The 57671-nt window shown below is 34.0% G+C and carries 52 protein-coding genes and 2 riboswitches (1 of these 54 running past the window's edge); of the genes, 13 read left to right on the plus strand and 39 right to left on the minus strand.

Features of this window, described 5'->3' with window-relative positions:
* Nucleotides 1-380: 380 nt before the first annotated feature.
* Both ADJ83_RS09600 and ADJ83_RS09605 read right to left on the minus strand, forming a co-directional pair.
* Nucleotides 381-953 (minus strand): metalloregulator ArsR/SmtB family transcription factor, encoded by a 573-nt coding sequence (locus ADJ83_RS09600; RefSeq protein WP_031534135.1) that lies wholly within the window; start codon nt 951-953, stop codon nt 381-383.
* A 215-nt stretch (nt 954-1168) separates the two neighbouring features.
* The gene (locus ADJ83_RS09605; protein ID WP_031534133.1) at nt 1169-3049 is read right to left on the minus strand and encodes a PAS domain S-box protein; all 1881 of its coding nucleotides are present in this window, start codon (nt 3047-3049) and stop codon (nt 1169-1171) included.
* A gap of 406 nt (nt 3050-3455) precedes the next feature.
* On the opposite strand from ADJ83_RS09605, the gene ADJ83_RS09610 reads away from it, so the two are divergent.
* Entirely contained in the window at nt 3456-4478 is a 1023-nt protein-coding gene (locus tag ADJ83_RS09610; protein WP_031534132.1) for an acyltransferase family protein, read from the plus strand.
* A gap of 51 nt (nt 4479-4529) precedes the next feature.
* Here the strand turns inward: ADJ83_RS09610 and ADJ83_RS25825 are convergent, their stop codons facing one another.
* The 3 genes from ADJ83_RS25825 to ADJ83_RS09615 all read right to left on the minus strand — a co-directional run bounded on the left by ADJ83_RS25825 (nt 4530) and on the right by ADJ83_RS09615 (nt 6378).
* Entirely contained in the window at nt 4530-4676 is a 147-nt protein-coding gene (locus ADJ83_RS25825; RefSeq protein ID WP_192840939.1) for a hypothetical protein, read from the minus strand.
* Nucleotides 4677-4835, minus strand: a complete 159-nt coding sequence (locus ADJ83_RS25830; RefSeq protein ID WP_192840940.1) for a hypothetical protein — start codon at nt 4833-4835, stop codon at nt 4677-4679. It lies immediately after the preceding gene.
* Nucleotides 4836-5022: 187 nt separating this feature from the next.
* Nucleotides 5023-6378 (minus strand): TrkH family potassium uptake protein, encoded by a 1356-nt coding sequence (locus ADJ83_RS09615; protein WP_031534131.1) that lies wholly within the window; start codon nt 6376-6378, stop codon nt 5023-5025.
* A gap of 415 nt (nt 6379-6793) precedes the next feature.
* Here ADJ83_RS09615 and ADJ83_RS09620 point away from each other — a divergent pair, with 415 nt between their 5' ends.
* The gene (locus ADJ83_RS09620; RefSeq protein WP_031534129.1) at nt 6794-6988 is read left to right on the plus strand and encodes an alpha/beta-type small acid-soluble spore protein; all 195 of its coding nucleotides are present in this window, start codon (nt 6794-6796) and stop codon (nt 6986-6988) included.
* Nucleotides 6989-7066: 78 nt separating this feature from the next.
* Here ADJ83_RS09620 and ADJ83_RS09625 read toward each other — a convergent pair whose 3' ends face one another.
* The 8 genes from ADJ83_RS09625 to ADJ83_RS09660 form a co-directional block, all read right to left on the minus strand.
* Entirely contained in the window at nt 7067-7828 is a 762-nt protein-coding gene (locus ADJ83_RS09625; protein WP_414630337.1) for a TerC family protein, read from the minus strand.
* Between the two features lie 134 nt (nt 7829-7962).
* Nucleotides 7963-8058, minus strand: a riboswitch (yybP-ykoY riboswitch).
* Nucleotides 8059-8202: 144 nt separating this feature from the next.
* Entirely contained in the window at nt 8203-8676 is a 474-nt protein-coding gene (locus tag ADJ83_RS09630) for a hypothetical protein (protein ID WP_031534125.1), read from the minus strand.
* A gap of 232 nt (nt 8677-8908) precedes the next feature.
* A complete protein-coding gene (locus ADJ83_RS09635) occupies nt 8909-9688 on the minus strand; it encodes an amino acid ABC transporter ATP-binding protein (RefSeq protein WP_031534123.1) in 780 nt (259 codons plus the stop codon).
* Between the two features lie 18 nt (nt 9689-9706).
* Nucleotides 9707-10906 (minus strand): amino acid ABC transporter permease, encoded by a 1200-nt coding sequence (locus tag ADJ83_RS09640; RefSeq protein ID WP_031534120.1) that lies wholly within the window; start codon nt 10904-10906, stop codon nt 9707-9709.
* A 9-nt stretch (nt 10907-10915) separates the two neighbouring features.
* Nucleotides 10916-12088, minus strand: coding sequence for an amino acid ABC transporter permease (locus tag ADJ83_RS09645; RefSeq protein ID WP_031534118.1), 1173 nt, complete (start codon nt 12086-12088; stop codon nt 10916-10918).
* A 91-nt stretch (nt 12089-12179) separates the two neighbouring features.
* Nucleotides 12180-13250 (minus strand): amino acid ABC transporter substrate-binding protein, encoded by a 1071-nt coding sequence (locus ADJ83_RS09650; protein WP_031534116.1) that lies wholly within the window; start codon nt 13248-13250, stop codon nt 12180-12182.
* A 680-nt stretch (nt 13251-13930) separates the two neighbouring features.
* Complete coding sequence (locus ADJ83_RS09655; RefSeq protein WP_031534114.1) at nt 13931-15511, minus strand: peptide chain release factor 3; 1581 nt, start codon at nt 15509-15511, stop codon at nt 13931-13933.
* Between the two features lie 171 nt (nt 15512-15682).
* On the minus strand, nt 15683-16396 hold the full coding sequence (locus tag ADJ83_RS09660) for an NAD-dependent deacylase (RefSeq protein ID WP_031534112.1): 714 nt from the start codon (nt 16394-16396) through the stop codon (nt 15683-15685).
* Nucleotides 16397-16590: 194 nt separating this feature from the next.
* Between ADJ83_RS09660 and ADJ83_RS09665 the strand changes: the two genes are divergently transcribed.
* A complete protein-coding gene (locus ADJ83_RS09665) occupies nt 16591-17358 on the plus strand; it encodes a TatD family hydrolase (RefSeq protein ID WP_031534110.1) in 768 nt (255 codons plus the stop codon).
* 67 nt (nt 17359-17425) lie between these two features.
* On the opposite strand, the gene ADJ83_RS24815 is transcribed toward ADJ83_RS09665, so the two are convergent.
* From ADJ83_RS24815 to ADJ83_RS09675, 3 genes are all read right to left on the minus strand, one after another.
* Complete coding sequence (locus ADJ83_RS24815; protein ID WP_081836521.1) at nt 17426-17557, minus strand: YjcZ family sporulation protein; 132 nt, start codon at nt 17555-17557, stop codon at nt 17426-17428.
* A gap of 39 nt (nt 17558-17596) precedes the next feature.
* Complete coding sequence (locus tag ADJ83_RS24820) at nt 17597-17701, minus strand: YjcZ family sporulation protein (protein WP_081836530.1); 105 nt, start codon at nt 17699-17701, stop codon at nt 17597-17599.
* A 262-nt stretch (nt 17702-17963) separates the two neighbouring features.
* On the minus strand, nt 17964-18506 hold the full coding sequence (locus ADJ83_RS09675; RefSeq protein WP_031534108.1) for a GbsR/MarR family transcriptional regulator: 543 nt from the start codon (nt 18504-18506) through the stop codon (nt 17964-17966).
* A 333-nt stretch (nt 18507-18839) separates the two neighbouring features.
* On the opposite strand from ADJ83_RS09675, the gene proV reads away from it, so the two are divergent.
* The 3 genes from proV to ADJ83_RS09690 are packed head-to-tail and all read left to right on the plus strand — an operon-like array spanning nt 18840 to nt 21805.
* On the plus strand, nt 18840-20084 hold the full coding sequence (gene proV, locus ADJ83_RS09680; protein ID WP_031534106.1) for a glycine betaine/L-proline ABC transporter ATP-binding protein ProV: 1245 nt from the start codon (nt 18840-18842) through the stop codon (nt 20082-20084).
* Nucleotides 20077-20922: an ABC transporter permease gene (locus ADJ83_RS09685; protein WP_031534103.1), complete on the plus strand. Its 846-nt coding sequence runs from the start codon at nt 20077-20079 to the stop codon at nt 20920-20922. Before proV ends, ADJ83_RS09685 begins: the two co-directional genes overlap by 8 nt.
* Nucleotide 20923: 1 nt before the next feature.
* Nucleotides 20924-21805: a glycine betaine ABC transporter substrate-binding protein gene (locus ADJ83_RS09690; RefSeq protein WP_031534101.1), complete on the plus strand. Its 882-nt coding sequence runs from the start codon at nt 20924-20926 to the stop codon at nt 21803-21805.
* A gap of 48 nt (nt 21806-21853) precedes the next feature.
* Here ADJ83_RS09690 and ADJ83_RS09695 read toward each other — a convergent pair whose 3' ends face one another.
* Nucleotides 21854-23368: a flotillin family protein gene (locus ADJ83_RS09695; RefSeq protein ID WP_031534099.1), complete on the minus strand. Its 1515-nt coding sequence runs from the start codon at nt 23366-23368 to the stop codon at nt 21854-21856.
* A 27-nt stretch (nt 23369-23395) separates the two neighbouring features.
* Nucleotides 23396-23917 carry a hypothetical protein gene (locus ADJ83_RS09700; RefSeq protein WP_048717690.1) on the minus strand — a complete coding sequence of 174 codons (522 nt, stop codon included), beginning with the start codon at nt 23915-23917 and terminating at the stop codon, nt 23396-23398.
* 473 nt (nt 23918-24390) lie between these two features.
* On the opposite strand from ADJ83_RS09700, the gene ADJ83_RS09705 reads away from it, so the two are divergent.
* Complete coding sequence (locus tag ADJ83_RS09705) at nt 24391-24705, plus strand: hypothetical protein (protein ID WP_031534095.1); 315 nt, start codon at nt 24391-24393, stop codon at nt 24703-24705.
* 85 nt (nt 24706-24790) lie between these two features.
* Here ADJ83_RS09705 and ADJ83_RS09710 read toward each other — a convergent pair whose 3' ends face one another.
* The 5 genes from ADJ83_RS09710 to ADJ83_RS09730 all read right to left on the minus strand — a co-directional run bounded on the left by ADJ83_RS09710 (nt 24791) and on the right by ADJ83_RS09730 (nt 29530).
* A complete protein-coding gene (locus ADJ83_RS09710) occupies nt 24791-25564 on the minus strand; it encodes a Cof-type HAD-IIB family hydrolase (RefSeq protein WP_031534093.1) in 774 nt (257 codons plus the stop codon).
* A 17-nt stretch (nt 25565-25581) separates the two neighbouring features.
* Nucleotides 25582-26373: an ABC transporter ATP-binding protein gene (locus ADJ83_RS09715; protein ID WP_031534091.1), complete on the minus strand. Its 792-nt coding sequence runs from the start codon at nt 26371-26373 to the stop codon at nt 25582-25584.
* A 271-nt stretch (nt 26374-26644) separates the two neighbouring features.
* Entirely contained in the window at nt 26645-26911 is a 267-nt protein-coding gene (locus ADJ83_RS09720) for a phosphocarrier protein HPr (protein ID WP_031534089.1), read from the minus strand.
* Nucleotides 26912-27036: 125 nt separating this feature from the next.
* Complete coding sequence (locus ADJ83_RS09725) at nt 27037-27789, minus strand: gamma-glutamyl-gamma-aminobutyrate hydrolase family protein (protein WP_031534087.1); 753 nt, start codon at nt 27787-27789, stop codon at nt 27037-27039.
* Nucleotides 27790-27973: 184 nt separating this feature from the next.
* On the minus strand, nt 27974-29530 hold the full coding sequence (locus ADJ83_RS09730) for a bifunctional metallophosphatase/5'-nucleotidase (RefSeq protein ID WP_031539909.1): 1557 nt from the start codon (nt 29528-29530) through the stop codon (nt 27974-27976).
* 256 nt (nt 29531-29786) lie between these two features.
* Between ADJ83_RS09730 and ADJ83_RS09735 the strand changes: the two genes are divergently transcribed.
* The gene (locus tag ADJ83_RS09735; protein WP_031539911.1) at nt 29787-30749 is read left to right on the plus strand and encodes a D-2-hydroxyacid dehydrogenase; all 963 of its coding nucleotides are present in this window, start codon (nt 29787-29789) and stop codon (nt 30747-30749) included.
* 52 nt (nt 30750-30801) lie between these two features.
* Here ADJ83_RS09735 and ADJ83_RS09740 read toward each other — a convergent pair whose 3' ends face one another.
* The 3 genes from ADJ83_RS09740 to ADJ83_RS09750 all read right to left on the minus strand — a co-directional run bounded on the left by ADJ83_RS09740 (nt 30802) and on the right by ADJ83_RS09750 (nt 34395).
* Complete coding sequence (locus ADJ83_RS09740) at nt 30802-31650, minus strand: metal ABC transporter permease (RefSeq protein ID WP_031539913.1); 849 nt, start codon at nt 31648-31650, stop codon at nt 30802-30804.
* Entirely contained in the window at nt 31587-32303 is a 717-nt protein-coding gene (locus tag ADJ83_RS09745; protein WP_031539914.1) for a metal ABC transporter ATP-binding protein, read from the minus strand. The genes ADJ83_RS09740 and ADJ83_RS09745 overlap by 64 nt, the downstream gene beginning before the upstream one ends.
* An 865-nt stretch (nt 32304-33168) precedes the next feature.
* Nucleotides 33169-34395, minus strand: a complete 1227-nt coding sequence (locus tag ADJ83_RS09750) for a coiled-coil domain-containing protein (RefSeq protein WP_031539916.1) — start codon at nt 34393-34395, stop codon at nt 33169-33171.
* A 673-nt stretch (nt 34396-35068) separates the two neighbouring features.
* Between ADJ83_RS09750 and ADJ83_RS09755 the strand changes: the two genes are divergently transcribed.
* Complete coding sequence (locus ADJ83_RS09755) at nt 35069-36193, plus strand: NAD(P)/FAD-dependent oxidoreductase (protein ID WP_031539917.1); 1125 nt, start codon at nt 35069-35071, stop codon at nt 36191-36193.
* A 559-nt stretch (nt 36194-36752) separates the two neighbouring features.
* Nucleotides 36753-37526 (plus strand): septum site-determining protein MinD, encoded by a 774-nt coding sequence (minD, locus tag ADJ83_RS09760; protein ID WP_048717691.1) that lies wholly within the window; start codon nt 36753-36755, stop codon nt 37524-37526.
* A 32-nt stretch (nt 37527-37558) separates the two neighbouring features.
* On the opposite strand, the gene ADJ83_RS24825 is transcribed toward minD, so the two are convergent.
* From ADJ83_RS24825 to ADJ83_RS09805, 9 genes are all read right to left on the minus strand, one after another.
* Nucleotides 37559-40270, minus strand: a complete 2712-nt coding sequence (locus ADJ83_RS24825; protein WP_152910812.1) for an SH3 domain-containing protein — start codon at nt 40268-40270, stop codon at nt 37559-37561.
* 430 nt (nt 40271-40700) lie between these two features.
* On the minus strand, nt 40701-41699 hold the full coding sequence (locus ADJ83_RS09770) for an asparaginase (protein WP_031539080.1): 999 nt from the start codon (nt 41697-41699) through the stop codon (nt 40701-40703).
* Between the two features lie 375 nt (nt 41700-42074).
* Nucleotides 42075-42560, minus strand: coding sequence for a nitroreductase family protein (locus ADJ83_RS09775; RefSeq protein ID WP_031539082.1), 486 nt, complete (start codon nt 42558-42560; stop codon nt 42075-42077).
* Nucleotides 42561-42662: 102 nt separating this feature from the next.
* A complete protein-coding gene (locus ADJ83_RS09780; protein WP_031539083.1) occupies nt 42663-43847 on the minus strand; it encodes a Ger(x)C family spore germination protein in 1185 nt (394 codons plus the stop codon).
* Between the two features lie 229 nt (nt 43848-44076).
* Complete coding sequence (locus ADJ83_RS09785) at nt 44077-45903, minus strand: APC family permease (protein WP_031539084.1); 1827 nt, start codon at nt 45901-45903, stop codon at nt 44077-44079.
* 98 nt (nt 45904-46001) lie between these two features.
* A riboswitch (cyclic di-AMP (ydaO/yuaA leader) is annotated at nt 46002-46140 on the minus strand.
* 280 nt (nt 46141-46420) lie between these two features.
* Nucleotides 46421-47605 carry an NAD(P)/FAD-dependent oxidoreductase gene (locus ADJ83_RS09790; RefSeq protein WP_031539085.1) on the minus strand — a complete coding sequence of 395 codons (1185 nt, stop codon included), beginning with the start codon at nt 47603-47605 and terminating at the stop codon, nt 46421-46423.
* 121 nt (nt 47606-47726) lie between these two features.
* Nucleotides 47727-48152 carry a DUF1641 domain-containing protein gene (locus tag ADJ83_RS09795; RefSeq protein WP_031539086.1) on the minus strand — a complete coding sequence of 142 codons (426 nt, stop codon included), beginning with the start codon at nt 48150-48152 and terminating at the stop codon, nt 47727-47729.
* Between the two features lie 571 nt (nt 48153-48723).
* Nucleotides 48724-49014 carry a sensor histidine kinase gene (locus tag ADJ83_RS09800; RefSeq protein ID WP_109769099.1) on the minus strand — a complete coding sequence of 97 codons (291 nt, stop codon included), beginning with the start codon at nt 49012-49014 and terminating at the stop codon, nt 48724-48726.
* A gap of 2 nt (nt 49015-49016) precedes the next feature.
* Nucleotides 49017-49970, minus strand: a complete 954-nt coding sequence (locus tag ADJ83_RS09805; RefSeq protein WP_081836696.1) for a histidine kinase dimerization/phospho-acceptor domain-containing protein — start codon at nt 49968-49970, stop codon at nt 49017-49019.
* Nucleotides 49971-50388: 418 nt separating this feature from the next.
* On the opposite strand from ADJ83_RS09805, the gene ADJ83_RS09810 reads away from it, so the two are divergent.
* Nucleotides 50389-51744, plus strand: coding sequence for an amino acid permease (locus tag ADJ83_RS09810; protein ID WP_031539089.1), 1356 nt, complete (start codon nt 50389-50391; stop codon nt 51742-51744).
* A gap of 95 nt (nt 51745-51839) precedes the next feature.
* Here the strand turns inward: ADJ83_RS09810 and ADJ83_RS09815 are convergent, their stop codons facing one another.
* The gene (locus ADJ83_RS09815; RefSeq protein ID WP_031539090.1) at nt 51840-52745 is read right to left on the minus strand and encodes a TetR/AcrR family transcriptional regulator; all 906 of its coding nucleotides are present in this window, start codon (nt 52743-52745) and stop codon (nt 51840-51842) included.
* A 277-nt stretch (nt 52746-53022) separates the two neighbouring features.
* Here ADJ83_RS09815 and ADJ83_RS09820 point away from each other — a divergent pair, with 277 nt between their 5' ends.
* Nucleotides 53023-54555 carry a DHA2 family efflux MFS transporter permease subunit gene (locus ADJ83_RS09820; protein ID WP_031539091.1) on the plus strand — a complete coding sequence of 511 codons (1533 nt, stop codon included), beginning with the start codon at nt 53023-53025 and terminating at the stop codon, nt 54553-54555.
* A 51-nt stretch (nt 54556-54606) separates the two neighbouring features.
* On the opposite strand, the gene ADJ83_RS09825 is transcribed toward ADJ83_RS09820, so the two are convergent.
* Complete coding sequence (locus tag ADJ83_RS09825; protein WP_031539092.1) at nt 54607-55647, minus strand: 2,3-butanediol dehydrogenase; 1041 nt, start codon at nt 55645-55647, stop codon at nt 54607-54609.
* Nucleotides 55648-55846: 199 nt separating this feature from the next.
* Here ADJ83_RS09825 and ADJ83_RS09830 point away from each other — a divergent pair, with 199 nt between their 5' ends.
* Nucleotides 55847-56734 (plus strand): LysR family transcriptional regulator, encoded by an 888-nt coding sequence (locus tag ADJ83_RS09830; RefSeq protein ID WP_031539093.1) that lies wholly within the window; start codon nt 55847-55849, stop codon nt 56732-56734.
* A gap of 18 nt (nt 56735-56752) precedes the next feature.
* Here ADJ83_RS09830 and ADJ83_RS09835 read toward each other — a convergent pair whose 3' ends face one another.
* On the minus strand, nt 56753-57349 hold the full coding sequence (locus ADJ83_RS09835; protein ID WP_048717692.1) for a VanZ family protein: 597 nt from the start codon (nt 57347-57349) through the stop codon (nt 56753-56755).
* Nucleotides 57350-57365: 16 nt separating this feature from the next.
* On the minus strand, nt 57366-57671 hold the end of the coding sequence (locus ADJ83_RS09840) for an FtsW/RodA/SpoVE family cell cycle protein (RefSeq protein ID WP_031539095.1). The gene runs 927 nt beyond the window's last position; 306 of the gene's 1233 nt are visible here — the last part of the coding sequence; its start codon lies off the right edge, out of view; its stop codon occupies nt 57366-57368.

Here is a 57671-nt window from a genome sequence, read left to right on the forward strand (position 1 = left end):
GAATTTATTTATTTGAAAGCGAATATTAAGTTGGTTTGGAGAGGCGTCCGCTCGACCCCTACGGGAGATGCGAGAAAGTCCGAGACCCTGGCTGTGAAGCGGCTCGGCGCTCGCCCCTATGAGTCACGTGGGCACCTCGGAAAACAATTTGCACATCTAAGTTTAAAAGGCAGTTACTATCAATCATCAATAGCTATCACTTTTTCAGTGATCTCGATTTGCGAGAGTGAGATCCTATAGCCGAAACACGGGGATTAAAAGCTTTCCCATTTGAAAGCAAAGTGTATTTAGGCAGCGGATTATAGCAAAAATATTAACAAAAATACCGATCATTCTTTTAAGGACTGTGTTTGACTCTGTTGATCAGTCCTTCCTATTTTTTACTTTGCCCACATTTCCTCTGGATTAAGTTCATATATATTATTTTCTCTATACATAAAATGATTAATGATAAATTCTCTTCTAATAGTGGCATAATCATCAAAGTACTGTTTTATATGTTCATTTATTTCTTTTTCCTCATATTTTCTTCCAAAAACTAATCCTTTTAACATGTATTTGAATACTATTAATTTCTTCTTTCTTTGAGCAGGGATATTCTTAAGTCTCCCCTCTGCAGTAAAGAAGTTTTCGATAATTTTTGATTGTTCCTCATTGTTAACAGTCATTACACTTTCCTCCATTCCTATAGCAAGTTTTTTTAAGGCTTCTGTTTGCTGCAAAATAACAGATTTGTTTAAATAAAAATAAATCGTGTTCTTATCTCTTCTATCATAGACGATATTTATTTCACGCATTTTCTTTAAATGATGTGTAATCGTAGGGGCAGATAAGCCTAGTTTATCTGCTAAAGCTTGCCCATTCCATGGTTTGTTTGCTAATAAAGAAATAATTCTTATTCTCGTTGGGTCTCCCATTGTTTTATAAAAAGCAACCAATTTATCTAATTGCATTCAGCCACCTACTTTCATAACCTTCTAATTAGATACTAATAAAAGTAGTTGGTTGTGTCAAGAAAGAAAATCAGTATTAACTAATTCTTTTTTCCTATTGAAAAAACAACAATCTTTTAGAAAACGGACAAAGTTTACGAGATGCTTTCCCTTTTACCTTACTTCAACAAAAAAAGACCTAGTTTACATTAACGGGGTCTTTTGTAATAATTCCATTAGTCTATTTTGTTTATGTTTATTGGAAGTAGGAGGTGAAAAGTCGTACCAATGCCCAGCTCCGACTCTACTTTCACTTTCCCTTTATGGTCTTCTATTATTTGATAAGATACTAATAAACCTAATCCTGTTCCTTTTTCTTTTGTCGTATAAAAAGGCTCTCCGATTCTAGCTAGCTTTTCTTTACTCATCCCTTTTCCATTATCCTGGATTGATATATGGAAGTAATCTTGTTTTACTTCCATCGAAGCCTCGATTTCTCCGCCATCTTCTAATACCTCTATTGCATTTTTGATAATATTTATAAATACTTTTTTCATTTGATTAGGTTCACAGTAAATCATTGGAATTTCTTCTTCGTATTTTTTTATAAATTGAACATTTTGTAATACTGCTTGAGCATGAAGTAATTCCATCGTTTCATTCATAATCTGCCTTAAATCACTTTTTACATATTTGACTACCTGTGGCTTAGCAAGCAATAAAAATTCATTAATAATGGATTCAATTCTCGTTAGCTCCGATTTTATTACCCCAAAGTACATTTCATTTTCAGGAGAAGCCACATCTGTTTCTAATAGTTGAATAAACCCTTTTAAAGCTGTCATTGGATTACGAATTTCATGTGCTATTCCTGCTGCCAATTCTCCTACAACATTTAATGTAGATGATTTCCTCAGTTGTTCTTCCAAGATGGCATTCTCTGTAATATCACGTAGCGTAGTAATACTTAAGCCAGAATAAACATTAAATTTATTTCTATATTCTAGCTGTGTGTACTCCCATTTATTCTGAAATTTCACTGTATATAGTCCTTGATTTTGTCCTTCTTCCTTCAAATGAATTAATTTAGGCTTGATATCTTCGCCTATCGATTTAGCAGGAGGAAGAGTGGATAATAAATCTAGACCGATTACTTGCTCTTTATTTTTGCACAATAGACGTTCTGCCGCTTTATTCATATCTATTATTGTAAATTTCTGATCCCAAATAATAATACCATCAAAAACTTCTTCAAAAATATTTTCGAACATCGCCTTACTTTCTCTTATTTCCTCTTCCATTTTGTATCGTTCCGTTACATTGCGAAAAATACTCATATTTAAACCTTCCACCGAATGGAGTTTTGTTGTAAATTCCAGTATTTTCTTCTGCCCATTTGGCATCAAAAACATTAATTCATCACGATTTTCCTTTTGATGATATAAATTCATGACTATTTCAGCATATTGCTTATCTTTTTTATAAATATAGTCACTAATCTTCGAAGTCAGCAATTGTTCCTTCGTGCTTTCAAAAATTTTAAGAGCAGAGGCATTAGCTGCAATAATTTGCCCTGTTTCTTTCCATAGCATTATCCCATCTAGTGCTTCTGTAAAAAATTCATTATACAAAATTTGTGTTTCTTCTTTTTCTTTCTCTTTCTCTATTTCTTCTGTAATATTTTCGATGATTGTTACAAACCCCATATCATATGGCAAGCAACTTGTTAAGGTTTCAAAATAATGTAATTTATTATTAATTGTTAACGGTAATATGCTACGTTTTGAATGCAAATCAGATTTGGTTATTAGATTGTTAATATTATTTCTTATCATCGAACGCTCTTCTTGTTGAAGGAAGTGGGTTATATTTCTACCGACAACTTGATCAACTTTTAAGTTAAAGTTATCACAAAGAAATGTATTGATATCGCGAATAACACCATTTTTATCAAATATAATGATTCCTACATTTATTGTTTGGAAAGCAGTTGATCGCCTATCCTGTATATGACTCTTTTCCTCTAGTTTTTTTCTCAGAATTGTATTCTCTTTCTCGACTTCGCTTAGTTTCTTCTGCAATTGGCGATATTCTTCTGAATAGGATATACGATCCATCCTAGTGTTACCCTCCTTACAAACGTAGTGTTTACATTATTCTACATAATTTCCGAATTTCCTTTACTTCTGGAAAAAATAAGAGAATAAAACTATTTTTATAAATAGGAAAAAGAAGCTCCCTATTTAAAAGAAACAAATGAATTGTCACAATCTATCCAATATATCCCTTTCTCCCCTATTATTTCTTAATAGAGACCCACAAAAAATTAAACAAATTTAAAGTTTTACCTGCTATGATAAATAAGATTTTTTCTCTTTGGGTTGTTCACCAGTTCATTTCATTTTTGTAATAAATAAAAGTTATTTATTTAACAGATTGACTACATGCGATTAAAACAAGGGATTTTGTGTTATATATAGTTAGTGAAATATATGATATTTCCATTCATGAAAGGATGAGTTTATGAAACAACGGGATTACTACTTTGATAATGCAAAATTTATTTTGATCTTTTTCGTTGTCTTCGGTCATTTTATCCAATCATTTATAAATGACAATCAAAATATTTATACGTTATATAAAGTAATTTACACTTTTCATATGCCGGCATTTATATTAATTTCGGGATTTTTTGCTAAGGGGATTTCGGATAAGGGCTATATAAAAAAATATGCAAAGAAGCTGATTATTCCTTACCTGATCTTTCAATTAGTATACAGCATTTTTTATTATTTTCTTTATGGAAAGTCGACTTTTGCCATTGAACCGTTAACACCACATTGGTCATTATGGTTTTTAATTAGTTTATTTTTTTGGAACATCTTCTTATTAGCTTTTGTGAAATTAAAGCCGATACAAGGGATTATTATATCCCTACTTTTAGGACTTGCAATAGGTATGATTGACTGGACATCAACCTATTTAAGTTTAACAAGAACATTCGTTTTCTTCCCTTTATTCTTAATGGGCTTTTATATGAAGAAGGAACATTTCAATTTAGTTAAAACGAGAAAAGCTAAAATTAGCGCTATTATCATTTTCGCTCTTGTTTTTATCGGTTTTCATTTCTTTCCGTCGATTAATTATCAATGGTTATTTGGTTCTAAATCTTATGAGACATTAGGGGAAGGGTATATTGCAGGAATGGCAATGCGAGTATTTTTCTATATATTAAGCTTTCTAATGATTTTTTGTTTTTTCACATGTGTACCAAAAAGGGAGTATTTTTTTACTAAATTTGGTAAATCAACGTTATATGTATATTTATTACACGGTTTCTTTATTCGTCTTTTTAGACAAAGCGATTTGCCGGATATATTTGTATCTCCGAGATCCTATGTGATGATTGTCGTTGTATCATTCTTAATAACGATGCTGCTTTCAAGCAATATAATCATTTCTTTAACACAGCCGCTGATTGAGTTAAGAAGTTCAAAATTGAAACAACTACTCTTTAAACGGTCGACATATACTTCGAATAGATAGATTTTGAAGAATCTTCCCATCAGTTACGGATTCACTGATGGGAAGATTTCTTTATTTCCTTCTAGCTTTTCCCTTTACTTTATCTTTTGTTAACGCTTCTGTATCAAAGAATTTGCTTGCATTAACATCGCCAAATTCTTGACCAAATTCTACATTTGAGCTCTCTGTTTGTTTACGATTCTTTTGTTTTTTCGACATTTAATTTCCCTCTCTTCCTTGCTTAGAATTTCGATTAGCACCTTTGATTGGGTTCTCGCCTCTGCTAAATTCAGCAGAAAATTCCGTTTCTTGGATGTTTTTCTTCGGAGTTTTACTATATTTTTCTACACTATTAAATTCAGCCTTGCGCTTTGCCATTTTTGTCATCTCTCCTTTCACACTTACATTCTTATTATTCACAAGCAAAAAGAAGATATGCTTCCCTACATTTGTTAAAACGGAATAAGGTACACAAGTATTCTAACTATAAAAAAACCCAAACAAGTACAATTGTTGTTCGGGTTATTAATTTGTTATAATAGGCTGTTTTAGTAAAATTGGTGTTTCACCCAATAATGATTCGTTCTTTTGGATAGTGGAAATTATCTTTTTTCTCTTTTCCACCGATGATATAGATGAAAGAAGTCAATCCAATTCTTCCGATAAACATGAGGAGCATAATTACACATTTTCCAAAGTTAGATAATTCTGGAGTCAAGCCTAAGGAAAGCCCTGTAGTACCGAAAGCAGAACAAACTTCAAAAAGAATTGCAATAAGAGAGGCATTTTCAGATATGGAAAGAGCAATAACAGCGACAATACAAATACCAGTTGCAAATATTGTTACTACTAATGATTTTATTATATCCTCTTCATGTATTTCTCTTTTAAAGATCTTTATATGTCTGTTTCCATTTGCATAATGATAAATAAATAATATGTTTAATGCAAAGGTTGTCGTTCGTATCCCCCCACCGACTGAACTTGGAGAAGCTCCAATAAACATAAGGAAACAAAAAATAAGCAATGTCGTAATAGAAAAAGCATTTAAATCCATTGTTGCTAACCCACCGCTTCGTGTAGACGTAGAATGGAAAAAGGCATTAAAGAATATTTGGTGCCAGTTCATTCCTGCATAATAATTACCCCATTCTAAAAGAATAAACATAATTGTTCCAAATAACAAAAGAAAACCAAACGTCATGGTCGTTAACTTTGTAAATAAAGAAAATTTAAGATTCACATTCCCTTCTTTTGGAAAAAGATAATTCTTTCCTTCAATTAATACAGGAAAACCGATAGCTCCCAATGTAATTAGAATGATATTTACCAACTGTACAAAATAATCATCCTTAAATGGAATAAGAGATTGTCCTGTTAAATCTAAACCTCCATTTGTTGTAGCACTAACGGACGCAAAAGCTCCATGTAAAAGAGATTCTTTCCAGGTAGGATAATAATTATGGAATTGCAATGTAAGAATAATAGCTCCAACAACTTCAATGATTACAATAATTTTAAAGATTTCTCTAATTAAATTGACTAACCCTGACAGATTAGACTGATTGTGATCAATCATAATTAACTGTCTCTCTCTTAATCCTATCTTCCTCCGAAAAATCATCCAGAAAAATGTTCCTATAGCCATAACGCCAATTCCGCCAAATTGTAAAACAAGCATTAAGATGATAATTCCATATGTACTATATGTCTCTGCGATATTAATTACCGTTAGTCCTGTTACACTTACTGCTGTTACTGCAGTAAAAAGTGTATCCATAAACGATACCGTTACTCCTTCTTTATGTACACCTGGTAAACTCAATAACAGAACAGATATACTAACTGCTAAAATATAATAGCTGGTTATCATTTGCGCAGGAGTTAGGTTTTGAAGGACTAACTTAAACTTCTTGCCCATTAAAAAACAATCCCTTTCTTTCAATGCTAATTAATTAAAGACCTTTTTTAACAAGATCCTTTATGCATGGATAATAAACAGTATAAGTTATCTATCCCTAGTCGTACAACCTTATATTATAATTGTTTATTTAACTTTTATAGAGGCACTGTAACATTATACGATACGCAAATGTAGTTGGGAAAGATTCATTTTTTTGAAATTCTTTTCATAAAGCAAATGACAAGAACAAATTTTTCAAAAAATTTATGTTGATTGTAATTTATCCTATTTTCTCCCATATAAACAAACATTACCACTAATGAACTTCAATAAAATCCATATATTATTAATACAGAATCATTTATCATTTCCATATAAATTGCAAATGAATTTGATAAATAATCACTGTACTATTAATAAGGAGGAAAAAAGAATGGCTTCTAGTAATAAATTATTAGTTCCGGGAATTGAACAATATTTAGATAGTGTGAAATATGAAATTGCACAAGAATTTGGAGTGAATTTAGGATCAGATACCATTTCTCGTGCCAACGGCTCTGTCGGCGGAGAAATTACAAAAAGACTTGTTCAACAAGCACAAGCAGAACTATCAGGTAAAACACAGTAATATCGCTAATCTAGCGTAGTTTGTTGAATAAATTATTAGAAAAAGCCATTCCAAATATGGATGGCTTTTTCTAACCTTTTATGCATTGCTTTCCTTTGTTTTAACAGCTTCTTTATTGGAAAAGAAATATCCCCCAATTGCAATTGCTACCAATACAACCCAGAAAATCCCTTTCCATATTTTAGATTCTGGAAAATGTTCATCTAGGAATCCTACAGATGGATGTGCTAAAGTAAATACAGCTAATTTCACACCAACCCAACCAACAATTAAAAATGCTGCTGTTTCAAGAGACGGGCGGGAATGAAGTAACTTGACAAACCAGTTTGCTGCGAAACGCATGATGATTAATCCAATCAAACCACCCATGAACATAACTAAAAATTGTCCGCCATCAATTCCACCAAGCGAAAACCAATTTGTTTTTGGTAAGGTAATTGCAAGCGCAACTGCCGCTAACATAGAATCGATTGCAAAAGCAATATCTGCTAACTCTACTTTTAAAACAGTCATCCAAAAACCAGATTGTTTCTTCGTCTTCTTCTCCTTATCCCCTTCATTCTTCTTCGCATATTTGCCATAAATATTATGCACCGCAATGAAGAGAAGATAAATGGCACCTATCGCTTGAACTTGCCATACGTCTACCAAAAACGAAATCATAAATAACGTAGCGAAACGGAAAACAAACGCACCCAATAGGCCATAAAAAAGCGCCTTTTTTTGTTGCTCAGCAGGTAAATGTTTAACCATAACCGCCATAACTACTGCATTATCTGCTGCCAATAACCCCTCTAATACAACTAGAATTAATAAAACCCAACCATACTCTAATAACATGCTCGCATCCAATAATTTTTCCCCCTTTAGGTATTTATTTGTATACTTCCTATTAGCAGGTTTTGCTACAACTCTCGTTATTATGTACAAAAGTGCGCAAAAAAGACCTTTGCCAAATAGGCAAAGGTCTTGCTAAGCACTAATATGCCAACAAAGCCGATGGCAAATGCCATGAACTGACGACTTTGTTTTAGGTATCAACCTAAAAGCTACTCCCCTTTGAGTAGTATACAAATATTAATATGTATTAATTATATACATAGTTGAGCTATTTTGCCAATAGTTTTTTCTATTTTTTTATTTTACTGATAATTTTTTAAATAAACATAATGAATCCTATGCTTTCACCCTATATCTAGGATCTAGCATACGTTTCACAAATGTCTCTTTTTCCTATAATAGATTAAACAATACTTTACTATATGACCGCAAATGATACCAGGTATCAAAAAAACCATCGGTAAAAAAACAGGACCGAACAATACGCCAAATAGCTTCAACTTTGTTGAATAAAAAACGCCCACCGTAACAAAATATGCGCAAAAAACAAATGGCAAAAATGCGTATTCATTGTCTGTATCCATTACTTCTTTATAAGCATCCCACATCGCAAACATATATAAACACGGATAAAACAATATCCATTGAAAGTCTATTACGTCTATCGCTTCTTGGATATTGCCACAAAAACTAAGCATAATTGCCATATTGAAGTTACTTTTCGCATTTATAATAAACTCTAAAATAACAAACAATGTTCCTTTCCAATATTTTTTCAATAACAACTGACTAAAACCTGGAAGTGCAATACTCCACATGATTGCTTCAAGTCTACTTAGGCCCTTCATTGGTATCACCATCTATTTTTCTGTACCTACTTATATAATTATCAAAATAGTGATTTTTTATACAAAATGAATTTCTAAATTTTTACATCATTAAAAAACTTACTATACTGCACCAATATTCTTATTTATCCACCCCTCTCCTCTTGCTTATGAGAATTGCAGAAAGATAGTTGGTGATGAAGTTGCGCTATATTAAAATAGAATAAACAAAAAAAGGCCAAATGGCCTTTTTTTAAAGTATCTGAGATAAGAAAGCTTTCGTCCGTTCATGCTTAGGATTGTCAAATAATTCTTCTGGTTTACCCATTTCTACAATTTCTCCTTTATCAAAAAGGATAATACGGTCTGCTACTTGTCTTGCGAATCCCATTTCATGTGTTACGACAAGCATAGTCATACCAGATTCTGCCAGAGTTTTCATAACATCTAATACTTCTTTTACCATTTCTGGATCGAGTGCAGATGTAGGTTCATCAAATAGCATTATCTTAGGCTGCATCGCTAATGCTCTTGCAATTGCAACACGCTGCTGTTGCCCACCTGATAATTGTCCAGGGTATTTATTCGCTTGTTCAGGAATACCTACCCTTTCTAGCAAATCCTTTGCAATTTGCTCCGCTTTTGTTTTCTTCCACTTTCTCACCCAGATAGGAGCTAAAGAAATATTTTTCAAAATTGTCATATGTGGAAATAAATTAAAGGATTGAAATACCATTCCCGTTTCTTTACGAATCTCTTCAATATTTTTAACATCATCGGTTAATGCAATATCATCAACAATGATTTCACCTTTTTGAAATTCTTCTAAAGCATTAATCGTACGAATAAAGGTTGATTTGCCTGACCCAGATGGTCCTAAAATAACGATAACCTCTCCTTGCTTAACCGTAAGATCTACATCCTTTAATACATGATGATCTCCATACCATTTATTCAATTTATTTACTTTAATAATATCTTCTCTCTCCGTTAAAGGGGTTGTTAATTTATTTACTCCAAATACACTTTCCATATAATCCGATTCTCCTTTCTATCTCGTTCCAACACCAAGTGATTTTTCGATATGTTTACTTACATGGGACATTAAAAAGCAGAAAATGAAGTATATAAACGCAATGACAATGTATAACTCCATATATTTTCCTAGATATTCAGGGTTGGCAGCGATTTTTTTCCCCATACCAAGGAAATCCGCTAATCCTATCACCGCAACCAATGATGTATCTTTAAAAACAGAAATAAATTGTCCAACCATTGCAGGAATAACGGCTTTTAAGGCTTGTGGCAAAACAACAAAAATCATTACTTTGACATTATTTAACCCAAGTGCCTGTGCTGCTTCGAATTGTCCTCTCGGAATCGATTGTAATCCACCGCGAATATTTTCTGCTAAATATGCGGCACTAAATAGGGTGAATGCAATCATGGCACGAACAACATTGTCTAATTGAATACCTCCAAGAAACATAGGAAGCAATAATTGTGCAATAAATAAAACCATAATGAGAGGCATTCCACGAATTAATTCTATATACAGAATACAGCAATACTTTATTATAGGCAGTTTACTTCGTCTACCTACTGCAAGTAATAAACCTATTGGAAAAGAACAAATAATTGCTACCGACGCAATTACTAAAGTTAATAAGAATCCTCCCCAAACATTTGATTTTACAGGCTCTAATACTCCAAATCCGTTAATGATAGAAAGACAGATTGGAATATATAATATCCATAGTACAAGCATAGGAATTTTTAATTTTGGAACATATTTCCCAACGAAATAAAAAACAACAATCGTAGCAATACATGAAAACAAGTATACTTTGGATTCATTTTCTGTATACGGAAGAATGCCGAATACTAATAATAGAGCACCAAGACTAATTGCTACATGACCGATTATCCCTCTCCAAACTCCCCAAGAAGTACCTAATAACACAGACATAAATAAAAGGGATACCCACAATCTCCAAATTTCTTCTATTGGAAATTGCCCAACAAATAGTAGTCTCAAATTATCAGTGACAACATTCCATTCACTGGCAAATAAAAATTTCCCTATATTTGCAAGTAAATAAATTGTAAACATTAGGGTCACAATCGTTACTATTGCATTTTTCCAGTCTTTAAATAAATTATTTTTAAGCCATAACTGTAGTTTTTTCTGACTATTTAATTTTGTGGTTTCCATAACTGGTTCCGTGTTTTCTAATTGTATATTATCCAATTCGCTTCCCTACCTTTCTACCAGCTGGAATTTTTTGTTGAAAAGATTCATTAACAGGGATGTAGTTAAGCTAAACAGTAAATATACAGAAATTACAATTAATAGTGTCTCTAACGTATGTCCCGTTTGATTAATGATTGTATTTCCGATTCCAACAATATCTTGATATGCTACCGCCATCGCTAAGCTTGAGTTTTTTATTAAATTTAAATACTGGCTTGTCAACGGCGGGATAATTATTCTGATTGCCTGTGGAAAAATAATTAACCGAAGCGCAGTGCGACTTTTAAAGCCAAGTGCTTTTGCAGCTTCTGTCTGTCCTTTTGGAACGCCCATAATTCCAGCACGGACAATTTCTGAAATATAAGTAGATGTATAGATAGTTAGTGCCACGAGCACAGACATAAACCCAATAGATAAAGATGTTCCACCATCAAAAGAATTTCCATTAAAAACTGGAACAGATAGACCAAATGGGCCATTTCCTAAAACAAGAAAAGTAATAATCGCGCCAATTACTATTAATCCGATACTGGAGATTAGTGGATATGTAGATTTACCTGATTCTAATGATACCTTTGTTAATATTCTGAATAAAAATACACTACCTACAATGAGGAGAATGAGTACGATTAACCAAATAAGCGTATTATCTTGTAATGTAAACCATGGGATGGATGCCCCTCTATTAGAAAAATAGAAAGAACCGATAGAGAGTGCTTCTTGTATTTTTGGCATCGGTAAAAATACGGCAAAATTCCATATAAATATTTGTACCAAAAGGGGAGTATTTCTAAAAACCTCTACATATACAGTAGCCACCTTGCTTACTAACCAGTTATCAGATAAACGTGCAACACCCACTATAACTCCGATAATACTTGCAAATATAATTCCAAAGATAGAAACCTTAAACGTATTTAATAATCCTACCAATAATGCACGTATATATGGATCATCAGGTGTATAGCTAATAATAGATTCTGAAATCGGAAAAGATGCTTTTAAAGTTAAATAATCTAATCCTAATGTCAATCCTATTTGTTCAAGACCAGATATCACATTATTGACCATAAAAATAATCACTGTTCCTACTATAATGACAAAGAGGATTTGAGCAATAATCGGTATTATTTTTCTATTTCTCCAAAGAGGAGTCGATGTTGTCTTTTTTACTTCCACTCTTTCTCACCTCTCACCTAAAAGAATAGGGGGAACTCAAAAGGGTATGACAATTTGAGAACCCCCTTATTTTTCAACTTAATAATTCATATTAACGGAACGGAATAGAGTACAATAATCCGCCATCGCTATATAATGCATTTTGTGTACGTTCTAATTTGAACACTGTATCAGGACCTAAGTTGCGATCATAAATTTCACCATAGTTACCGACTTGTTTAATTACTTGGTAGGCAAAGTCATTAGATAGTCCTAATTGTTCACCAAGGTTTCCTTCTACTCCTAATAAACGTTGAATTTCTGGATTTTCACTAGTTAAGAAATCATCTACGTTTTGAGACGTAATACCAAATTCTTCTGCTTGAATTGTTGCAAATACAATCCAAGTTACCGCATCTGCCCATTTTTCATCTCCATCTTTAACAGCTGGAGCTAAAGGTTCTTTTGAAAGTGTTTCATCTAAAATAATGTGCGCATCTGGATCTTGTAATGTAGACTGACGAGAAACCAGTCCTGATTTATCAGTTGTCCATGCATCAATAGAACCTTGCTCATATGCAGCTATAACAGCATCAGCGTTATCAAATGTTTGAGCTGTATAGTTAACGCCTGCCGCTTTCATTTGATCCGCTAAGTTTAATTCAGTTGTTGTTCCTGTTTCTACACCAATTGTTTTTCCTTCTAAATCTTGTAACGTTTTGATATTACTATCTTTCGGTACCATAATTCCTTGCCCATCGTAGAAAATTACTGGAGCAAAGCTTAAGCCTACTTCGGCATCACGGTTTGTTGTCCAAGTTGTGTTACGTACTAACACATCAACTTCACCAGACTGAACAGCGGTGAAACGGTCGGTAGCTGATAATGGTCTAAATTCAATTTTCGTTGCATCTCCAAGTACTCCTGCTGCAATTGCTTTTGCAAAATCAACATCAAAACCAGTATTTTCTCCATCTGATCCTATGTATCCAAAGCCAGGAAGTGCATCATTAATACCAGCTTTTAAAGTTCCTCTTTCTTTAATAGTATCAAGTAGACTGCTAGAATTTGATGTTTCTCCACTGCTACCATCCTCGTCAGATCCTGTCTTACTTGAACAGCCGGCTAAAGCAAGTACAAGCACTAGTAAAATGCTAAGAGTAAGCGAAAAACTTTTTTTCATGCAACATATCCCCCTATTATCTATTTTGTTATCATACTATCAGACTTCCATTTAACGAATATTCAATCTTTTTAACTTAATAGAATACTCTTATTGCATCGAAAGATAGTATCATCATTGCTAAATTGCTAACAAGTCAAATATGTTAACATTTGTTTGTTAACTTTTATAACAACTTGTTTTTATTATACCTATTTTTTTTCTAAATACAAATAGTTTTTTGAAAACTTTTAATTTTTATAATTATCGCGTGTTAATTATTTATTTAGACATACAAAAACCTTATATATCAGTAATTCGACTATCGAAAGACTTTTATTCCTACTATGAATACTAATAATTTATTAATTATTTTAATAATTATCAGAAAAAACAAATAGTATTCTTCTAAAATATATTATACCAACATAATAATCTCTCTCCTTTTTCAATAAACACTTGTTTTCTTCATCTATTTTCCTTCCTACATTTGTTCAAAAACCTGACATACTCTTTAGACATATCTCCTCCTTCCTATGATATCTTTTTATTGATTGACCCTCCAAATGAATCTATCTAAATAGATTACATCAGGTCGCTTGGAAACAAGGATTATTCCAAATAAAAAAAAGACTGTTCCAGCCATGGAACACCCTTAACCAAACGGGGGGATATCCATTTGAAACAATCTTATTTCTATCTTATTCTTGTTCATCCATCGGATTAAATAATTTCACTTCTGGATTTTTATCTTGGAACCATCTTAAGGCAAATTCATTTTCAAATAAAAATGCTTTTTTACCGAAACGATCCTCCACCAATAAGCTTCTTCCACTAGAAAGATTTTCATTCACTTCTTCATCTACTAGCCAACGAGCAATTTTAGAGCCAACATGTTCCATAATTACTTCAACATTGTATTCATTTCTCATGCGGTGCTCAAACACTTCAAATTGCAATTGACCTACTGCTCCAAGAAGATAATCTTCTGTTTTAACAGTCTTATACAGCTGAATTGCTCCTTCTTGAACAAGCTGCTGAATCCCTTTATGAAAATGCTTTTGTTTCATTACATTTTTTGCTGTTACCTTTACAAAAAGCTCTGGTGTAAACTGTGGTAACTTTTCATACTGAAAGGATGTTTTACTAACGGTTAACGTATCTCCAATTTGATAAAACCCTGGGTCATATAATCCAATAATATCCCCACTAACTGCTTCATTTACAGTGCTTCTGTCATCTGCCATAAATTGAGTCGATTGAGCTAACTTCACTTGTTTTCCAGTTCTCGGTAAATTAACAGTCATTCCTCGTTCGAATTTCCCAGAACAAATCCGTAGGAATGCGATACGATCACGGTGAGCTGGATTCATATTCGCTTGAATCTTAAAAATAAACCCTGAGAATTCCTCAGAAAGCGGATTAATCTCGCCAACAGAAGAGTTTCTTGCTTGTGGCGATGGAGCAAATTGCAAGTAGGTTTCTAAAAACGTTTGAACTCCAAAGTTACTTAAGGCACTCCCAAAAAATACTGGTGTTAAATCCCCATTGTTAATTTTCTCCTCAGAGAATTCATTCCCCGCTTCATTTAATAGCATAATTTCTTCTAACGTTTGATCATATAAGGAATCCCGTTTAATTGGATGGTCTCCCTCAATTTCGCCATCTTCATTCAGCGGAATATACTTATCAGTATCTTCTACACGGAACTGTTCAATCCGCTTATAAAATCGATCATATATTCCTAGGAATTCTTTTCCCATTCCAATTGGCCAATTCATTGGATAGGACTCTATTCCCATCACTTCTTCCAATTCTGCAAGTAACTCAAGAGGTGCTTTCCCTTGGCGATCCAATTTATTTATAAAAGTAAAAATAGGAATACCCCTCATTTTACAAACTTTAAATAGCTTTAATGTTTGTTCCTCTATCCCTTTTGCAGAATCAATAATCATGACAGCACTATCAACTGCTGTAAGTGTACGATAAGTGTCCTCACTAAAGTCTTGGTGACCTGGTGTATCCAAAATATTTACGCGTGCATCTTGATAATCAAATTGCATCACACTGGAAGTAACAGAGATTCCTCTTTGCTTTTCTATCTCCATCCAGTCACTTGTTGCATATTTCCCTGTCTTCTTCCCTTTAACAGTTCCAGCATCGCGAATAGCGCCACCGAATAGTAATAGTTTTTCCGTTAATGTCGTTTTACCAGCATCCGGATGGGAAATAATCGCAAAGGTGCGACGTGACAGTACATCCTGTTTAAAATTCTTTGACATGTTACTTTCCTCTCTTTTTACGCTTTCAAATTTAGTCCATTCCCTTATATTATCTCGATATATCAAAGTTTGCAATGGGTTTAAATGTATTTAAACTAGTTTTATTTCGACTATTTTCTTCTATATTCTCAAAGAAGCTTTAATTTCTTTTGCTCTCCCCCATACTGTTCATTATAGCTTAGAATTTATTTCCTCTAATACGTTGCCAATTGGTTCATGAATAACGATATCTGCTATCCGATCCATTTCTGTTGGTTCTTTGTTTACTATAATTAACTTAGCTCCCGTTTCACTTGCTAGCAATGGAAATTGATTTGCTGGTGATACTGATAAAGAAGAACCTAATACTAAAAAAACATCTGACTTAATGGCAGCTTCTTCTGCCGTTAAAAAAGGCTGTTCTGGGAGCATTTCACCAAAGAGTATAATGGAGGGTCTCAATACACCACCACAGCCACATGTATAATTATCATGTAGATATTCTTCACTTAGATAGCTTCTTCCACACGTTTCACAATGAACCTTTTTTAGTGTCCCATGTAGTTCAGCGACTTTCTCACTTCCTGCTTCTTGATGAAATCCATCAACATTTTGGGTAATGATTTGTTTTAAATACCCCTTTCTTTCCCATTCAGCCAGAATTTCATGCCCTTTATGTGGCTTTAAGTCATGGATACCTTGTACTCTTTTTCTATAAAAATCGGTGAATTCTTGTAAATGATTATTTAAGGCATTCGTACTGGAAAGATATTGCTTTTGTTCGGTTGTCCATAATCCACGGTTAGCTGACCGAAAATCTGGTAATCCACTCTCTGTTGACATACCTGCACCTGTAAATACAACTAAATGATTTGCAGACTTGATTAATTTTACTAATGAAACCATCTTACAATCCCCCCTTATGTACCTCTTATCCCTTCATTTTATCAAATGGATGAAAGTACTCAAAATCAATGTTCTTTCCTATTAATTTCGATTGGTTTCCTACTCTTTCCTTCTGTTATAATGAATGAATGAAAATATCCATTATTGGAGACTATAAGTCATTTCTCCAATCTAACATTTAAAGGTGATGAAAGATGAAACAGATAATAGATGCACATATTCATTTAGATCAGTACAGCAGAGACGATATACTTCGTTTTGCTATGGAAGAAACAGTGCAATATGCCATCAGTGTTTCAAGTAATTTAGAATCATGTAAAAAAACGAAAAAACTGAGCCAGGAGTTCGCTTTTATTAAAGCCGCATATGGATATCATCCCGAACAATCTATCCCTTCTGACAAATCCTTATCTGCTCTATTTACATGGATGCACGAAAATCAAGAAAGCATGACTGCAATTGGTGAAGTTGGTTTGCCCCATTATATACGGAGAAAATCTCCTTCTTGCATTCCTTTAGAACCTTATATGGAAATTTTGGAGCTATTTATTATATTTGCAAAAAAATTAGAAAAACCCGTTATTCTACATAGTATTTACGAAGAAGCAGATATCGCTATTCATTTACTTGAAAAACACAGCTTCTCAATGGCACATTTTCACTGGTTTAAGGGAAATCCCAAAACAATTGAACAAATGATATCAAATGGTTATTCTATTTCCATTACTCCTGATTTATTATATAAGGAAAAAACTCGCCAACTTGCAAAACTATACCCAATTGAAAATATAATGGTAGAAACAGATGGCCCTTGGTCACTCGAAGGACCTTATCACCATCAAAAAACTGTTCCAATGATGATTCACGATACCGTTCACTATTTATCGGCAATTAAAAACATTACATTACCAGATATGTACAACCAGCTTTTGAAAAACACGAAAAATTTTTACTCCATTTAATTGATCGCTATAGTAGTAGAGAAAAGGAGACTGATCCCTTCGAATCAGTCTCCACCTTTTCAACATTTTACCATTTGAAACAAGCTGCACCTACAATGATTAAAAGAATGAATAAAACAACGATTAAGGCGAAACCTCCGCCGTAACCTCCACCACCATAGCCATAGCTAGGATATCCACAACCACCATATCCGTACATTCTAGTTCCTCCTTTTACATTCTATTCAGTTACGGATTATTAAAATCCGCCGTAACCCCAAGAAGCACCGATAATCACCAATAAAATAAATAATACTACTAAAAGAGCGAAACCTCCGCCGTAACCTACTCCAACTTCACCCATGAATAAAAACCTCCTTTTTTTGATTCCATATATCCTATTCAGGAATCTAAAATGTGCGATAGACAAATGCACATTTTTTAGGTTTTTTAACCAGTTTTGACTTTGAGCAAATTGTTCTCCCTTAGATTTCCTTTTCTTTTTTACTTTATTTGCGTAAATCCAAAAGGTTTTATTATCGTCAAAAAAACAAAAAAATGTTTTCATATATGGTTTTATATCAAACCGTATATGAAAACACCCTTTTAGTAAAATTTACTTAGATTTATTTTTCGTCTTCTTTTTTTGGTACTAAATGAAATATTTCATGTGATTCCAAACTATCTACAAACCGATCTAGCCAATTATAGTAATTGATTGCATAATTTAATTTTTCTAAGTCATTTTCCGCATCTTTCTTAACATCTTCAGAAATATCGTCTTTATTTATTAAGACTCTTAATTCATTAATGGACTTTTCAATGGCATACACATTTTCCGTAATTGCCAATCTCCATTTGATCGTGAAAAAATCGATAAATGATTGATACCAATCTTCTTCCGCCTTATATAAATCTTTTCGAACACCTTTTCGCCAAACTTTGTCCACCATTTTCAATTCAAGTAATGTTCGAACCGATGTACTCATACTGGTTTTACTCATCCCCAGCTCTTCTTTCATTTCGTCAAGAGTCATTGGGTCTTGCTGGAACAATAACATCCCATATAATCTACCAATTGATTCTGTTACACCATATAAATCCATATTTTGTGCTACAGAATCAATTACTCTCTCTCGAGCAATATTTAACTGCTCCCTATCCGTCATTTATCATTCACATCCATATTTTATGTTTACTTAATCATTTTAATAATGATTATTTCAATAATCAAGGTGAATCAATAATCAAAAACTTAAATGTATATTCTGTTTATAGATTAACATGAATGAAAAAAAAGTAAAGTAACATCAACTATAGGAAAAGGAAGCATTTGGGCGCATTATTAAGAATTAAGCACCTACAGTTCGTTCAGTTTTTTCTGTACGTTCAGAATGAATGATTTCAACTGATTATACCGTTTGAAATACTTGCTAATTATCTCCTATAATAAGTGAGGGCTCGATATACAATAGAGCGGTTAGAATTAAAGAGGTGAAAAAATGGAAAGTATGGCAAAATTAAAAATCGAAAATGTAACAAAAATTTTCGGGAAAAATGCAAAAAAGGCCATTCAGCTATTAAATAATGGTGAATCAAAAAAAGATATTCTTAAAAAAACAGGAGCAACAGTCGGGGTAAATAAGGCTAGTTTTGAAGTGAATCCTGGAGAGATATTTGTAATCATGGGACTTTCAGGAAGTGGTAAATCAACATTAGTTCGTATGTTTAACCGTCTGATTGATCCAACCATCGGGAATATTTATATTGATGGGAAAGACATTGTACGTATGTCTAAAGAAGAGTTACGCAATGTTCGTAGAGAAAAAGTAAGCATGGTCTTTCAGAAATTTGCATTACTTCCCCATCGAACAATCTTAGAAAATGCTGAATTTGGTTTAGAAATTCAAGGTGTAGATAAAGCGACTCGCAAAGAACAAGCCTTAGAAGCTCTTAAACTAGTTGGTTTAACAGGTTACGAAAATCAATATCCAGACCAACTAAGTGGCGGGATGCAACAAAGGGTAGGTCTTGCTCGTGCATTGGCAAATGATCCAGATATTCTTTTAATGGATGAAGCATTTAGCGCACTTGATCCTTTAATTCGTAAAGATATGCAGGACGAGTTATTAGACCTGCAATCAAATATGGAAAAAACAATCATATTTATTACACATGATTTAGATGAAGCATTGCGAATTGGTGATCGAATCGCATTAATGAAGGATGGGTCTATTGTCCAAGTAGGAACGCCTGAAGAAATTTTAATGAATCCTTCCAATGATTATGTAGAACGATTTGTCGAAGATGTTGATTTATCGAAAGTTTTAACGGCAAATCACATAATGAAACGTGCAGAGGCAGTCAATATAGAAAAAGGTCCTCGTGTTGCATTACAAATGATGAAGAAACTCGGAATCTCAAGTATCTATGTTGTAAATAAACGTAGAGAGCTTCTTGGAGCAATTACTGCCGATGATGCACGTATAGCCAGCGAAAAAAATGAAGGAATCGAAGCCATCTTACAAAAAGATGTTATTACGGTAACAGGTGATACATTATTATCTGACCTATTCGATAAAGTTTCCACTGCAATCATTCCAGTTGCTGTTATAGATGATCAAAATAGATTAAAAGGAATTCTTGTAAGAGGTGCAGTTATTGGTGCTCTTGCTGGTAATAATGAACTTATTAATGCACCTACACCGACAGAAACCGTACCAGTTGGGGGGGAAAATAATGAATAATCTATTTCCTAAACTGCCTGTCGCAGATTGGATCGATTCCTTTGTTGACTGGCTTACAACTACTTTTGAAGTATTATTTGATGGAATTACAGCAGTACTAGAATTTGTAGTTAATATTATAGTTTCTTTCTTTGGATTCATTCCTCCTATTCTATTAATCATTTTATTAGCATTACTGGCTTGGAAATTAGCGAATAAGAAGATTGCACTATTTACGCTTATAGGCTTATTACTTGTTGATAATTTAGGCTACTGGGAACCAATGATTGATACATTAGCCCTTGTTCTTTCAGCTGTATTTATCTCGATTGTTATTGGTATTCCGCTAGGCATTTGGGCTTCTCAAAACAATACAGTCCGCAATATCGTAATCCCGATATTAGACTTTATGCAGACAATGCCAGCTTTTGTATATTTAATACCGGCCATTTTCTTCTTTAGTATCGGGGTAGTGCCAGGAGTAGTTGCTTCTGTAATTTTTGCAATGCCACCTACTATACGCTTAACAATTCTTGGTATCCAACAGGTACCAAGCGATATTACAGAAGCTACCGAAAGTTTTGGTAGTACTACATCTCAAAAATTATTAAAAGTTCAATTACCACTTGCAATGCCAACTATATTAGCTGGTATTAATCAAAGTATCATGCTTGCGCTATCAATGGTAGTAATTGCTGCAATGGTTGGTGCGCCTGGATTAGGTGCAGATGTCTATCGTGCTGTAACTCAGATTCAAATTGGTCGTGGGTTTGAAGCCGGTATTTCTATTGTAGTACTTGCAATCATTTTAGATAGAATTACCCAAAATGTGGGCACAAAAAAAAAGGGGGCAAATTAATATGAAAAAAATGACAAGCTTACTAGGAGCAATCACGCTTACTTTAGGGTTAGCTGCCTGTGGTTCTGACAGTGCAGATAACGAAAATGCTACAATTGGCGAAAAGGTCGATTATGAAATTATCGGGATTGACCCTGGAGCAGGATTAATGAAAGCAACAAACCAAGCAATTAGTGATTATGAATTAAGCGATTGGACTTTAGTAGAAGGATCAAGTGCAGCGATGACTGCCGCGCTAAAAAAAGCATATGATAAAGAAGAACCTATCATTGTAACAGGCTGGACTCCGCACTGGATGTTTACTGCCTATGATTTGAAATACTTAGAAGATCCAAAAGGCTCATATGGTGAAGATGAAAACATTCATTCCATTGTACGTAATGGCTTAAAAGAAGATATGCCAGAAGCATATGAAGTATTAGATAATTTCCATTGGACAACAGAAGATATGGGAGTTGTTATGATGGATATTTATGAAGGAGAGTCACCTGAAAAAGCAGCCGAAAGCTGGGTTGAAGAAAATGCTGATAAAGTTAGTGAATGGACTGACGGCGTTGACAGCGTTGATGGTGACAAAATTAAAATTGGTTACGTTGCATGGGATAGCGAAATTGCAAGTACAAATGTTGTTGGCCAGGTATTAACAGATTTAGGCTATGATGTAACATTAAGTCAAGTAGAAGCAGGTCCTATGTGGACTGGTGTTGCTGACGGCAGCTTAGACGCACATATCGCTGGCTGGTTACCAATTACACATGAAGACTATGCAAGCAAATATGAAGGCCAATTCGAAGATTTAGGCGCTAACCTAGAAGGAACAAAATTAGGACTAGTCGTACCAAGCTATATGGATATTGATTCCATTGAAGATTTGAAAGAATAATAGCATATTGAAAAAGGGTCCGATTATAAATCTGACCCTTTTTCTTCCTTATTCTGATTTATTACTTAAATTATCATTCAATTCATTAATACTTTGACGAATATTCCCTTTACCAGATAAATTCTCCAATAATTCTTTAACATCAATCCCAGCTGAAGCCTTTAAAGATTCCTGCATTGTTGACATGAGGTTTGTCGCATAGCCTGTTACTTTATTTGCTCCACCATTACTGCCATCACTTCCTGTATCAACAACTGTAATCTTATCAATATTCGCTAATGGGCTAGCCACTTGTTTTGCATATTCCGGTAACATGTCAAGCACCATATCTAAGATTGCCGCTTGGCCGTATTGTGCATATGCTTCTGCAATCTTGCGTTTCGCTTCCGCTTCTGCCAAACCTTTTAAGCGAATGATGTCTGCTTCTGTTTCCCCTTTTGCTTTTTCCGCTTCCGCTTTCGCTAAACCGTCTACACGGACTTTTTCTGCCTCGGCTTTCGCTTGTGACTCAATACGATATTGATTAGCATCTGCTTCTGCAATTTCACGACGTTTATTTGCCTCAGCTGCCTGTTCCATTGCATAGCGATCTGCATCAGCTTTCTTTTTAACCTCTGAATCATATTGCTTTTCTCTTCTTAAAATTTCTTTTTCTTCTAATTCAATTTGTTTCTGTCTTTCAATGATCTTAATTTGCATTTCTTGTTCGGTAACTTCTTGCTTAGAACGAGCACTTTCTAAATCATACGCTTGGTCAGCACGCGCTTTTGCAATATCTTGATCTCTTCTATAATCAGCAATTTTCATTTGATTTTCTTTTTCTGCTTCGGCAATTTCCGTAGCTCTTTCTAATTCAGCCTTTTTAGCATCCTTATCTGCTTCTGCCTTTTTAATTCTTGTTTCTTTATCGGCTTCTGCAGTTGCTATGTCTGCATCTCTTTTTACTTGTGCAATACGCGGTTTACCAAGGGATTCTAAGTATCCATTTTTATCTCTTACATCTTTAATGGTAAAAGAGACAATGACCAGACCCATTTTTGCCAAGTCATGTGAAGCAACTCTTTGCACTTCTTGTGAAAACTTATCTCTATTTTTATAAATTTCCTCTACTGTCATACTACCAAGGATAGAACGCAAATGTCCTTCTAATACTTCTCTTGCTTCGTTTTCACGATCTTGTTTGGTTTTCCCCAAAAACTGTTCAGCTGCTGTTGCGATTTCACCAATAGAACCACCAATTTTAATAATTGCTGTACCATCTGCCATTACTGGAACACCTTGCTCTGTATATACTTCAGGTGTCGAAACATCTAATTTGCTAGATAATAAGCTTAAAGGCTCTGATTGTTGGAAAACAGGGAGAATAAATGCCCCTCCGCCTCTAATGATCTTAATTTTATTTCCAGATTCATCAACATGAACATTTTTTGATCCTAAATAGCTTCCTGTTACAATTAGCGCTTCGTCAGGTCCTGCTGTTTTATACTTTGCCATAAATATACTAATAAGTGCGATTAGTAAAATTGCTACAATTCCTATTACAATCCAAATCTCCATTTGCATCCAGTTTTCCTCCTCTTATTAACTTTCCTAAATTCCGTTATTACGGACTACATAAGCAACATTCTCTTTAATCTCTACTACAACCGTTTCCTCACCAAAGCCAATTTCTTCATTATAAAAGCTTGCTGCGGTCTTTGAAATATTACCGCTTATACTCTCAATTAAAATTTCTCCATATCCATCTTTCGGAATAGCAGTAATCACTCTGCCAATTCTCCCTTTTAATGATTCATCATTGTAAACCAATGACTCCTCTGCATTGGCAAGTGGGATAAATACAAAAAAATGTAAACAGCTAGAAACAATGAGTGCAATAACTGCTGAAATAGATAGAATCATAACACTATTGATATCGGAATACTTTTCCATCAAATAGCCACTTGCTGCTAATATCGTAAAAAAAGCAAGGATTAAAGTGGGATTGAAGACACCAATATCTCCGCCAAATAAATCTGATAATAATAATGTTAAAATGACACATATTCCCGATCCTATTAATACGGTTAAATAAATGGTGGGAAGATCAAAGCCGAATATTTCCATATACATCATTCACTTTCCATTTTTTAAATTTTATTATGTGGTCACCTAATCATTCCTCCTTCATGTTATTTCTTATCAAATATACGATTAGAAATTAAAAAAGGTTTCAGGAATATTTATAAAAAACAAATTCACCCTATTCATTTTTCCTTTCCATATCCATTATGCCTCATATGTTGTAAGAATCGATCTTTCTCGCAGTTCCCCTAGAGATGCTACGATTATTCAAGCGGTTCCGTTATTCTCATTAATTGCTTTTCCTATAAAAAGCAACATTCTTTTAGAAAACACCTTTCCTAACAATAAACTACATCAAAAAAGGGAAAACGATATTACATTCAAATTTTCGTCATCTTTATGTTTTTGTTTCATATCATAATTTAGAGGGAATTTCATATATATCAACCTATTATTACATCTGCCATTGATACCGTTTTAGCAATTATTTTTAACGAAAAGGTGATATTGTGGAGGCGCATATGAAAAGTACGGAAAAACACGACGAAAAGAAAAATAGTATTAGCAAAAAAATCATCTATTTTTTAGGTTCCATCTTACTCTTAACTACCCTATTTGGAGGCTATATTTTCTCAGATAAATATTTTGCTAGTGAGCCCAGAACAGGAAAAGAAGAATTCGGAGAAAAAGTAGTTATCACCTTACCAAATGGAAAAAAGGTATTTACCTACGAAAACCTAATCGTGAAAGAAGATGGCAAACTTCTTTATAAAGGGGAACGTAATACCATCGATTTATCAGGTGGAGTTGTAGTGTATGAAGATTGGAAAGACTAGATTATCTTTTTCATCCTAAGCTGTCAAAAGACTAAAAACTAACTTTTGACAGCTTTTCTTCTATGTATATTAAAAATGTCCCGTACTAGATTAAACCAATTTCTTTCAAACCATAAGAGAGACCGCCTTCATTCACATGTTTTGTGACCATTTTCGCAAATGGTATAACTTCTTCATGAGCATTTCCCATCGCTATCCCCATACCTACATACGAGAGCATTTCTTTATCATTTAACCCATCTCCAAATGCCACAGCTTCCTGAGGATCGATATTTAATCTATTTAAAATTTCCACTATTCCTGCTGCCTTTGACCCACCAGTGGGGATAACATCCATTGATAAAGGATGCCAACGTACAAAGTGAATCGTTGAAAAAGTTTCTTCATATAAATTTTCATCTTTTTCTTCACAGAAAAGCAAGCATTGATAAATATCCGCCTCCTTCCAAAAATCTTTTCGATAGGATGGCGCATTTAATTTCAATGACTGAAAGGATTCAATAATATGAGCATGCTCTTGATGATTTGCACAGCATTCCTTACTTCCTTGAAATACTAACGGATGATCATTTTTTAAAGCAATTTGTTCTAATTTCTCTAGCGTCTCTATCGGAATCGGTTTTTTATATACCTCCTCTTTCTCATGAACAACGTACGAGCCGTTAAAAGAGATATATGATGTTAAATTTAATTCAGCTAATATATCTGAAAAGAAATACGGTGCTCTTCCTGTTGCTAAAACGATGGGAATATTGCGTTTCTTTAACTCATTAATTGCTAATTTTGCATCATGAGGTATTTTTTTCTCCTCATTCACTAACGTTCCATCTATATCTATAAAGACAATTTTATAAGCCACAATCTATTCTCCCTTTCCTAATTTTCGATCAGTGAGCGCTTTTTTCTAGCCAAAAGCGGCCGTTCGTTATTCCAAATAACTTCAACTGGTAACGAAAAAAAGCTACTCATATTTTTGCTCGTTAATATATCCTTTGTATAGCCAGAGGAAAATTCCTTACCTTCTTTCAAGAGAAAAGAGTGGGAAAAAACTGGCAATACCTCTTCCACATGATGTGTAACATAAATGATGCTTGTGTCCTCGTTTACTATCTTTGAAATGGTGTCCAATAATTGTTCCCTTGCCAAAAAATCCAAGCCAGTTGCTGGTTCATCCAAAATAATAAGCTCCGGATCCAGCATTAATGCTCTTCCAATAAGAACCTTTTGTCTCTCACCTTGCGATAAGCTATTATATGGTCTGTCAGCATATTCCAAACTACCTAACTGCTTCATAATAGCAATAGCTCGATTTCTGATTTCAGTTGTCGGTGACTCATATAAACCAATAGACGCATAAGCGCCACTTAGCACGATTTCAAATGCACTGTCAGATTCATATAATTTTTGTTGCAGACGATTTGATACCAATCCAATTCTTCTTCTCAGTGCTCCCCCTAATTCAGATTTCCCAAATACCTTTCCTAGAACTTCCATCTTACCTTCTGTTGGATGATAATAGGCACAAATCATATTTAATAAAGCTGTCTTACCGGCACCATTAAGACCATATAAAATCCAATTCTCCCCTTTTTTAATCTCCCAATTAATATGTTGTAGAATCCACTGTCCATTTCTTTTTAAGCCCACATCATCTAATTTTACAATCATGCCAATCCTCCTATTCCCTTTTCATTTTACTAAAAATTCTCATATTATGTACAGAGAGAAATGGAGATAGCGAATATATAGAAACGAACGCATCCATGAAATGCGCTATTTTATCATTGAAAAAAAACAAAAAAAGATCTAGCTTTTGTAATGTAAAGACAACAAAAGTCAGATCTTTTTTTGTTAACATCGAAATGTAAACGCTTTAACAAAGCTACAAAAAAATAAATGAGAGTGACCCCCATTTCAGAGGGCCATTGAAGCATATAGATTAACCAACTAATCCTTCTTTTTTAAGGACAGCTTCTACACCTTCTACTGCTTCTACTTCATCTTCACCAGTTGCAGAAATAGTAATTTCTCCACCCTTTGGTACACCTAGTGACATTACGCCCATAATAGACTTTAAGTTTACAGATTTACCTTTGAACGAGATTTGCATATCAGATTTGTATTTACTAGCAGTGCTTACTAATAATGTTGCTGGTCTTGCATGAATCCCAGTTTCATCAATTACCGTAAATGTTTTTTCGCTCATTGTTATGCCTCCTAAGAAAAAATTGTCTTACCTTATTATTTTAGCTGATTTTAGGAGTTAATACTAACTTTTTTTTCATCTTTTTCTTTTTTTGCCTTTATCTTTATCTTCATGACTGTTTTTTCTTATGACTTCATTTTATGTAACATGTTCACTTTTTCTAGTTTTGCTCTCTTTATAAATTCAGCAAAAATTTGATTCATCTTTTCATTGGTAGATGCCATAGATTCAGGATGCCATTGTACTCCCAACAAAAAATTTTGATAACTCTTATGCTCGACCGCTTCAATGATGCCATCCTTACTTCTTGCAACCTCCACTAAATCCTTTGCTAACATATCAATCGCTTGATGGTGAATGCTATTTACCCTTGTTTTCGTTTCTCCTATTATAGATGCTAATTGACTATCTTCTTTTATGGTTACAAAATGAGTATCCCAGCTTCTTTTCACAGATTGAGTATGTTTAATACTATCTTTCACTTGAGAAGGAATATCTTGAATTAGTGTTCCCCCTAAAGCAACATTTAATATTTGAATCCCTCTGCATATTGCTAGTATTGGTTTATTTGTCTCCATCGCTCTATTAATTACATTTATTTCCACTTTATCCCGCAGGAGAATGGTATCCCCGATATTTTGATGTGGATCTTCTCCAAATGTAATAGGATCTATATCCTCTCCACCACTTAGAATAACGGCATCACATAGATCTACCATTTCTACTGCAAGATTCTCTTCCACAAACGGAAGAATGATCGGCAACCCACCATTGGCAGCAATTGATTTTTGATAATCATGATGAACGTATGTACCTTCCATGAATTTATTTTTAAATATATAAGCACCTGTTATCCCTATTATCGGTTTACTCAACATCTTCATCCCCTGACGCTTCTATTTTTTTAATATTAACAATATTAAAAATGAAATAAAAGGGCATGTCAATAAACTTGTCTAAAAGAATAATAAAAAATCAGCTACTATCGATAGACCCACATATATTCTCTCGACAATAGCTGACTATTTTACCCTATAGACTTGCTTTCAGCCCTAAATATAATCACCAAATAACTTTCCAATTATGATTACAAGTAGCGGGCACAATTTTTCGCTCCATTATATAATTTGCAAGTAATTCTGAAGCATCAAATTGAATCTCTCGGACAACAGGTTTATTCTTAAACATAAAGAAATCACCGCCACCCCCAGCTCGATAATTATTCATTACCACTTCATAAATAGCTTCCTCATTTATTGGTTTGCCTTCAAAATCTAGCTGAATGACTCTTTGTCCATGAGGTTTTGTTATATCAAGTGTATATTCAATACCCTCCCACATATCATAGTTATAATGCTGTGGTTTAGGATAAACAAAGGAAGGATTTACTATTGGTTCACCTTCCTCATTCAAAGCAAAATATTTGGCGCTTTGCTCAAGTGCTGCACGAATATCTTTCCCAGTTAAAGCTAGTACTTTGAATGTATTAGGATAGATATAATTGGAAACAATGTCTCTCATTGTCACATTTGGTTTAAATCCAGGGGATTCATTATTAAAGAGTGCCGTATTACTGATTTTTACATTCGCAGCTTCCATTTGCACTTTATTAATAAATTCAATGAGCGGACTATCTGCTAAGCGAATCTCCATTGGATCTTTTACAAGCATATCTCCATCAATATGTCCTATTGGCGTATCCAGCCATTTTTGTGTACTATCTTCATATTCTTTTGCTAACATAAGGATTTCTTCATCTGCATCCACATCTGCTACTGATAATAATTCGGAGTCTTTCTTTATTACCTCCCCGTTTTCATCAAGCACCAATGTTATTTTGCCCACAAATTTTCCATTATTACTTGGCTGTATAATTTCTGTGCCATTTATATTACCAGTTAATTCTCGATGTTGATGGCCAGTTAATAGCACATCAACACCATCTATCTGTTTGCAAATGCTATATCCCTGATTCTCCCTAGTCAATACTTCCGTTGGCTCTCCCGTTTCCAGATTCCGTTCAAATCCACCATGATAGGAAATGACAAGAACATCTGGCTGTTCTTCTTTATTAATAAAATCTACCCATTTTTTTGCACTATCGAATGCATCATTAAATTGAAGTCCTTTGATATTCTTAGGGTTTTCCCAATTCGGAATATAGTGCGTTGTCAAGCCAAGAATTGCAATTTTAAAGCCATTAATTCTTTTAATCAAATAAGGGGTACCTAAAAACGGCTGATTTGTTTTTTCTTCGACAATATTCCCACAAAGCCAAGGAAAATTTGATTCTTTTACAGCACTTTTTAAAATAGTTAAACCGTAATTAAATTCATGATTTCCAATAACAGCCCCATCATATTTTAATTGATTTAAGATTGTTATCATTGGATTTTTTTTATCTGCTAAAAAATTCACATAATGGTATGTTAAAGGCGTACCTTGTATTAAATCACCATTGTCTATTATAATCGTATTTGGATTCTTTGCCCTTTCCTTTGCTATAATAGTAGCAACTTTTCCTAGGCCCACATCAGATGGCGCATTATTCCCATAGTTCACTGGAAATATATTTCCATGGACATCACTTGTTAATAAAATAGTTACTTCTGTATTCAAGATTTCATCTCCTGTTACTTTATTTCATCATCTACTTCCATTCATTAACTTCCACGTACTTACTCATTAATAGCATTTTCATTATAGCAAGTTCATCCTTCAATAACTACTTATAATTCTTTATATTTCAACTAAATTAGTAATTCCTCCAAATAGAAAGCATAGAATCATTTTAAATAAGCAAAATAGTTCCAATTATCTTATGATTTGTTACAATAGTAATAATACAATCAAATAATAAAGGAGTGTCCCCCATATGAATAGCAGAAAAATATTAATTACCCACCCCCTCCATCCTTCTCTATTGGAAAAAGTTAAGTCCCAATTCTCTGCATGGCAAATTATTCATGCATCAAAACAGGATGAATGGCAAGAGCATTTGATTGATTCTGAAATAATTGTTGGTTGGAGAAATAGTTTTGATATGCAAAGCATTAACCAAAATGACCAGCTCAAATGGATTCAAACATGGAGCGCTGGTATAAATACCCTTCCATTAGATCAATTAAGTAAAAAAAATATTTTTATAACAAGCGCAAACGGAGTACATAGCTATCCAATTTCTGAAACGATTTTCGCTCTCCTACTAGGATTAACAAGAAATATTCATACATATGTTCGAAATCAGCAAACAAAAAAGTGGGATGGTACCGATATCAAGTTGGAAGCTCATAAAAAAACGATTGGCATTATTGGCGTTGGGGCAATCGGGTTAGAAACAGCTAAAATTGCGAAAGCATTTGATATGCATGTCATCGGTGTAAGAAACTCGCTGAAACCGACAGACTATGTGGATAAATTATACACTTCCAATCAACTAGCTGAAGTACTTCCAATATGTGATTATGTTGTTGTCACTCTTCCTTTAACTGATGATACATACCATTTATTCCAAAAAGAACAATTTCAGCAAATGAAAAAGTCAGCATTCTTTATTAACATCGGACGTGGAGAAATTGTGAAAGAAGATGATCTAGTTGAAGCATTAACAAGTGGAGAAATATTAGGTGCGGGATTAGACGTCTTTGAAACAGAACCATTACAGCAATCAAGTCCATTATGGGATTTAGAAAATGTCATTATTACTCCTCACACATCTGGTTCTACAGAGCATTATAGCAGTAGAGTGATAGAAGAAATATTTCTACAGAATGCAAATTACTATCTAAAAGGAGAACCACTCCCGATTAATTTAGTAGACTACCATAAAGGATATTAACTAAATAGATAAAAAGAGGAGCCAGCTATTAATAGCACTGACTCCTCTTTTTTTACCCTACTTTTTTATAATTTTTCTGGCTTGATGCACGACGAACTATCATATAAACCTTTTGACTTAAGAAACCTATAAGCAAGATAACTACCAATAATAACGTTATCGTTGCTCCAGGAGGAGTTCCTAAATGATAGGATGAAAATAAACCAGTAAAAATACTAACTGCCGCTACTAAAATGGCAACAATAAACACCCATTTAAAACCTTTTACTAATTTAATGGAAAAAGCAGAAGGTAGTACCAACAGGGCAGAAACTAATAATACTCCAATAGTTGGTATAATAACAGAAATTGCAATACCCGTTAAAATGCTAAATGCAATAGATAGCATACTTGTATTAATCCCACTAGTTGTAGCAGTATCTTGATCAAAGGTCATAATATACATCTGTCTCGTAAAGAAAAGAAAAAATAAAAGAATAATTCCAGTTACAATTGCTAACACATTTACTTGCTGTTTACTTATCGTAATAATACTCCCAAATAAATATTGATCCATGCTTGCCGTCATTCCACCACTTGATAAGCTCATAAGAAATAACGCAAATGACAGACCAGCAGCCATCAAAATAGCTATCGATACTTCTGAATAAGTATGATATGCACGACGCATATATTCAATCCCAATCGCCCCAGCGACAACGACTAGTAGACTAGAGAGTGTCACATTTGTTTGAAAGAAAAAACCAATCGCAACACCAGCTAATGAGATATGGGACAAAGTATCGGCCATTAACGCCTGTCTTCTTAAGACTAAATAAATCCCTATGATTGGTGCAATTATTGCAATGAGCCCACCTGCCCAAAATGCTCTTTGCATGAATTCAAGCTCAAACATCTCCATCCACCTTTTTCTCCTTTCTCTATATGAATAATCTTATCTAAATAACCTTCTACTTCATCTTGATCATGGGTTACCATGACTACCGTTCTATTATGTTCTCTAACCTGATGCTTCATAAATTCATAAAATCCTTTTCTACTATCCGCATCCATGCCTGTTGTCGGTTCATCTAAAACAAGTAAATCCGGTTCTGACGCTAGTATTCGGGCAATCACAATCTTCTGTTTTTGTCCTCCAGATAACTCTCCTATTTTCTTATTTCGATACTCCCACATTCCAACCATTTCTAAAGACTTCTTCACTGCCTCATGATCAACTTCCTTCAGTCTCTCATAAAACTTTTTACGCTGATATCTACCTGAACGAACAAGTTCTATCACCGTGCTCGGGAATCCAACATTAAAAGAAGAGATTTGCTGCGGAACATAACCAACTGTTAATTTTTTTTCCTTCGAATTAAGCTTACTTATTTTCACACTGCCTGACCAAGGTTTAAGCAAGCCCAATAATAACTTTAAGAGTGTAGATTTACTTGCACCATTCGGGCCAGTAATCCCAACAAACTCACCAATTTCTAATTCAAAAGAGACATTTTCAAGAGAAGGGACATGCTCATATCCAAAGGTAATATTTGATACTGTCGCCAGTTTCATAGTAATTACTCCTTTCCATTTGTAATTCACGTCATCAATTCATTATTTAAATAAAAGCCGATTAATCTAATATATAAAACGATACCATGTCAAAGGTGCTAGCTGATTATACAGACTTTTATATCAATGATTGATATAAAATATATCTCCGTGTCCATCCACTGTCGAGACACATCTAAACTTTTATAATTTTTGCCATTTCCTACAGGTATATACTCTATAACATATATTGAGTAGCCTACTTTCCTAGTTTGAGAAAGTAAATCTATCCTTTAACCATTTCGTATTCATTACGATTTAAAGAGGGAATGGAATACACCTAGTTATTCATTTATTTAGATTAATCATAAATGAAAGCTACTCCTACCTTTTTCGTTTATATACTTATTAAACATGACACTTAATAATAGACTTTTCCCATAAAGCTGTCAACATAAATCCAAACGATTCCGATTAAAAATTTTATAATAAACTTTTTAATTGGTCAAGAATTTTACCTTCTTAAGAATACTCGCTTTTATCTTCCATCATATTATCCATTTAATAATAGAGGGAAACAAATTACTATTACACTAATAATAAAAATGTCGTGAATCCTTTTAGAAAAATTGTGGTCCTTCATCCTTCACTAAAGGTTAGTTCTAGCTTAGAAAACCCTTTAGGGGCTATTACTCTCCCACCTATCCTTCTTAAACGCTCACAAGCTTGTAATTAATGTCTAACTGAAGTTGGGAGATAAATAAAAAATTAACGCATCTTTCAAAAAAAAGGCATATTTTTTTTACTAATGGGTATTATATAAGTAAACAGAACAAAAGCATTACCAGATAAAACTCACTAGTAATGCTTTCCTGAAATGATTCTATTAGAAACGAACAACTCTTCCATTAAATACAGATTTCCAATACCCGCTATTCATAGATGCTATTGCAACACCAGTAGAGCTTTGTGAACCGATAAACTTACCTCCACCAATATAGATTCCAACATGACCATCTGTTTTATATGTGTTAAAGAACACTAAATCACCTGGTTGCATATCGCTTGTAGACACGCGCGTTCCGGAGTTCTTTAAAGCATCCGTACTTGCAGGAATGCTATATCCAGCTTGTGAATAAGCCCAGCTAACAAATCCAGAACAATCAAACAATCCGTTTGCTACATCGGAAGCAGTTCTTCCACCGCCAAATTTATAAGTTGAATTCCCAATATATTTATAACCAGCAGTAATTGCTTTTGATTTACCACCGCTTGCTTTTTCACTTGAAGTCTTACTAGCACTCCCACTGTCATTCGTTCCAACTGTCGAAGCAACCAATTGATTTAAGTTATCTTCTTCTTTTTGTTGAATCATTTTTTTAATTTGTGGCTCTACAGATTGTAAAGAACCGTATTTCTGTTCCAATTCTGCTTTACGTTCTTTATTTTCAGCTTCTTTAGCCTTTAAATCTTTTTTGGATTGCTCATTTTTCTTCTGTTGATCTTCATTTTGCTTTTGCATTTCTTCAAGATCTAACTTCGTATTATTCAACTCATCATATTTATCTTTTATTTCATTTTGCTTTGTTTCTAAATCTTCTTTATCTTTCTCATTGCTTGCAATTAAATCTTGATCTGCTTCCATAATTGTAGCAACTGCACCTACACGGTCAACAAATTCCTTAAAACTAGCAGCACCGAATAATACTTCAATATAATCAACACTTCCTCCATTTTCTTGGAAAGAACGTGCTCTTTCTTTTAATACATCATTACGCTTTTCAATTCTATCTTCTAATTCTTTTATTTTTTTCTCAAGAGAGTCAATTTCTTTCTCCGTAGCTTTCATTTTAGCCTTTGTTTCCTCAATAAGACTTTTATTTTCCTCAATTGCTTTATCTACTCTTTTAATTTGAGCCTCTAATTTTTTTAACTCTTCTTGCGTTTCTACAATTTTAATTTGAGCGTCAGAAATTTGGCTTTTTAAAGATGCTTGTTGTTGCGTAATGCTAGTTGGTTGAATCGCATGAGCATTTATTCCTGGGATTGCTAAGCTAGTACCCAATCCAAGTAATATCGTCGTATTTAGTACCACTAGTTTCTTTTTTAACATTCCATTTTCCCCCTGCACATTTATCTAATGTAGAATTCTTCTAATTTATTTATCTATGTATCTTCTTTATGTTTATGATGTAATTGGTAGAGAGACTCTTATAATATAGTATTCTCTACAGTGTAAATCAAACAATAACCCTGTTTTCGACGAAAGTTCTTTATATAAAACATCTTTCGCCACAAATAGAAGTATAACATCATAATTTGTCATTTAAGTAATAGAAATATTACAATTATATTTCAATTGTCATTTTTCTTCGTTTGTTCACATTTTTTTCAAACTTTTTTCCTATATATCACTCCAAAAAAATGGAAGCGACTAAATAATATTAAAATAATGAACCGTTCTTAATAGAAGTATTTTATCGTTTTATTTCGACACAACTCAACATTTTTCTTTTTTGTTAAAAAATGCGAATTTCTTTCTATTTGAACCACTATGTTATATTAGAAATAGCTTTTTACCTTGGCTGTTTTTCAATAATTGGTTTTTTGAAAGTAAATTAATACATGACAAGAAGGCACTTTAGGGATAACTCAAAGGCTAGCCTCCCTTTGCAAACAATAGGGTAACCCTTCCCATAATTTGTGATGACAATATACTTTCAAATTACGACCAACAAACTTTGAAACCAGTCCTAACTTAATATATAGAAGGAATTGATTAATACATGAAAAAAGTAATTGTAGTAGGCGGAGGGATACTTGGCGCCTCTATTACATTTGAATTAGCAAAGCGTGGAGCAGAGGTTATAGTCATTGATCGAGAAGATCAAGGACAAGCAACAAAGGCAGCAGCTGGCATCATTTGCCCTTGGAATTCCCAGCGTAGAAACAAAAAATGGTATGTATTAGCAAGAGAAGGTGCGAAATACTATCCATCCCTTGTTGAAGATTTAAATAGCTATCATCAATTACATACTGGTTATAAAAAAGTTGGTGCTCTAAGCCTTCATTCCGATCTTACAAAACTAGAAGCTATGGAAGAGAGAACATTAAAAAGAAAATTAGAAGCACCAGAAATTGGAGATGTAAATATTCTTACCTCATCAGAAGCAAAGGCATTGTTCCCGTTATTAGCTCCAGGATATGGCGCTTTACATATTAGTGGAGCAGCAAGAGTAAATGGCTGGGCACTACGAAATGCTCTTATAGAGGCTAGCAAACAATTAGGTGCAACCTTTATTCACTCAAATAGTACGCTTATCAAAGAAAAAGACGAAATTATTGGCGTAAAACTTAGTGATAACACTACTATTTATGCGGATGAAGTAGTCATTGCTGCGGGGGTATGGGCAAATGAGTTACTTAAGCCATTACAATTATCCTTTGATGTGAAAGCACAGAAAGGACAGATTTTGCATGTAAAGCTAAAAGATGTAACATGTTCTGATTGGCCTGTTGTCATGCCACCACATGATCAGTATATATTAACTTTAGAAGATAACAGCATTGTGATAGGCGCAACACACGATAATACGACTGCGTTAGCTGCTGACATAACGGTTGCGGGAATAAAAGAGATTATCGATAAAGCTTTACTATTCGCTCCAGGCTTATCCGATGGAATCTGGGGAGAAGCAAAAGTTGGCTTCCGTCCATTTACAAATGACTTTCTTCCAGTATTCGGAAGACTGACACAGTATAAAGGATTAACGATTGCGAATGGTTTAGGAGCATCAGGCTTAACGATGGGCCCATTTATCGGCAAACAACTGGCCAAATTTGTCCTTGGATCTGCATGTGATATCGATTTCTCTCCATATTCTATCGATAGTTCCGTTCAAGAGATATAATTGCCTTATTTTAAATACGCTCCTTGATTATAGTTTAGTTTATTTAATTAATACCATCCGAAAAAAAGGATGCCTGATCCCTGCTACCTTTTGGGAGATTCAAGCATCCTTTTTCTTTTATAAAGATTACCCTTCCTTAAAATAAATTTTTTCAGATACAATATTAGGTAATTGTCCTTATTTTTTTCGTACACAGCTAATTATATATGCTCTGTTCCAAATAAAGTGAGCCCATTAGCCGTCACTCTTCACTAGGCTTTTTTCCTATTACCCATCCAAAACTCTTACAAATAGATCTCCCTCCCCTACATTAGGTTGGAATTCAATAGAATAGATAGTATTTTCTACATATGGTTCTTCTCCAATTTTCATATTAAAATTGTTCTATATTACGTTCACTTTCATTCTATTAAACGTTCTTTCTTCATTATTATTTAGGAATAATCTAGTTAACTGCAATTAGTGATTTATTGTTCGTTCACTAATGGATCATTACGAACTTACTGTTGAGAGACTTCCCTCTTTCATCAGCCTTTTTACATTTTAGGGGGATTAAAAAATGAGTCGAATAATTACTATTACTTCCGGGAAAGGTGGGGTTGGAAAAACTACAGTTACTGCTAACATCGGTATTTCCCTTGCATTAAAAGGCTATAAAGTGTGCTTAATTGATGCAGATTTTGGTTTACGAAACCTTGATATTCCATTAGGCTTGTCTAATCGAATTATTCTAGATATTTCGGATTATTTGCAAAAGCTATGTTCCTTTAATCATATAGTCGTTAAACACCGTACATTAAAGAACCTTCATTTAGTACCCGGTAGTAAAAAGCAAGTGACAGAGGTAGAATTTCTCTCGTTTGTGGAGATGCTCCAAGAAATTGATTCACTGTATGATTTTATCTTAATTGATTCTCCCTCAGGATTGGAAAGTGGATTTTTCTATGCAATAAACGGAGCCGATGAAGTTATTATTGTAGCTACACCTGATAAAACTGCATTACAGGATGCAGACAGGGTAATTGGTATACTGGAATCACAAAATAAACAGCCATTATCTCTCCTTGTAAATGGTTATAAACATAACCAGGAAGTTGATAATATCTTGCAATTATTGAATATAAATATTCTAGGAGCCATTCCTTCTGATGCAGATATTATCGCAGCTAATAACAAAGGCAATCCAATTGCATTAAACCCAAGTTTACAATCTGGAGTGATGTTTAGAAAGATTGCAAGTAATCTTTCCAAACACCATTATAACCAGAGAATTGATTTACCTTCTTATAACCAGAACTTTTTTACACATAGAAATTTAAAGCTGTCTTTTTAAAAACATTTATGATTGAAAGAACTTATAGTCTCTTACTTAGCGTTTACTTGATAGGTTGGAATTTCATAGTTTAATGTATATGTACTTATTAAACTATATAAATTATAAATTTGATTTACCTGTTTTGTTGCCCAGCCTATATCGGAAGCATACTGATGTGTTGCTGTCCCTGTTTTTTCAGCTGCATCAGGATTCCATCTCATTTTATATAAAGTATCTTGTCCAGCATTGATATAACCTTGCGCAATAAATTTTGCACCACCTATAATCGCAGCTTCAGGTGTAAACCAGCCAGCATTATAGGCATATTCGGCACCACTTGAAATAGCAGATCCATCATAGGCACCAATACCATACATGTTATAAACCATTTTACCATTAACTTCAACACCATTTGCCAAAGTAGAAGTACCATTTCCAGTCTCTAAAAGAGCATGAGAAATCAAGTATAGTTCATTAATTCCGTAAGCATTAGCCGCAGTGACAAAAGCAGATGCTTTACCAGCTAATATACCTTTACCAGCTAATATCTTACTATCTACTTCTTTATCATCCACATTTGCTTTTGCAGACAATTTAAGAAATTGCAAAGATTGGATATCACTATTAATAAAGTTATCGGGGTTTAGATAATAGGCAGTATCTTCTTTACTAGCACTAACCCAAGCCTGTGAATAATCTACTTTATACCAGTAGTATCCATCCGTTCCTTTTACTTTGGAAACAACCGTTAATACCTGTCCACTCGTTAAAGTACTAACAACAGAATAATCGGTTCCAGCACCTCCACGCAATCTCCAGCCACTACCAAGTACAGTTCCTTTTGTGGAATCAGATGTTTTGAATACAATCGCATCTTCTCTGATATATGTATCATATTTTGTATCCGTTTGTGGATTGACTTTTAATTGAATATTAGTCATGTCTTCTAAAGTCAGATTGTAATTAACATAACTCTTATTTATTGTTACATTAGTACTTCCATTATCTTTAGCCGTTAAATATTCTGTACTAACATACCCTTCCAGATTATTCACTATTATTTTGGACCAACCATTTTCTTCTGATTGAACAGTTACTACTGTTCCTGCTGCAAGCTTGCTTAAGATTGTCCCACTCGTTGATGGTGTAGCTCTCATATTTAAGCTAGAACCCGCTTGGACATTAACAATCTTTTCCACAGCTGTTGGTGCTTCCTCTGACTGCTTGTCTTCCTCTTGATCTGTTTGGTCGTCTGTTCCATTTTCAGGGGTAGTAATCCTTGTCAAGTACTCACTGCTTACATACCCTTCTAGATTATTCGTCTTAATTTGTGACCAGCCATTTTTCTCTGATAATACTGTTACTACCGTTCCTGCTGTAAGCTTTCCTTTTATTACTCCACTTGTTGATGCTGTGGATCTCACGTTTAAGCTTGATCCTGCTTGAACATTGACTTTCTTTTCCACTGTGGTTGGTGTTTCTTCTGGCTGCTTGTCTTCCTCTGGATCTGTTTGGTCGTCTGTTCCATTTTCAGGGGTAGTAACACTTGTTAAGTACTCACTGCTTACATACCCTTCTAGATTATTCGTCTTAATTTGCGACCAGCCATTTTTCTCTGATATTACTGTTACTACCGTTCCTGCTGTAAGCTTTCCTTTTATTGTGCCACTTGTTGATGCTTTCGATCTCACGTTTAAATTAGATCCCGTCTGCACATTAACTTTTTTCGTGATTATTGTCGGTGACTTGTCCGAATTACTTTGTCCACTTTCTGTATCAGATGCCTCGGTAGTAGTATCGGTAATTTGCTTATCTGACAAATAACTATTGCTTACATAGCCAGTCTTTCCAGATGCATTTACTTTATCCCAGCCATTTGCGCTTGAGAGAACCGTAACCTTCGCCCCTCTAGAAAGCTTCGTTAGTACAGAACTACTCGTATTTGCTTCCTTACGCAAATTTAGCGATGAGTTTTTGGCTACATTTACATATTTTGTTGTCGTTTTAACACCTGTTTCTTTTGATTGCTCTGAATTAACCGTTGATTTTTTGTCAGCTAAATACTGCGTTGCCACATAACCTTGTTTTCCATATACTTCCACTTTTGACCAACCGTTTGATTCAGAATAAACCGTTACGCCTACATCTTTTGCCAATTTAACAATAATAGAAGCTGAATTAGACGGACTATTCCTTAAGTTCAAACTCGATCCAGTATTTACATTTACATATTTAGTTGCTGTTTTTTGTTCATTTGATGTATCAGTTGTTTTCTTTTCCTCTGTTTGATCAGCTTTTATGTATTCTGATGCAACATAACCATTTATTCCATTTACTTTAATTTTTGACCAGCCATTAGATTCCGATACTACTTCAACCTTGGTATTCTGTTTGAGCTTTGTTAGGACCTTCGCTTTAGTAGAAGCAGATTCTCTAACATTTAAGGTAGAAGACGGGTTGATGGAAACATATTTTATCGAATTTTCTTGCTTTGTAATTAAATACGTGGATGATACATATCCAGTCTTTCCGTCTACATTTACTTTTGACCAACCATTTGTTTCAGAAAGGACATTTACTTTCGTCCCAGTATTTAATGTTGTTACAATATTTGTATTCACTGATGGACCGACTCTTACATTTAATACCGATCCCTTATTCACTTCTACATATTTGGTAATGGAAGCAGCCTGAGCCTCTTCCATAAAAAGTGGAGAAGATAATGCTGCTAGAAATATACCAGGTACTACTACTTTTTTCACCACTACATTCCTCCTAGTTCTAATGTCTCAATTCATTATTAGGCATCTTTAAACCTATCACCTTATTACTATCCGTTTCTATTACCCCAATTATGTATTCTTTATTACCTATGATATTATCTATTATTCTACTAGTATATAATTCCATAGTCACGTTTTTTTATTTCTTTTATCTTCAATAGATCAAAAGTTTTATATATCAGAAAAATATTTCCATCTCTCCACTTTCAAAAGTGCTGTTTTCTAAACAATCAATCTATTTTTAGCAATTTTTACGACAAAGCAGACAGAACAAAATTAGGTACATAAACCTACCTTGAAATTGATGTTATTCTCCTTCTTAAGATGGAATGAAAAAAGCCCTATCTAATCGTTCAAACCGATTTGATAGGGCTTTTTTATTTGTATCTAATTGAATCAGAACAGCTCTTTAACTCTCCCATTCTACTGAAAGATCATAGGCTATCGGACTTTCCATCACTCTCTTTATTTCACTTAATGATTGTTCACTGCCCAGTACCCACATTAATTTTGCAACAATGGCTTCTGTATTCATGTCAGCAGATAATATAACATTGTATTGAGAAACCTTTCTTCCCACTTCATATAATAAGAGATCTTGTCCTTCTTCCAGACACTGTGTAGAAATGACCACTGCTATCCCTGCGTTTACCATTTCTTCTATTTTTGGCAAGAGATTTCTCTCCTCAAAAGGTAATCCTCCATTACCAAAGCTTTCGATAATGACACCCTTATATACATGTTTAATAAAATCAAAGATTTCAGGTTTTGTTCCTGGATGCAATTTTAATAGAAATACATCTGGACAAATCCTTGTATCCAATATTAGTTCATCCGTTTGCTTGTCCGGCTTCCATAAATACTGAATTTGATTTTCTTCTATTTTAGCCACATATGGATGGTTAATGCTTTCAAATGCATCATAGCTTTTGGTGCGCATTTTTACTGCTCTTGTCCCAATAATCACTCGACCATCAAAAACAACAAATACGCCCCCTATGTCCTCTTTTGCAAAGCGAATACTATCCATAACATTTTTCTTAGCATCTGTTTGTTTAAAACTAATCGGTACCTGTGATCCCGTAATAACAACAGGTTTTGTTAGACCACCCAACATATAAGATAGCGCAGCTGCTGTATAGGCTAACGTATCTGTTCCGTGTGTGATAACAAAACCATCATATTCGTGATAATGTTCTGCAATTGTTTTAGCCATCATAATCCAATGTTCTGGCTGCATGTTCGTACTATCTCTATTCATAATAATTTTACAAGTCACATCAACTTCTAGAATATCATTTTTAAAATATTGAAGGAGCTCTTCTGCAGACAAACCGGGGACTAGTCCTTCCTTCCCTTCAACTGAAGCGATTGTTCCACCGGTTGCAAGTAACAGCAATTTTTTCATTTAAAGTCCTCCTAAATGCATTACTCCGTAAAGTATACACTTGCTTTATATACACCAAGTTATTATATATACTGAACGAAATTTCCGCAATAAGTGGATTCTATCCATTTTTGCAAAATGGAATAAACTTCTTTGTATGCACCTAAGTCTATTTTCCTAAAGATGTGACTAAAAGGAAGTGATCGGGACACTAATATTCCAGCCAAAGCTAAAACCGAACAAATCATTCGAAAATGGCTGAATGATTGTTCGGTATTATTATTAGTTTAATAAACGGCTATTTTATTTAGGCTCTTCTTGCCTGCAACTAGAGTTATTATTTTTTTCGAAAAAATTTTTAAAAAATAATTACCTTTAAAAGCAAAACGAAAGGCCTTAATCTAAGTAGGTAATTTTGTCCTCAATGGAAGCTCTTTCTTTCGCAGCCATAATTTCTTCTGGATAACCAATTGCCAATACTCCTACGACTTCAAATTCATCGCTCACTCCTAATGTTCTTCTTCCTAACGCAGAAGAACCAACAGAACTCCAGAACGTTCCAATTCCTTCATCCCATGCCTGAAGCATAAAATTTTGAATAAAGCAGGAAACGGCTGATAAGTTTTCATCCCGTTCCATTTGGTTTCTTCCTTTATGTGATAAAATGGCTAAAACCTTTGAAGCCCCACCAAAATTTGTTTTATGCTTTAATTCTGCTCGAGTCTTTTCACCAATAAAAAGAATTTTCCATGGCTCTGTCATCTTATGATTCGGTGCATATCTGGCACGTTGTAGCCATTCCAAAATAATGGAATTATCTACTACTTCAGGTTTAAATTTTTTTATTGTTCTTCTCCCTGTGATTACCTCGGATATATTCATTTCTACCTCTCCCCTTTTGTGAAGTCTTCCTTCATACTCCTTTTTATCATAACGCTATTGTTATCTTTTTTAAAGAATTCCTATTATTAAAAGACAGTTAATTTAATTTATCTTATAGCTATTGTTTCTAAAACCACTTCTTTTTATTTCTATATTTACATGAACATTTATCTTTGCATCTTTAAAACCAGCATCCCAATTTTCTACATATTGTTTAAAATGCTTATAATCTTGGTCTCTAAATATTTCTCCTAGTCCAAATATGTCTGCCACATATTCTGTTTGCATTTTTTTAATTAGTTTACTGAATTCCTTCTCTAAGTAACTATTGCTCCGTTCTTCAAAATCTTCAAATGCGTTTACCTTTGCAGCCTTTATTCCTTTGTCAGATCCATCTAGTGTAGATTCCGCACGAACAAATATATCTATTTGCGGTCTTCCATTAACTTGCCTAGCATTAATTTTCGTCTGCGTATGGATAACTCGTAATCCAAAAAACTTTTGGTCTTCATAAGGAATCGTCAAAGAAGTACGTTCCAATTTATTTTGAATCCACAATAAAATTCTTGTTTCTTGCAAATTCAGATAACCTTGGAGCTTTCCGTATTTAAAAATCGCTAAAGAATCAATTTTTGCGATTGCTCCTGGTTTTGTTGTCTTAATATTATCCATACTCCCTCCTATTTCTTTATCGCCTGAAATGATCATAGCTGCTAACACAGGAACTTGACCTTCTGATGAATATGTACGAATGAAATCGTTTAATTTCATTCCAGGTGTTCCTCCCCATTCCTTAAGCATATGATCCAGCTGCGGAAATATTTTTAAAGAGGAAACTTTTTGATAATCATTAATGATCCGCAAAAAATCAACAGCCTCTCCATCTTTCGCAACAACTATGTTGAAGTCATCTCTTATTTCTCTATCCCTATCGAAATAATCCATAAAGCTGAGAATACCTTCTCGAGCTATTTCTTCACCAATGACAAGTAATCTCGTATGTGAAAATTCCAAATGAGTAGATATTGCAACATTAAACTTATGGGTAATCTCTCCCATTGTATCCCCTTCAATCGAGTAAACAATTGCGGGAGCCAAACCTTGAGCAGTTCTGGGATTTAGCTCTGTTGCAGAAGTGCTCTCTATAGATAACTTATACTTATGGGTTTCCCCTTTATCCACTGCTATCCCTGTCACAATGGCATTTTGATTAAGTTCCGAATGATCCCAACAACCAGTTAACAAAAAGATAGATATAATGGATATACTTAATAAGAAGCTTCTCATATTTTATACTACTCCCTTAGAATCATCGATATCACACATATATCCTCCCTAACAATATTCACCTTGCTAGGATAACTAGTAAGAAACACTTCTGCTGTCCATGTTGACTTCAGAAAACTATTGCTTACTTAACTATACAAAAAAAGGATAATTTTATTTTTTTCAAAGTTTACCAATAGGTTATGAAAAAAATGAAAAATTATCCTTTATATCATAATAATTTTATATACTATTTTCTTAAATGATAGGGAACAGTAGTTACAATTATATTTCGTTTATATAATAGATGTGCCTTGATCAATAGACTGGACTGATTGTGTAAGAAATTATGCCAACTTTTCTTCGTAATAAATTGTGGGATAATAACCGTCACACTACGTTTCTGTTCCGCCGCTTTTTCCTCTATTGTATCAATAAATCTTGCTAGTGGCCTAATCAAACTTCGATATTGTGAATGAATGGTTACTAAACGAATATCTGGTCTAAATTCTTCCCATTTTTCCTCCATTCTTCTCTCACTCTCTCTGTCAAATGCAACATATACAGCAACTACTACATCTCCTACCGTCTCCGCATATGCTAAAGAATTCTCTACCACTTTCGTTACCCCGGCAACTGGAAGAATAACGATATTCCCTTCCATTTTTATCGCTGAACGTGGCTTTGCTACTCTTAATTGTTCTGCAACATTTTGATAATGCTTGTTTATTTTATGAAACCCGAAAACAACAATAGGAAGAAAGAATAATACTGGCCACACTTGAAAAAACTTAGTTGTGAACAAAATTACTAAAACGGTAAAGGTAATAAACGCTCCAATTAAATTAATTGCTAACTTCCCTTTCCAACCCTCAGGCTTCTCTTTCATCCATTTTCTGCTCATTCCTGTTTGCGATAATGTAAATGGAATAAATACACCAACTGCATATAAAGGAATCAGCTTTTCTGTATGACCATCGAAGAAAATGATTAATAATATAGAGGAGATACCTAAGATAACAATTCCATTTGAATAGCTTAATCGATCTCCTCTAACTGTAAATATACGTGGCATATATTTATCCGACGCTAAATTTACGGCAAGCAACGGAAACGCAGCATAGCCAGTATTAGCTGCCAATATTAAAATGATGGCAGTTGTCACTTGGATAAAATAATACATAGCATTTTTTCCAAACACTTCGGTAGCTATTTGAGAAATTACCGTTTCCTCTCCACTCGGAGCAATCCCAAACCAGAAGGCAAGAAAAGTAATCCCGGAAAATAATACAGCTAAAAATAACCCCATCATCGTTAACGTTTTAACTGCATTTTTGGCAGATGGTTCTTTGAAATTTGGCACAGCATTAGAAATTGCTTCCACACCTGTTAAAGCAGAACAGCCAGAAGAAAATGCCTTTAACAATAAAAAGACACTTAACCCTGGAACAGTCGTCCCAATCGGCGTGTGTAGCTCTGTAGGAACTTCTCCGTTTACAACCTTCCAAATACCAACACCAATTAAAATTAATAAAGTAAAAACAAACAAATAGACGGGATAAGCTAAAATAGACGCAGATTCGGTTACCCCTCTTAAATTTAAAATTGTTATCAGAATAACCATCAATATTGCGATAATAACATTGTAATGATACAAACTTGGAAAAGCAGAAGTTATCGCATCTGTTCCAGCCGAAACACTAACTGCGACGGTTAGAATATAGTCTACTAAAAGCGATCCACCTGCAATAAGTCCTGCATTTTCGCCTAAATTATTTTTAGATACAACATATGCTCCTCCACCTTGTGGATAGGCATAAATAATTTGACGATAAGACAACATCAAAGCTGTCAATAAAATAAGCACACCAATCGCAATAGGAATAGAGTACCAATAAGCAAGGAATCCTACTGCCGATAAGACAAGCAAAATCTGTTCTGTTCCATACGCTACAGATGAAAGCGCATCAGATGAAAGTATAGCCAACGCTTTTAATTTATTTAATTTTTGTTCTCCTAAAGCACTTGTTTTCAAAGGTTTTCCAATAATGATTCTTTTGACGGTTGATTTATTCACGATATATCCCTCACTATAAACTTTTCATAACTTTACTTTTAAACACAAAAAAACTACAAAGAATTACTTTGTAGTCGTATAATAGTGTACGCCAAGTATTCTCCCCTCTAAACGCTTCCGGAGTTAGCTGTCGGATTAGGGCATATGAGAGTTGCCCTTCCTTAATAAGGATTCACCCCTAGTGTTTCACACAATGTCGGGTCCCCCGTTCCAAAATGAATTAAGCGATTTGTATTAATTTGTTTTAACATGAATGATATTACGCCTGAAATTTAGGAAAGTAAAGAAACAAAAAGGAGTAAAATAAAGCAAATTTAACCGAAAAAGACAACCTAAGCTATTTTACATGGAAGAAATTATCTCTATCTCATTATTTTATATATTATCTACATTTATTAAAGGCTGCTCACTATTTCAAATTCAGTCCGTTTCGAGATGGAAAGTCTTTTAGAAAACAGCCAAAAGAAAAAAAGATGAGTACAGTGCCATGCACCATACTCATCTTTGTTCACTAGGATTAATAAGCTAAGCTGAATAATCCTTTAATATGTGATAAGTAACGAATATTACTTGCTTCTTTCATTAGGGAAGCAGGTAATCCTTTTAATGGAGTGGAGCTTCCGCCTACGATTGCAACTCCATCTTTTCTACCAAGACTAGCAAGTGTACCAGAGTTAATTGGATCAAAAGTATCTAATGCTCCGTTTTCCAGGTAAGCATATAGATTGTATCCGATTAATTCTCCCATTTGCCAAGCAATTTGCGCAGTTGGTGGTGCTGGACGACCATCTCCATCAGCAGGGAAGTATACAGCACTGTCACCAGCAACAAAGACATCAGGGTGTGAAGTAGACTGTAAGAATTCATTAACTGTTGCACGGCCACGGTTAACTTCTAATCCAGAAACACCAACTAATGGGTTTCCTTGAACGCCGCCTGTCCATACAAATGTATTAGCAACGATTTGTTGACCATCTTTAAGATCAATAACATTGCCTGCTACATTTGTTACAGGAAGTCCAGTTAAGAATGTTACGCCACGCTTTTCCAAGCTTTTTGTCGCACGTTCGATTAAGTCTTCTGGTAAGACAGGAAGAATTTTCGGACCTGCTTCTACTAATAGTAATTTAATATCTTGGAAATCAACACCGTATTTTTTTGTTAATCCTGGTAAGATATCAGCAAGTTCACCAACAAGTTCGACACCTGTTAGTCCGCCACCACCAATTAAAATAGTAGCATCTTCTTGTTTTCTTGTTTTCGCATATTCACGAATACGATCTTCAACATGGTTGTAAATTTTGTTTGCATCATCTGCAGATTTAAGAACCATGCTGTTTTCTTCTAATCCTGGGATACCGAAGTATGCAGTTACACTTCCTAAAGCAACAACTAATGCATCATAAGTTAGTTTAGATCCATCACCTAAAGCAACTTCTTTTGTATCCACGTTGAAAGAATCAACGGAAGCAATTTTCAAATCAATGTCTTTCCCTTTAAATAATTTCTCTAGCGGCATAGCAACTGCTTTTTCAGAAACGTTTCCTGCTGCTAAACGGTGCAATTCCGTAATAATTTGATGTGTTGGATATTTATTAATTACAGTAACTGTAGCTTCTGCTTTACTGTAAAATTTACGAACATTTAAAGCTGCTAAAAGGCCGCCGTATCCAGCACCTAATATAACGATATGTTTTGACATAGTAAATCCTCCGTCCTTATTACATTTAAAAGTATTGGCAGGCTTCCTTTTCTGCATTGTCCTTAAAGGAATTCCTTTTTATTAGACAAATAGCTTACTTTGGAAGACTCTACATGAAAGATTATTTATTATTGCGCTCTGACATAATTTGAAGATAGCTCTGTAGAAAACGGAACATCTTTTGTGCTTGTGGATCTTTTAACATTTTCATTAAACCAAAGATGCCAATTGTTTCATTGCTTTCTTCAGCACGATCTTTTGCTTCAATTGCTGCTGAAGCCATTCCTTTAACTGAATGGATTACTGGTTCGAACATTTCAGTAGTCGCACCAACAATATCGCCCTTAAAAACTTCATCTTGTGATAATGATTGAACAACATCATATGATTTAGATAATCCATTAACCATTTCCGTTAACTTAGGTAATTGCTCGATTAATGTTGTCAATGATTCTTGTACCTCAGGCTTTAACAACTGATCCAATAGGTCTTGATTTGTAGCAGTCAGTTGTTTTTCAGCATTCGTTTGAGCAGTAGTTTCTGACATAACTGATTCTCCTTTACTATAAGCTTTTCGCTTAAATGTTATTAACAAATTTCTTGTGATTGACTGCACAAAAATTTGCAAAAGATATTTTTACCAACTCTAGTTAAAATGATTGAAGGTATGTACAAAATAAAATCCTGGTTAAAGTCCTCTTTAAAACCTTAGAAGAGGATGTGTACAACCTCTCCATCATTAAACTCCTTTAATATAATACCACTTTTTGAACAAAAATAAATGTAAGTTTGACAAAAAAATAGAGTTTTTTTGAATAAAAGTGAAGTTTATCACCTATAAAGTGATTGTCGCCACAAAAACAACAAATAAAATATTTACTCGAAATATTCTCAGTTTTTATATTTCCTAAACTATTATGTGAGAAAACGGATGAAATATTCATTCCTTCCTTATATATATTCTTCAGAAAAACCAAAAACCCCTGTAAGTGTTTACATTTTACCTTCTTAAAAGAATGTATGAGCAAAATTTATCCGTAGTTTATACTATGCCCATACATCTCTCTTTTATTTAGGCTAGGCTACTAGCATTACTAAAGAATTTATTTTAACAGCATTTATTTACTAACAATCGGCAAATAAATAGAAAAAGTTGTTCCTTTGTTAACTTTACTTTTAATCTTGATTTTGCCGTTTAGGTGATGAACAATATTAAAGCAAACCGTTGTACCGATACCTGTTCCTTGTGTTTTTGTGGAGTAAAAAGGAGTTCCTAATCTGTTCAGTTCATCTTCAGACATTCCTTTTCCATTATCCATAATATTAATCTTTATATATTTTTCTTTTATTTGTTCGGATATAACCACTTCCCCCTTGCTCTCTATTGCTTCAATAGCATTCTTGATCATATTTATAAACAATTGCAGAATTTCATCTTGCCCAGCATTAATGAACAAGGGGTATGAACGTGATTAATAATTTTTACGTTATTTAATAGTGCATAGGGGTTGATTATCTCTTCTACTTTTTTTAGAAAAACAGCTAAATCAATCTGTTCTTTAACCCCTTCATTTGGCCGAGCAAGTGATAAATAATCATTTATAATTTTTTCAGCCCTGACTAATTCTGATCCCATAAGTGAAAGCATCTCTTGTTGTTTTTCTGTGATATTGGAGGATTCTTTCAATAAATGAGTGTATCCTTTAACAACCGTTAAAGGATTTCGTATTTCATGTGCAACAGAAGCGGCCATTTCGCCAATTAATCTTATCCGCTCTGTTTGCTGTTTTTGCTCCTTCTGCCTTTCTTGATAAGAGAGTGACTCTATTAGATAAATAGAGATAATAAAAGTAACGAGATGAGCTAAATATAAATAAACAATAAATGTTAAGGTTATTTTATTTGTGAAAAATGAAGTAGCGATTAAATCAATGCTTATAGGAAATAACGATGTAATACAAGCTATCATTATTTTTTTTATGAAAGATTGGGTCTGTTTGTATCTTTTGATGGCATAATACAAAATGGGTAGTGATAACAGTACGATAATCATTGTCACTAATAATCCTGCATTAACGCCAATCATATATCTGTAAATCCCCATCACAACAGTTGTCAATAAACCTGCTGGAAACCCTCCATAGAAAAAAGCTATCAACCAAGGAATTGTCCTTAAATCATAAATATGCCCAGGTGCTATTTCTAAAGGAAATGTCATGGATAAAATTAATATGGCTGAACAATAAATAAAGGTGAATACTGTTTTATTTTTAATTTTCATTTTATGAAAATAATAATAATAAATAAAAATTGGCACAACATTTAATAATAGAACGAATAAGTAATTGTCGAATCTGATCATCATTTCTCCCCATTTACGAAAAAATTCTCACCTCATCTAAGTTACCATCATTTCACAATTATTTCTATTATGAAGGCAATTTTCGCAAAGTTTGTTTCTATCGCCCGCAGCCGGAATACACTTCGCTTTCCGTGGGGCTCGCGCTGAGCCGCTTCACAGCTCACGCTCCTGCAGGGTCTAAGGACTCGCGCTAATCCCACAGGAGTCTACGTGTATTCCGGCTGCTATTTGCTTCCAACTAATTCTTTTTTCCTATTGAAAAAAACAACAATCTCTTAGAAAACAGCCATTATGAATGTAATTTTTCCTATTTTAAGTAAAGCAAATAATTGCTGTAAAAGCTGACATACTAATAGTGGTTACTTTGTAAGGCAATCTTTTTTATGTAATCCCTTCATCATTACTGAAAGAGGAGAAAGACATGACGAAAAAACAAAACAATTCAAATTCATCTAAATCTGAAAATCTAAAATGGTGGCAGCTATCCTTAATTGGTGTAGGTTGTACGATAGGAACTGGCTATTTTCTAGGGTCTAGTCTTGGCATTAAAGAAACGGGTCCTTCCATCGTTTTCACCTTTATCTTAGCTGCTATTGGTACATACATTGTTTTTAATCAATTAGCTAAAATGACTGCTGAAGACCCCCAAGAAGGATCTTTCTGTTATTATGCAAACAAAGCATTTGGTCCATGGGCTGGCTTTAGTTGTGGATGGAATTATTGGTTCTCTAATATCCTCATCATGGGCAGCCAATTAACAGCACTTTCGCTTTTATCACAGTTTTGGTTTCCCAAAGTTCCATTATGGGTATTCGCGTGTATTTATGCTGTTCTATCATTATTTGTTGTCTTTCTAGGAACGAAAGGCTTTGATCGCGTTGAAAATTATTTAGCTATTATCAAAACAGCAGCGATTATTATGTTTATTGGATTAGCAGCAGCTGCTGTATTTGGCTGGATACATGGAGGCAATAGTGATATTTCTATTCCTCATTCCATGAATGAACTATTCCCAAAAGGCTACAAAGGGTTCTGGATTTCTTTATTATTTGCATTTTATGCATATGGAGGAATAGAAGTAATCGGGTTAATGGCTATGCAGTTAAAAGATAAAAAAGATGCACCGAAAGCTGGGACAAATATGCTAATCATTCTTGTGATCATATACGTACTTTCTCTAGGGCTGGCGTCGATTTTAGCGCCACTCGATCAGTTTTCCGAAAAAGAGAGTCCATTTGTAACCGCCTTATCAGATTATCATTTGAACTTTTTTCCACATGTCTTTAATGGAGCTATTATCGTTGCAGGATTTTCCACTATGACTGCTTCTTTATTTGGAGTAACTAGCTTGTTAGTTACGTTAGCAAATGATGGGGATGCACCAAAGATCTTTACAAAAAAATTAAAGAAATTTAACCAGCTACCTCTTCCTTCCTTTATTCTTGGAGGAATTGGGCTCTTTGCTTCTGTTATTGCCGCCCTTTTATTACCAGGGAAGATATTCGAATACATTACAACGGCAGCTGGGATTCTTTTATTATACAATTGGGCTTTCATTCTGTTTTCTTCCTTTAAAGTACTGAAAGGAAAACTTTGGGATAAAATAAAATCTTCATTTGGTATTTTACTTATTGTCTCTGCTGTTGCAGGAACCATTATTGAAAAGCAAGTTCGAATCGGCTTCTTTGTTAGCTTAGCATTTGTTGTGATTATTGCAGCAGCTACATTTTTCATGCGACATAAATTGGGGAAAAACAAGGCAGGCTGTGCAGAATAAGTCAAATGTTATTCCCCACTTTACCAATAAACTTTAGAAAATAGCAAAAAGGAAAAGTCATCATTTTAACTGTGACTTTTCCCTATTGACAGTTATTAATTCTGTTTAGAATATATTTTTTCCATGCTTTCTATAAGTGTTAGAACCATTTTAGCATATGGTGAATCTTTTACTTCTTGCATCAAAGACATCAATGTACTTTCGATAATAAAATATCTTGGGTGTTTGATCTCTATCTCTTCTTCAACGAATGTTAATAATTGTTCTATTTTTTCATGATTAGTTAGCCTATCATTATCTTTTTTTACATTCGCTTTTAACGTATAAAGCATACAATAAATTTCCTTTTTCCCCAAATCTTCATTGTTTATAGTTTGAACTGCAAGCCAATTATAAAGCATATCTGGATTTAAAAGTACTTCCTTTGTATTAGATAAATGGTTAACCATATCAAGAACTCTATTCACACAATACTGAACAATTTCATGAACATTTGTGTTATCTTGATAGACTAAAGTATGCATATAAATAGTAGAATGAATCATACCCATTAACATGATAGAGCAATCCAATAAATAGGTTTTGTTTTTTGAGCCACAAATATCTACTAATCGATTATACACCCAGTTTAACTCATGTACTCTTCTATTTTTTATATAGTTTTTTAATTCTTCATCATTCGTAAAAAGAATTTCTTCAAATAAAGAAATAATTTTATATTGGTTATTTGTCTTAATTAACATTTCAATTTGCTTAATAAAAAGAGTACTATCTGCTTTATCTTGACCAATTAATAATTGCTTCCTTTGCCATTCTAATTCCGTATAGATATTCTTAAAAATAGAAATCAACAATTCATTTTTACTCGAAAAGTAATTATAAAACGTACCTTTAGAAATATTACTTGCAGCTAATATGTCTTGAATAGACGTTTGTTGAAATCCATTTTCAATAAATAATTCATGGGCTTGCTGCATTACATGCTGTTTACGTTTGTTCATTTCATCACCTTTAGAAGAAAATTAGACTACTGGTTCAAATTATATACTAGGTTATTCACAAAGAAATTACAATCATTCCACAAGAATATTAGCAGATAAACCCCAGTGTTATAAGGAGTTCATCTGAAAAATCTTGCGTTCATTTCAACCAAACTTTTTTTACTTAGGGATTCTAAACATTTTTATTGCAATATTTATACTACAGGTATATTATTATTTAAGCTTAGTTTCAATAAGGATATTAAGAACATATAGGTCATGAGGAGGAATTGTTTTAATGAACATAAATGCAACAACGAATGAAAAAAAACCGCCATATGGCATAATTGTTATTTTAATGGCTGGTGCCTTTGTCGCATTTCTAAATTCAACACTGTTAAATATTGCTTTACCATCTATAAGCGCGGACTTCGAAATTGATCCATCTATTGGACAATGGCTTATTACTGGCTATATGCTGGTTAATGGAGTTATGATTCCAACATCCGCTTTCTTAATTCAAAAATATTCAACAAGAAGATTATTTATCACAGCAATGTCTCTTTTTGCTTTTGGTACTATAATGGCTGGAATGGCTCATTCCTTCCCAATATTGTTACTTTCACGTATGATACAGGCTTCTGGGTCGTCCATTATGCTACCTGTATTAATGAACTTCTTGTTAACCAGTTTTCCAGTTGAAAAACGTGGGAGTGCAATGGGTGTTTTTGGACTTATTATGACTTTCGCTCCAGCAATTGGTCCGACCTTATCAGGATATATTGTCGAACATTATGAATGGAGAATGTTATTCTATGTTGTTTCGCCAATTGCCATCATTGTTTTAATTTTAGCGATTTTTAAAATTAAGGATAAGAAGGAAAAAGTGGATATTCACATCGATCGCTTATCTGTCGTTTTATCGAGCCTAGGATTCGGTGGTTTATTATACGGATTTAGTTCTGCAGGTACAAAAGGATGGACTAATATTCATGTTTATGGCACTTTAATTGTGGGTGCAATAGCTCTTATTTTCTTTGTTCTTCGTCAATTAAAAATGACTACTCCAATGCTTGAATTCCGAATCTTTAAGTACCCGTTATTCTCGCTTTCAGCAGTTATTACCATTGTAATTAACATTGCACTATTCTCTGCGATGCTACTGATGCCAATGTATATTCAAACAGTTAGAGGAATTTCCCCATTCCACTCTGGATTGTTATTATTACCAGGTGCGATTATTATGGGAATTATGTCTCCTATTAATGGAAGACTTTTTGACAAATATGGAGCAAGAACACTAGCTTTAATTGGATTAACATTGACTGCAATCACAACCTATATGTTTAGTCAATTATCCATGACAACTACAACAACTACACTAGTACTAATTTATTCCGTACGTATGCTTGGTATGTCCATGGTTATGATGCCGATTATGACAAATGGTTTAAATGAATTGCCACAAAGAATGAATCCGCATGGAACAGCATTAAATAACACATTGTCCCAAGTGTCAGGAGCAATTGGCTCTGCAGTTATGATTACCATCATGTCTCAACGTACAGCAACACATGGGGAAGAATTGGCAGCTCAAGCAATGAAAGAGATGAGTAATTCAACTACTCAACCAACTCCAGAAGCACTTGCTACTATGCAAGAACAGCTCGGAATGCAGGCAATGCTTGAAGGAATTAATGATACCTTCTTAATATCTGTTGGAGTTGTATTAGTCGCACTTATACTTTCCTTTTTCGTAAAACGTGCGGTTCCACCAAAAGAAACAGAAGAACAAACTAGTCCAACGAAAATGAATGAGGCAGTTGAATAAAAATAAATTAAAAGTCAGCGACAATCGCTGACTTTTTTATAAATTATTTACTCATTCTGCACTTACTAAAATCTTCACTTGATTTTTTTCTGATAGCAATGATTTAAAGCCTTCTTCTACTACATCGTCCAATTTAATTTTTTTGGTTACCAATTTATCTGCAGAAAAATAGCCTTTTCTCATTAAGTTCAACACACTTGGAAATACATCTCGATAACCAATAATCCCCTTAATAGTACGTTCCTTGATAACGATATCATTTGGGAGAATTTCCGCGCCTTTTTCCCATATACTTACAATAACAGTTTCTCCTGCAATAGTCGTAGATTGAATAGCCTGTTTTAGAACTACTGGTACCCCAGTAACTTCAAAAGATACATCTACCCCACCATTTGTCCGGTGAATAAGTTCAGCTACAACATCTTCATATTCAGCTGGATTAACAACAATTGCTCCTAATTCTTCCGCTTTTGCCTGGCGTTCAGGAGAAAGCTCTATTGCATAAATATCTGTTGCTCCTGCCGCTTTCAAAGCCTCAATTACTAGTAACCCAATTGGACCACATCCGAAAACTGCAGCAGTATCCCCTGCTTGAACTTTACTAGATCGTACAGCATATAAAGCTACAGCAGAAGGCTCTACTAATGCCCCTTGTTCATAGGATAATTCATCAGGCAATTTATGCAGTAATTCTGTTTCCACAGAGACATATTCGGAGAAACCGCCTCCTCCGCCCGCTAATCCTAAGAATCCCATATTTTCATCTAAATTATAGGCTCCTTGATGACCATGTGTAGCAAAAATCGGTTCAACAACCACTCGATCGCCTACTTGATAATCAGTCACTCCTTCTCCTATTTCAACAATTTCCCCTGAGAATTCATGTCCCAATGTAATTGGTGCTACTTCATTTGTTAAAGGATGTGGCTGATCCACAGGTATAAAAATAGGACCTCCTAAGTATTCATGTAAATCACTTCCACAAATTCCACACCATTTTACTTTTAGTTTTACTTTGCCTGGTTCTACTTGAGGTTCCTTAATATTTTCTAGTCGAATATCTTTTTGGTCATGCCATCTTAATGCTTTCACGAGTAAAACATCCCCTGACTTAAATAGTTTTACAGCTAAACTGCTAAATTTCCATTGCTATTTGTTATTTAAGGCCTTAAAAACGTAAGTTTTAGAAACAAATTAATTATAGTACTTATGTTATTAATATGAAATTATATTATAATTAACTATAGTTAACTTTTACTTAACTAAAACTATTTTTAGAAAGGGTCAACCTATGAATATTGAACAATTAAAATATATAGTAGAAATTTCTAATAGCGGCTCATTAAAAACGGCTGCAGAAAAGTTAAATATTACATTACCTGCTCTAAGTCAATCCGTAACAAAGCTAGAGAAAGAATTAAATGTAGAGATCTTTCACCGTTCTAGAAAAGGTACCTATTCAACACAAAAGGGGGAGATCCTTATCCAAAAAGCTAACGGCGCACTAGAGAAATTACAAGAATTCTTAGATGAAGCAGAAAACTTTTCAGACACATTAAAAGGAGAGTTAAAAATCGCTATGTTTCCGGGACCATTAGATTTGCTGGCTGATCAAATTACTTTATTTAAAAAAGACTTTCCTTCCATTAAGGCTTCTATAGAAGAGGATAATTCCCAGCATGTTATCGAAAAAGTAATAAAAGAAGAAGTTGATATTGGATTTATTATATTTAAAGAAGAAGATATACAAAAATATAAAAATATACATTTTCATAAACTTTATGATGGCTGTATGGTTGTTGCAGTTAATATAAACTCTTCTTTAGCAAACAAATCCTATATCACTGAAAAAATGCTAGAGAACCAGCCAATTATTTTGTACAACGATCAATCTATATTAGAATTCGTCCAAAACTTAGATATGGTGGAAAGTAATATGGAAATTTTATTTACGACAAACAATGTAGAAACAATTCGATATGCATTAGAAAGAAACACAGCGATTAATATTGGCTATGATTATGCCTTTAAAACAATAACTGGGTTAGCAAACAATAATAGTTATGTTACCCTACCTTTTGTAGATACCTTAATAAACACCTATTATTTTGGTTATATATATGCCGCTAATAAAGGCATTTCTAGGGTAGCAAAAGAATTTTTAGAAAGGCTAACATAGTCTTTTCAAAGCTACTTCTCATCTTTGGAGCCCAACTAGTCTTTTTGGAAAAAGAGTATTAAGGATTTTAAAGAGACAATAACCAAAAATAATCCCTAACGCATTTAAAAGAACATCATCAATATCCGTACTTCTCCCAATAAATAGTTGAGTAATTTCAATAAACAATGGGATACCAATTGACATCCAAAACAGTGGAAAAAACTTTCTAAACTGTCGCCATAACAATGGAAGAAAAATCCCAAATGGCACGAAGACGACCACATTTCCTAATAGATTAATAAGAGATACTTGGTTCCAATTACTAACTTGCTCATTAGAAATAGCTAAATAGGAAAAAATTGTTGAAAAAGGAATGAGGTTTATGCTTCTTCCCCCTTCTAATCGTTGAATATAAAGTTTCTGTTTTCCATTCTCCATCGACATATACCATTGTGGAATAATGGTTTGGGATGCAACCCCAATACAGAACAGGACAAATAGAAATAGTAATATTTCCTTATTCCATTTCCACTCTTGCTTCTTTAATCTAATGTAGAGAGTACGACATATTAAATAAATTGGCGCACCAAAAATCATATAAATTAGCATTGACTCTAAATACATTCGAATCATTCGAATCCTCCAAAAGTTATGAGATATTTTTTCTGCGATTAATACTTAACACAAGACCTATCAATAAAGCGTTAATAATGGTCGGCATTAGTCCATAGCTTATAAATGGCAACGATAAAGAGATAATTGGGAATAGCCCCATACACATTCCTATATTATAAATCACTTGGATACTATACAACGCAATCGCACCTATTAAGAGAAGCTTTCCATATCGATTTTTTATGTAACGAACATTTCGAATCATTTTTATTATCAATGCACTAAATAAAATCACAATTACTACTGCTATTACATACCCAAATTGAGAGGAAAGCTGAAG

Origin of the sequence: Bacillus sp. 522_BSPC, assembly GCF_001076885.1 — a bacterium.
In the GTDB taxonomy this organism is placed as follows: Bacteria; Bacillota; Bacilli; order Bacillales; family Cytobacillaceae; genus Niallia; species Niallia hominis.

Coding starts and splice junctions, on each gene's coding strand:
- ADJ83_RS09800 (WP_109769099.1), bottom strand. CDS start 49,014: ATGATCAAGAATGCTATTGAAGCAATAGAGAGCAAGGGGGAAGTGGTT.
- ADJ83_RS09810 (WP_031539089.1), top strand. CDS start 50,389: ATGACGAAAAAACAAAACAATTCAAATTCATCTAAATCTGAAAATCTA.
- ADJ83_RS09780 (WP_031539083.1), bottom strand. CDS start 43,847: ATGAGAAGCTTCTTATTAAGTATATCCATTATATCTATCTTTTTGTTA.
- ADJ83_RS09625 (WP_414630337.1), bottom strand. CDS start 7,828: ATGTTATTAGAGTATGGTTGGGTTTTATTAATTCTAGTTGTATTAGAG.
- ADJ83_RS09750 (WP_031539916.1), bottom strand. CDS start 34,395: ATGTTAAAAAAGAAACTAGTGGTACTAAATACGACGATATTACTTGGA.
- ADJ83_RS09635 (WP_031534123.1), bottom strand. CDS start 9,688: ATGGAAAGTGTATTTGGAGTAAATAAATTAACAACCCCTTTAACGGAG.
- ADJ83_RS09725 (WP_031534087.1), bottom strand. CDS start 27,789: ATGTTGAGTAAACCGATAATAGGGATAACAGGTGCTTATATATTTAAA.
- ADJ83_RS09610 (WP_031534132.1), top strand. CDS start 3,456: ATGAAACAACGGGATTACTACTTTGATAATGCAAAATTTATTTTGATC.
- ADJ83_RS09695 (WP_031534099.1), bottom strand. CDS start 23,368: ATGCAAATGGAGATTTGGATTGTAATAGGAATTGTAGCAATTTTACTA.
- ADJ83_RS09740 (WP_031539913.1), bottom strand. CDS start 31,650: ATGGAGATGTTTGAGCTTGAATTCATGCAAAGAGCATTTTGGGCAGGT.
- ADJ83_RS09815 (WP_031539090.1), bottom strand. CDS start 52,745: ATGAACAAACGTAAACAGCATGTAATGCAGCAAGCCCATGAATTATTT.
- ADJ83_RS09665 (WP_031534110.1), top strand. CDS start 16,591: ATGAAACAGATAATAGATGCACATATTCATTTAGATCAGTACAGCAGA.
- ADJ83_RS09755 (WP_031539917.1), top strand. CDS start 35,069: ATGAAAAAAGTAATTGTAGTAGGCGGAGGGATACTTGGCGCCTCTATT.
- ADJ83_RS09630 (WP_031534125.1), bottom strand. CDS start 8,676: ATGAAGGGCCTAAGTAGACTTGAAGCAATCATGTGGAGTATTGCACTT.
- ADJ83_RS09650 (WP_031534116.1), bottom strand. CDS start 13,250: ATGAAAAAAAGTTTTTCGCTTACTCTTAGCATTTTACTAGTGCTTGTA.
- ADJ83_RS09790 (WP_031539085.1), bottom strand. CDS start 47,605: ATGTCAAAACATATCGTTATATTAGGTGCTGGATACGGCGGCCTTTTA.
- ADJ83_RS09690 (WP_031534101.1), top strand. CDS start 20,924: ATGAAAAAAATGACAAGCTTACTAGGAGCAATCACGCTTACTTTAGGG.
- ADJ83_RS09745 (WP_031539914.1), bottom strand. CDS start 32,303: ATGAAACTGGCGACAGTATCAAATATTACCTTTGGATATGAGCATGTC.
- ADJ83_RS25830 (WP_192840940.1), bottom strand. CDS start 4,835: ATGGCAAAGCGCAAGGCTGAATTTAATAGTGTAGAAAAATATAGTAAA.
- ADJ83_RS25825 (WP_192840939.1), bottom strand. CDS start 4,676: ATGTCGAAAAAACAAAAGAATCGTAAACAAACAGAGAGCTCAAATGTA.
- ADJ83_RS09655 (WP_031534114.1), bottom strand. CDS start 15,511: ATGTCAAAGAATTTTAAACAGGATGTACTGTCACGTCGCACCTTTGCG.
- ADJ83_RS09715 (WP_031534091.1), bottom strand. CDS start 26,373: ATGATTGTAAAATTAGATGATGTGGGCTTAAAAAGAAATGGACAGTGG.
- minD (WP_048717691.1), top strand. CDS start 36,753: ATGAGTCGAATAATTACTATTACTTCCGGGAAAGGTGGGGTTGGAAAA.
- ADJ83_RS09830 (WP_031539093.1), top strand. CDS start 55,847: ATGAATATTGAACAATTAAAATATATAGTAGAAATTTCTAATAGCGGC.
- ADJ83_RS09795 (WP_031539086.1), bottom strand. CDS start 48,152: ATGTCAGAAACTACTGCTCAAACGAATGCTGAAAAACAACTGACTGCT.
- ADJ83_RS09775 (WP_031539082.1), bottom strand. CDS start 42,560: ATGAATATATCCGAGGTAATCACAGGGAGAAGAACAATAAAAAAATTT.
- proV (WP_031534106.1), top strand. CDS start 18,840: ATGGAAAGTATGGCAAAATTAAAAATCGAAAATGTAACAAAAATTTTC.
- ADJ83_RS09620 (WP_031534129.1), top strand. CDS start 6,794: ATGGCTTCTAGTAATAAATTATTAGTTCCGGGAATTGAACAATATTTA.
- ADJ83_RS09700 (WP_048717690.1), bottom strand. CDS start 23,917: ATGTATATGGAAATATTCGGCTTTGATCTTCCCACCATTTATTTAACC.
- ADJ83_RS09675 (WP_031534108.1), bottom strand. CDS start 18,506: ATGACGGATAGGGAGCAGTTAAATATTGCTCGAGAGAGAGTAATTGAT.
- ADJ83_RS09770 (WP_031539080.1), bottom strand. CDS start 41,699: ATGAAAAAATTGCTGTTACTTGCAACCGGTGGAACAATCGCTTCAGTT.
- ADJ83_RS24820 (WP_081836530.1), bottom strand. CDS start 17,701: ATGGGTGAAGTTGGAGTAGGTTACGGCGGAGGTTTCGCTCTTTTAGTA.
- ADJ83_RS09660 (WP_031534112.1), bottom strand. CDS start 16,396: ATGGTTTCATTAGTAAAATTAATCAAGTCTGCAAATCATTTAGTTGTA.
- ADJ83_RS24815 (WP_081836521.1), bottom strand. CDS start 17,557: ATGTACGGATATGGTGGTTGTGGATATCCTAGCTATGGCTATGGTGGT.
- ADJ83_RS09685 (WP_031534103.1), top strand. CDS start 20,077: ATGAATAATCTATTTCCTAAACTGCCTGTCGCAGATTGGATCGATTCC.
- ADJ83_RS09735 (WP_031539911.1), top strand. CDS start 29,787: ATGAATAGCAGAAAAATATTAATTACCCACCCCCTCCATCCTTCTCTA.
- ADJ83_RS09720 (WP_031534089.1), bottom strand. CDS start 26,911: ATGAGCGAAAAAACATTTACGGTAATTGATGAAACTGGGATTCATGCA.
- ADJ83_RS09600 (WP_031534135.1), bottom strand. CDS start 953: ATGCAATTAGATAAATTGGTTGCTTTTTATAAAACAATGGGAGACCCA.
- ADJ83_RS09705 (WP_031534095.1), top strand. CDS start 24,391: ATGAAAAGTACGGAAAAACACGACGAAAAGAAAAATAGTATTAGCAAA.
- ADJ83_RS09805 (WP_081836696.1), bottom strand. CDS start 49,970: ATGATGATCAGATTCGACAATTACTTATTCGTTCTATTATTAAATGTT.
- ADJ83_RS09835 (WP_048717692.1), bottom strand. CDS start 57,349: ATGATTCGAATGTATTTAGAGTCAATGCTAATTTATATGATTTTTGGT.
- ADJ83_RS09615 (WP_031534131.1), bottom strand. CDS start 6,378: ATGGGCAAGAAGTTTAAGTTAGTCCTTCAAAACCTAACTCCTGCGCAA.
- ADJ83_RS09605 (WP_031534133.1), bottom strand. CDS start 3,049: ATGGATCGTATATCCTATTCAGAAGAATATCGCCAATTGCAGAAGAAA.
- ADJ83_RS09820 (WP_031539091.1), top strand. CDS start 53,023: ATGAACATAAATGCAACAACGAATGAAAAAAAACCGCCATATGGCATA.